Source organism: Lysobacter stagni (assembly GCF_030053425.1).
GTDB lineage: Bacteria > Pseudomonadota > Gammaproteobacteria > Xanthomonadales > Xanthomonadaceae > Lysobacter_J > Lysobacter_J stagni.
Window position 1 is genome coordinate 285,001 of record NZ_JASGBI010000001.1, and the last position, 57,140, is coordinate 342,140.

Consider the following 57,140-nt stretch of genomic DNA (forward strand, 5'->3'; position numbering starts at 1 on the left):
AGTGCTGTTCGCCTTCTGCGGCCTGGCCCTTTCCGGCTGCGCCAGCGGTGCGGATTCGTGGGTCGAACTGAACGGCCAGCGCTATTCGGTGGAGATCGCCGACGACGACGCCGAACGGGCGCGCGGACTGATGTTCCGCGACGAGATGGCGGCCGAACACGGAATGCTGTTCATCCACGAGCAGCAGGAGCCGCTCGCCTACTGGATGAAGAACACGAAGATCCCGCTGGACATCCTGTACTTCGACACCGACCGCAAGCTGGTGTCCCAGCAGCGCGACGTTCCGCCGTGCTCGCTGGGCGACCGCTGCCCGCCCTACCCGAGCAACACGCCCGCGCGCTATGTGCTGGAGCTCAATGCCGGCGAAGCGGCACGCCTGGGACTGAAGGACGGCGCCGGGCTGACGTTCGGGCCCGGCATCGCGACACCCTGAGCCCCGAGGGGTTCAGAGCGGCATCATCTCGAAATCGTCCTTGGTGACCCCGCAATCCGGGCACGTCCAGGTGTCCGGCACGTCCTCCCACCGGGTGCCCGGGGCGATCCCCTCTTCGGGCAGTCCCAGGGCCTCGTCGTAGATGAAGCCACAGACGACGCACATCCAGGTGCGGAAGGTGGTGGTCGCGGCGATCTCGGACATGGGCGGATAATGCGGGGGATTGCGGAACACGCATTGTCCCACCGCGCCCGCGCCCACGGAAGCTTCCACCCATGAGTCCCGCCTGGCCCCGACAGGGCCTCTATGCCATCACGCCCGACGAGCGGGACACCGCCCGTCTGCTCGCTCGCGTGGGCACGGTTCTGCAGGCCGGCGCGGTCTGGCTTCAATACCGCAACAAGGACGCCGATGATGGTCTGCGCGGTGAGCAGGCGCGCGAGCTCCTGACGCTGTGCCGGCGTCATGGCGTACCGCTGATCGTCAACGACGACTGGCGGCTGGCGGCCGCCATCGGCGCCGACGGCGCGCATCTGGGCGAGGACGATGGCGAGCTCGCGTCCGCTCGGGCCGCACTTCCTGCGGGCGCGATCCTCGGCGCCTCGTGCTACGACGATCTCGCCCTCGCGCGGCGTGCCGCGGCAGCGGGCGCGGACTACATCGCTTTTGGCGCCTTCTTCCCCTCGCCCACGAAGCCCAACGCGAGACGCGCGTCGCCCGCGCTGCTGCGCGACAGCGCAGCGCTTGGCCTCCCGCGGGTAGCGATCGGGGGCATCACGCCCGACAATGCGGGCCCGCTGGTCGAAGCGGGCGCCGACCTGCTGGCGGTGATCAGCGGCGTGTTCGATGCGGACGATCCCGGCGCGGCGGTTCGACGCTACCTCGCCGCCTTCACGCACTGACTCCCTTTTCGCCGCGCGCCCGCGCGCCTGGACCTGGAAAATCCCATGAAGCACACGCAATCGCACGAACTGTTCACCCGCGCCCTGGACCTGATCCCGGGTGGCGTCAACTCGCCCGTGCGGGCCTTCAGGTCGGTGGGCGGCGAACCATTCTTCGCGCAGCGCGCGGAAGGCGCCTATCTGTTCGACGTGGACGGCAATCGTTACGTCGACTACGTCGGCTCGTGGGGCCCGATGATCGCCGGCCACGCGCATCCGCAGGTGCTCGCGGCGGTCGAGAAGACCATGCGCGACGGTCTCAGCTTCGGCGTGCCCAATGCGCTGGAGGTCACGATGGCCGAGGCGATCACGCGCATCGTGCCCAGTTGCGAAATGGTGCGCATGGTGAACTCCGGCACCGAGGCCACGCTGTCGGCGATCCGCGTCGCGCGAGGCGTCACGGGCCGTACGCGCATCGTGAAGTTCGAAGGCTGCTACCACGGCCATGGCGACAGCTTCCTGGTGAAGGCCGGCAGCGGCGTGATGACCCTCGGCCTTCCGAATTCGCCGGGCGTTCCATCCGCCCTGGCGGACCTCACGCTCACGCTTCCGTACAACGATTTCGACGCGGCGACGAAACTGTTCGACGAGGTCGGCGGCGACATCGCGGGCCTCATCATTGAACCCATCGTCGGCAACGCCAACTGCATCCTGCCGCGCGAGGGTTACCTGCAACACCTGCGCGAACTGTGCACGAAGCACGGCACGCTGCTGATCTTCGACGAAGTGATGACCGGCTTCCGTGTCGCGCTTGGCGGCGCACAGCAGCGTTACGGCATCACCCCGGACCTGTCGACGTTCGGCAAGATCATCGGGGGCGGCATGCCGGTGGGCGCGTACGGCGGTCGTCGTGAATACATGTCGCAGGTCGCGCCGAGCGGGCCGATCTATCAGGCCGGCACGCTCAGCGGCAATCCGGTGGCGATGGCGGCGGGTCTGGCGACGCTGGACCTGATCCAGGCGCCGGGTTTCCACGACGCGCTCGAGCGCAGCACGCACGCGCTGTGCGACGGACTGGAAGCCGCCGCGCGCGAAGCCGGCGTGGCGTTTACCACGACGCGCGCACCGGGCATGTTCGGCCTGTATTTCCGCGAGGGCCCGGTGGAAACGTTCGAGGACGCGAAGGGCTCCGACACCGCACGCTTCAACCGCTTCTTCCACGCGATGCTGGAACGCGGCGTATATCTGGCACCGTCCGCATTCGAGGCTGGCTTCATCTCGAGCGCGCATGGCGAGGGCGAGATCGCGGCAACGGTGGCCGCTGCACGTGAGGCTTTCGCGATGGCGAAGGGCTGACCGAACGCACTTGGCGGCATAAGAAAGCCCGGGATTTCCCGGGCTTTTTCTGTTTCATCCGATGCCGGTGATCAGGCCGATGCGAACGCCCGGAGCGCAACACCCAACCGCGCCAGGCCTTCGGCAACATCGGCATCGTCGATGTTCAGCGCCGGCACGAAGCGGAGCACATCCGGGCCGGCCTGGAGCAGCAGCAGCCCCTGTTCGACGCACAGATCGAGGATCGCCGCCGCCTTGCCTGCGTGTTCCGGCCTCAGCTGCGCACCGAGCATCAGGCCGTAACCACGGACCTCCGAGAACAGGTGCAGCTCCGCATCGAGCGCCGCGAGCGCCTCGCGGATGACCGTGGACTGTCGCGCGACGTTGGCCAGCAGCGCTTCGCTCGACAGCTCGCGCAGGGCCGCGCGCGCCACTGCGGCGCCGAGCGGATTGCCGCCGAACGTCGTGCCGTGCGCGCCGAACTGCATCGCTTCTGCGGCACGTTCGCCCACCAGCATCGCGCCGATCGGGAAACCGCTGCCCAGCGCCTTGGCCAGCGTCACCACGTCGGGCGTGACACCGTAGGCATGGCACGCGAACAGGTGCCCCGTACGGCCCATGCCGCATTGGATCTCGTCGAGCATCAGCAACGCGCCATGGCGATCGCACAGCGCGCGCAGGCCCAGCAGGAAGTCCGGCGTCGCCGGCGTCACGCCACCCTCGCCCTGCACCGGCTCCACCAGCACCGCGCACACGGCGCCATCGGCCATCGCGGCCTCGGCTGCGGCCAGGTCGTTGAAGTCGCTGTAGCGGAAACCCGGAGGTAGCGGTTCGAAACCTTCGTGGTATTTCGGCTGCGCGCCGGCGGTCACGGCCGCGAGCGTGCGGCCGTGGAAGCTGCCGCGGAAGGTGAGGATGGCGCGGCGATCGGGCGTGCGCTCCTGCGATGTGGCCCACTTGCGCGCGAGCTTGATCGCCGCCTCGTTGGCCTCCGCACCGGAATTGCAGAAGAACACGCGCTGCGCGAAGCGCGATGCAGTGACCAGCTCCTCCGCCAGGCGCAGCGGCGGCTCGCTGACGAAAACGTTGCTGGTGTGCCAGAGTTTGCCGGCCTGCTCGGTCAGCGCCGCGACAAGCGTCGGATTCGCATGCCCGAGCGCATTCACTGCGATACCGGCGCCGAAGTCGACGTACTCGCGCCCTTCGCGATCCCACACGCGCGCGCCCCGGCCGTGGTCCAGCACGATCCGGCGCGGACGATAGACCGGCAGGTAGTAGCGTTCGGACAGCGAGTACAGGTCGGACGAGGGGGTCATGGCAGCACGGTGGAGGGCGGAAACCGACATTGTCGCCGATTGCAGCGCCCTCGGCGCGCAGCCGCGGGCTCAGCGCGGCCTGCGTGCCAGCTGCGTTTCGGTGAGGAACAGATCCGGCAGCAGATGGTCGGCCTTCGGATCGACCGCGTACCGGCTGAAGTCGGTGACACCCGCCGCGAACAGCACGTCGTCGTCGATGAGGAAGTGGCCGAAGTAGTCGTCGGAAGGACGCACCAGCACGACGTGCGCGGCGTCGGCGACGATCTCCGGCGTGCGGCAGAGCTCCGGACGCACGCCGGGAATCATGTTGATGGCGTCGGTGGCGATGACCGTACGCGGCCACAGCGCGTTGACCGCCACACCCTGCGGTCCGAACTCCGCCGCCAGGCCCAGCGTCACGAAACTCATGCCCATCTTCGCCAGCGTGTAGGCCGTGTGCGGCGCCCACCACTTGGGATCCAGGTTGAGCGGCGGCGCGAGCGAAAGGATGTGGGGATCGGGCGCCTTCAACAGATGGGGCAGGCAGGCCTGCGCGCACAGGAAAGTGCCGCGCGCGTTGACCTCCTGCATCAGGTCATAGCGCTTCATCGGCGTGTCCAGCGTGCTGCGCAGCCAGATCGCGCTGGCGTTGTTGACCAGGATGTCGATGCCGCCGAACGTATCCACCGTCGCGGCGACGGCCGCCTGCACCTCTTCTTCCTCGCGGATGTCGCATTTCAGCGCCAGCGCCTTGCCGCCGGCGGCTTCGACTTCGGCCGCAACGGTGTGGATGGTGCCGGGCAGTTTCGGGTTGGGCACCGCGGACTTGGCCACGATGGCGACATTGGCCCCGTCCTGCGCGGCGCGCAGCGCGATGGCACGACCGATGCCGCGGGAGGCACCGGTGATGAAGAGAGTCTTGCCGGACAGCGTGCGCATGGCGCTTCTCCTTGTGTGCCGAGGCAAGCCCTAGGGCTTGGGCCCCTGGCCTTCGTTGTCTTCCCATTGCAGCAGCCGGCGCGTTACGAACCGGTAGACCGGTTTTCCGGTGGCGAACCACGCCTCGCGCAGCCACGAGTGGCGCTTGAGCACGCGTCGTTCCACCGGCGTCAGCGCCTGCGGGCAGTAGGTGCGTTTGTGTTTGAGCAGGTGACGCAGGTCCTCGCGGGCCAGCAACCGCATCCAGGGCGAACGCGGGCGGCCGTGCGTGGCGAGTTGGAAGTCGATGATGCCGGGCGTTCCGTCAGCCAGGACCAGCCAGTTGGCTTCCTTGGCAAGGTCGTTGTGGGCGACTCCGCGCCGGTGGAGCTGCTGCAGCAGACGCCGGGCGCGCCGGAAATAGGCGACATCGCCGCGCGGCGGGCGCTGATACATGGCCGCACCGTCCAGATAGCTGCGATCCAGGCGACGACCATCCCAACCGCGCAACTGCGGCATGGCCGGCAGGCCGTCCACACGCTCCAGCGCCAGCGCCTCGCGCCGCGCCAGCCACCAGGCCGGCACGCGCAGCCACGCCGGCACATGACGCAGATCGCGGCGCACGAACAGGCCCTGCTCGTCGCGCATCAGCGCGATGCGGCCGAAGCTGTCGGCCTTGAGGGCCTGGACTTCGGTGGCGTGACGTTGGACCGGCCGGGACGAGGACATCGCATCAGTGTACGGAATCACACGGGAATCACGTCGATGCACGCCGGTCCGGGCACGCGCCATCGCACCGTCATCGACGCGCTGCCTATAATCGGCCGATGGACTCGGCCTGGATCGAAAGCGCGACCGCGTGGATCGCGGCAAACCCCATCGCCGCCGGCGCCGTCATTTTCCTCATCGCCTTCTGCGATGCGCTGGTCGTGCTCGGCATCGTGGTGCCGGCACTGCCGCTGCTGTTCGCGGTGGGCGCGCTGGTGGGCCTGGGTCATATCAATGGCCCGTACGCGCTGGGTTGCGCGGCGCTCGGTGCGTTCTTCGGCGACGGACTGAGCTACTGGGTCGGCTACCGCTGGGGCCCGCAGCTGCGCACGCGCTGGCCGTTCTCGCGCTACCCGCAATGGCTGGACAGCGGCGAGGCGATGTTCCGGCGCCACGGCATGAAGAGCATCGCCATCGCGCGCTTCGTCGGCGCGGTGCGGCCGTTCGTGCCCGCCATCGCCGGCATGCTGCGCATGCCGCTGCGGCGTTACGCACTCCCCAGCCTGCTGGCCTGCATCGCGTGGGCGTTGCTGTTCCTGCTGCCGGGCTGGGTGCTGGGCAAGTCCTACGACGCGGTGGCTGCGGTTGCCGATCGCCTGGCACTCGTACTGGGTGCACTGGTCGTTGCCGTCGCCCTGGTCTGGGCGGTGGTGCTCTACACGTGGCGATGGTTCGCGGCGCACGCCGACAACCTGCTCGCGCGCGCCCTGCGCTGGACGCGCAATCATCCGCACCTGGGCCGCTACGCCGCCGCGCTGATCGATCCAAACCGGCCCGAGTCACCGTCGCTGCTGATGCTGGCGGTGTGCCTTCTGGCGATCAGCTGGGCGTGGTTCACCCTGCTGGCCACGCTGCTGGCCAGCGGCGGACCACTGGCGTTGGACCACACGATCCACGAGGTGATGTGGAGCCTGCGCAATCCGCTGGCCGATCGCATGATGGCCGCGCTGGCCAGCCTGGGCGATGCCGCGGTGCTGGGTCCGGCCGCGCTGGTCGCGCTGGCCTATCTGCTGTGGCGCAAGCGCTGGATGGCGGCCGCGCACTTCGCTGCGGCGATCGTGTTCGGGTTGGCACTGACCTCGCTGCTGGAAGCGGCCATCGACATGCCGCGTCCACCGACCGCGCCGGCCGGCTTCGGTTTCCCGTCGGTGGCGGTGACGATGTGCACCATCGTGTTCGGCTTCTTCGCCGTGCTCATCGCACGCGAACTGCCGGGACGCACCCGCGTGTGGCCCTACCTGCTCGCCGGCGTGGTCACCACGGTGGTGGGCTTCGCGCGGCTGTACCTGGGCGCGCACTGGCCCAGCGACCTGGTCGGCGGCACGCTGTTCGGCGTGCTGTGGCTGCTCGCGCTGGGCATCGCCTACCGCCGACACGTCGCGCGCTCGTTCTGGATGCGCCCGCTGGCCTGGCTGTTCTACGGCACCTTCGCCGTCGCCGCGCTGTGGCATGCGCCGCGTACGGCCGACGCATTGCTGGCTCGCTTCGCCGCCGCCACACCGACCACGGTGATGAAGCACGGCCAGTGGTGGCAGCACGACTGGTCGGACCTGCCTGCGCAGCGCAACGAGCGCGACCAGCGCCGTCGCTGGCCATTGGACGTGCAGGTCGCCGGCCCCCTGGAACCCCTGCAGGCGCGACTGGAATCCAAGGGCTGGCGCGTGCAGCCGCAGGCGGACTGGGAAGCGACGGTCGGCCTGCTCGACGACGACGCCGACATGCACGCACAGCCCGTGCTGCCGGCCACCCTCGATGCGCAGGCCGAAACGCTGCTGATGCTCCACGACGGCAGCACCGCTGACGAGCAGTACGCGCTGCGACTTTGGCGCGCGCCGGTGCTGCTGGACGACGGCACACCGTTGTGGATCGGCACCAGCCAGACCCTGCATCTGTCGCGCCCGCTCGGCGCGGCCACCTTGTGGTTGCCGATCAACGACGACGGCCGCGCGCACGCGCTGGTGCGCGAAGCGCTGACGGGCATGGATTCGGTCGAACAACCGCACCCGCACGGCCAGACGCCGGTGCTGCGCATCCGCACCACGGCGCCGCGCAGCGGGGACTCAGGGCAGTAACGCGAGCAGGCGATCCAGCCGCGCGTGCGGATCGTCGGTCTGCAGGAGCACCTGTCGCTGCGCATCCTGCAGCGGCAACAACTCGGCCAGTCGCCAGCCCACCCACGCCGCGTCGTCGAAGTACGCATGCGGCGCTTTCGAATGTTCGCCTCCGACCTTCTCCAGGATCTGCTCGAGCAGCTTGCCGAGCAGACCGTGTTCCGGGCGCAATGTGTCGTCCGGGTCGGGATCGCACCAGGTGACATCTGCGACCTGCAGGCCGTTGTCGCGCACCCGCACACGCACCGCATGGAAGCGTCGCGTGCCGCGTACCTGCAGCGTGAGCAGCCCATCGTCGCCGCGGCCGAAATCCTCGATCACCGCTTCGGTGCCGTACGCCGCGGCGCTGGCCGGCGCGCCGGCCTCCTCGCCGTCGATGATCAGGCAGACGCCGAAGCCCTTGCCGTTGCGGCTGCAATCGCGGATGAGATCGAGGTAGCGCGGTTCGAACACGCGCAGGCCCAGCGCTGCACCGGGCAGAAGCACCGTGTGCAGCGGAAACAGGCCCAGCGGCTGGATGTCGTCGGCAACTGGCATCGATGCCAGTTTAGGCCCGAATGCGGGCACGTGTCGCGACGGGTTCAGCGTCCGCCCTGTTCCTTCAACGCGGCGAGAAAGCGACGCGGCGCACCGTCGAAACCACCGTTCGACATGAACACGACGTGGTCGCCAGCGCGCGCACGTTCGCGCAGCGCCGCGATGAGGGTATCGGCGTCCGGCACGGCAACCCCTTCGCCACGCAACGCTCCCACCACCCGGGTCGCATCCCAGGCCAGTTCGGGACGGTGCAGGAACACCACCGTATCGGCGATGTCCAGCGACGGGGCAAGCGCATCGGCGTGCGCGCCCAGGCGCATCGAATTGCTGCGCGGCTCCATCGCCACGACGATGCGCGCATCGCCCACCTTCACGCGCAATCCCGCGAGCGTGGTGGCGATGGCGGTGGGATGGTGGGCGAAGTCGTCGTACACCGTGATGCCCTGCGCCTGGCCGATCACCTCCAGCCGACGCTTCACGCTGCGGAACTGCGCCAGCGCCGGCAGCACGGAGGCGACCTCGACACCCACCGCGTTCGCGGCGGCCAGCGCGGCCAGCGCGTTCATCACGTTATGGCGGCCGAGCAGCGGCCAGTGCACCTCACCGAGCGTTTCGCCGCGATGGACGACGGCGAAGTGGCTGCCGTCCTCGGCGATCAGATGGGCTGTCCAGTCGAAGGACGCGCGCGCGGCAACGCTTTCGTCGCTGCGGTCGCCGTGGGCTTCACTGCGTGCGGCCGGCGGCAGCAGGCTCGCATCCAGACCGAAGGTTTCCACCGGCGTCCAGCAGCCCATCGCGAGCACTTCGGACAGGCGCTGGTCCTCGCCGTTGACGATCAGGCGTCCGCGGCGTGGCACGGTGCGCACCAGGTGGTGGAACTGGCGCTGGATCGCGGCCACGTCCGGGAAGATGTCGGCGTGGTCGTATTCCAGGTTGTTGAGGATCGCCACCAGCGGTCGGTAGTGGACGAACTTGCTGCGCTTGTCGAAGAACGCGGTGTCGTACTCGTCGGCCTCGACCACGAATTCGCGACCCGCACCCACGCGCGCCGACACGCCGAAATCCTCGGCGACGCCGCCGATCAGGAAGCCCGGTTCGCGGCCGGCGGCCTGCAGCAGGAAGGTGAGGATGGTGGTCGTCGTGGTCTTGCCGTGCGTGCCGGCCACGGCCAGCGTGTCGCGGCCCGGCAGCAGGTTCTCGCTGAGCCACTGCGCACCGGACGTGTAGCGCCGGCCGTCATCGAGGACCTGCTCCACCGCCGCATTGCCGCGCGAAAGCGCGTTGCCGACGACGATCTGCTCGCAGTCGGCGGAAATGTGGCCGGGCGTATAGCCCTGCTTCAACGCGATGCCGAGTTGTTCCAGCTGCGTGGACATCGGCGGATACACCGCCTGGTCGCTTCCTTCGACATCAAAGCCGAGTTCGCGCGCGAGCGCGGCGACACCGCCCATGAACGTTCCGGCGATACCCAAAATATGAATCTTCAAGATCAGCACGTCCTAGACGGTGGCGACACGGCAAGCCGGAGTGTGCACCGCAAGGCCATCACTCCCCCTCTCCCGCTCGCGGAAGAGGGCAAGGGGAGAGGGCGAAGCCTCGATCGCATGACCGAAGCGGCACCAGAACCCCTCTCCCTGGTCGCCTTCGGCGACCTTTTCCTCTCCCGCAAGGGGAGAGGGGAAAAACTCACCCCACTTCCTTCGCCGGCGACAACGCCTCGACGATGCGGGTGAACACTTCGTCCAGCGAGCCCACGCCGTTCACGACGGTGAGCTGGCCGTGCTGGCGGTAGAAGCCGATCACCGGCGCGGTCTGGTCGTCGTACACCTTCAGGCGCGTGCGCACCGATTCCGGACTGTCGTCGGCGCGGCCTTCGGCCTTGGCGCGGCCGGCGATGCGCTCGACCAGCAGTTCGGTCGGCACTTCCAGCTGCACGGCGTAATCCATCGGCTGGCCGATCCGGCCCAGCAGCTTGTCCAGCGCATCGGCCTGCGCCAGGTTGCGCGGGTAGCCGTCGAGGATGAAGCCGCCCTTGGTGTCGGCGCGCGAGAAGCGGTCCTCGAGCATGCCCAGCAGAATCTCGTCGCTGACCAGGTTGCCCGAAGCCATGATCTCCTTGGCCTCCAGACCCAGCTTGCTGCCGGCCGCCACTTCAGCGCGCAGCAGGTCGCCGGTCGAGATGTGCGGGACCTGCAGATGCTCCTTGAGGCGCGCGGCCTGCGTGCCCTTGCCGGAGCCGGGCGCGCCCAGAAGTACCAATCGCATCAACATCACTCCTAGAACGGGAAAATTCGGCGGCCGCGCGGCCGTGCGAGCGGGCCGGGGACCCGCGTCGCCTGCCCGGGGTGCGGCGCTACACTCGCAGCGCACTGCCCCGCCGGGCAAATGTTGCGGGCACTTTACCGCATCCCGGCCTCAATCCAGGAATGAACATGGCCTCAGGAACCCTGCTTTATGCGCAGTCGGGCGGTGTCACCGCCGTCATCAACGCCACCGCCTCGGCTGTGATCGAGGCGGCCCGGGCCCGCAAGGTGAAGGTACTGGCGGCCCGCAACGGCATCCTGGGCGCTCTGCGGGAGGAGTTGATCGACACCTCGAAGGAGTCCGCCGCCGCCATCCGCGCCCTCGCCCATACCCCGGGCGGTGCCTTCGGCTCCTGCCGCGTGAAGCTGAAATCGCTGCAACAGGACCGGGCCCGCTACGAGCGCCTGCTGGACGTCCTGCGCGCCCACGATGTGCGCTGGTTCCTCTACAACGGCGGCAACGACTCGGCCGACACCGCACTGAAGGTGTCGCAGCTGGCGGCGGAGTTCGGCTATCCGCTGACCTGCGTGGGCGTGCCCAAGACGGTCGACAACGACCTCGCGGTCACCGATTGCTGCCCCGGTTTCGGTTCGGCGGCGAAGTACACGGCAGTGTCGGTGCGCGAGTGCGCGCTGGATGTCGCCGCGATGGCCGACACGTCCACCAAGGTGTTCGTGTACGAGGCGATGGGCCGCCATGCCGGCTGGCTGGCCGCGGCCGCCGGCCTGGCCGGCGACGGCGAGAACGCCGCCCCGCACCTGATCCTGTTTCCCGAGCGCCCCTATGACGAAGCCGATTTCTTCGCGAAGGTGAAGGCCACGGTCGAACGCGTGGGCTACTGCGTGGTCGTCGCCAGCGAGGGCATCCAGACGCGCGACGGCAAGTTCGTCGCAGACGCCGGTGGCGGCAAGGATTCCTTCGGCCACACGCAGCTTGGCGGCGTGGCGTCGTTCCTCGCCGGGCGGGTGAAGGATGCACTGGGTTACAAGGTCCACTGGGCCCTGCCCGACTATCTGCAACGCTCGGCGCGTCACCTGGCATCGAAGACCGACGTCGAACAGGCGCAGGCCGTGGGACGCAAGGCGGTGGAGTTCGCTCTCAAGGGCATGAACGCGGTGATGCCCGTCATCGTGCGCACCTCGGATGCGCCGTATCGATGGAAGGTCGAAGCGGCGCCGCTGTCGAAGATCGCCAACCACGAGAAGAAGATGCCGGCCAACTTCCTGCGCAAGGACGGCTACGGCATCACGCCCGCCGCGCGTCGCTACCTGGAGCCGCTGATCCGAGGCGAAGCGCCGCCCCCGTTCGGTCGCGATGGCCTGCCGAAGTACGTGACGCTGAAGAACGTCGCCGTGACGAGGAAGCTGCCGCCCTTCGCCGGTTGAGGGCGCTTGCCAACACCCCATTGGCTTGTTCAAGCTGCCGGCACCCGGGCACACCCGGGAGCCCTCGGGGAGGGGGGTGCGGTGAACGGGAGAGATCGCCTGGGGAGGCGAGCCTGTTCGATGGCGCACGCCATCCCCGGGTCCGGAACGAACCACAACAGGGGATGTCGAGAAATGATGCGTAATCTGATGCGCGGCGCGTGTGCGACCGCGGTAATGCTGTTCGCGCTGACCGGCTGCGTGAGCATGCCCAAGCAGCAGGCATACAACCGCGAGGCGCATGCTTCGCTGAAGACGATCGCGGTGCTCGAAACGCACCAGACCAAGCCGACGGTGTTCATGCTCAACCATCCGGGCATGAGCTTCGGCCTGATCGGCGGCCTGGTGGCCGCGAGCGATCAGGCGAGCAAGGAGAAGAAGCTCAACGCCACCTTCACCCAGGCGGGCTTCGAACCGCTGGCGTACTTCCGCGAGAGCCTGACCACGCACATGGCCGAGCGCGGCTACACGCTGGTGTGGCCGAGCACGCAGATCGAGGCGGCGAAGATTCCGCGCGGTTCGTTCGGCCTTCGCAAGGCCTACAAGCCCGCGCAGGCCGATGCGCAGATGGACATCAATTTCGGCTTCCTGGGGTATGCCGCCGCCGGCGCCAGCGACAGCACGCCGTATCGTCCGACGGCGACGATGGCCGTGCGCCTGGTCAGCGCGGACGGCAAGGAGAACTTCTACACCGACTACTTCGCCTACAACAACGTGTTCAACCTTGCCGACGCCGTGGCGATCAACGCCGATCCCACGCACAGCTACCCGGACTTCGACAAATTGAACTCGGCCGGTCCGCGCACGGTGGAGGGCATGAAGCTGGCGATCGATGCCATCGCCACCGAAATCGCGCGCAAGCTCTGAGGCGGCCGACATGCGTGCGATCGCACTGGCATTGTTGCTGACGGCATCGCTCACCGGCTGTTCGGGCATCGCCTACAAGGCCGCCATGCCCAACGTTTCGATGAACTGCGTGGACAGCCTTCAGGCCGTGTCCGGCATGCCGCTGAAGTTCCCCGTGCCGGGCGAGGAGCTCGACGAGCATGAAGGCTTCGTCGAGTTCGCCAGCGTGGCGCGGTGCTACCGCCCCGCGGAAGGAACACCGGTCCCGGTGGCGCTGTATCGCCTGGAATCGATCACGCCGCCGGCGGAGGTGAAGGTCTCGGTGCAGTTGTCCACGGGCGGCACGTTTGCCGCAGCGCTGGACGTCCTCGACGCCGACATGAAGCCGCTTCGTCGTTACGGATTCGAGCAGTTCACGCGACGCGGGAGTACGTACTCGCTGGACGTGTTCCTCAATCCGTCGACCACGACGCCGGCCTACGTGATGTTGTCGCCCGACCAGACGCACGTCGGAAAGAAGGACACCGCGACGGGCTCGGCGACCAACGTTTCGCCGATCCTGGCCGGCCCGGTGATGTTCATGTACCACACCGGTTCCGAGACGGTGACGGAAAACCCGCTGCTGCAGGGCGGCAAGGTGCGCGTGGTAGCCCACCCGCACCGCACTGCGATCACCGCCGACTGATCGCTGCCTGGATCGACGGCGACCGGATTCCGGTCGCCGTCCTTTCCGGCCTCATCCGCCGCAGGCGCGTCCCTCGACCGCCGCTTCCGCCGCGAACATCGGCACGGGCGCAACCTGTCCGGTCGCCTGCTGCTGCTTCGATTCCTGCAGGTAGATGCGCGCCTTGCCCTGCGCGTCCAGCTTCGGCGTCTTGTCCAGCGGCTTACGCCACACGCGAACCACCGCCTGCTGCGATGGGCACGCTGCGCTGGGCACGCGGATCAGATCGTTGAGCAGCCAGCCGTTCGCCGTCGCGGGCTTCACTTTCGCCGCATCGACGAAGCGCGCACGCGGCTGGCATTGCGGACTGGTGCGCACCACGGTGAACGCATAGGGATCGTTCGCCTGGCCGGTGAACATGCCTTCCAGGCGCGCGCAGGCCTCGGGGATCTGGCGCAGCGTATGGACCACGTTCTGCGCCTGGGGCTGCACGGGCCCACGGGCGATTTCCGGCTTGGGCTCCGCGGCCGCGACCTGCGCGATGAACGCGACGAGAAGAAGAGGCAACAGCCGCATGACACTCGATCTCCGTCCGTGACAGCCATCGCAGGCTGGCATGGGTGCGCTGAATGCTGCGTTCACGGCGTGCGCCCCGACGGGGCCTGTGCGATAGTCCACCCGTTGCAGCGGTGACCCACGACCCGCGCAGCTACAACTAGAAAGGTAACAACTCGAAATTCCGATGTATCCACTCTAACGGGGAGGGGTTCATGCTGGAGCAGTACGGTTTGGCCTTGGCGCTGGCTTGCGCCGTCATCGCGATCCTGTACGGGATCGTTTCCGCGCGATGGATCACCGCGCAACCTGCCGGCAACGAACGCATGCAGCAGATCGCCGGCGCGATCCAGGAAGGCGCACGCGCCTATCTCAACCGCCAGTACACGACCATCGCCATCGCCGGCGTGGTGCTGTTCCTGGTGATCGGTTTCTTCCTCGGCTGGGCTTCGGCGATCGGGTTCCTGATCGGCGCGGTACTGTCCGGTGCGGCCGGTTACATCGGCATGAACGTGTCGGTGCGCGCCAACGTGCGCACGGCCGAGGCAGCGCGCAGGGGCATAGGGCCGGCGATGGATGTCGCGTTCCGCGGCGGCGCGATCACCGGCATGCTCGTGGTCGGCCTGGGCCTGCTGGGCGTGGCCGGTTACTTCGTGGTGCTCAATCGCCACATGGGTTACACGGTCGAGCAGTCGCTGCACGCGCTGGTCGGCCTGGCCTTCGGTTCCTCGCTGATCTCGATCTTCGCGCGACTGGGCGGCGGCATCTTCACCAAGGGCGCCGACGTCGGCGCGGACCTGGTGGGCAAGGTCGAAGCCGGCATTCCCGAAGACGATCCGCGCAACCCGGCGGTGATCGCCGACAACGTCGGCGACAACGTCGGCGACTGCGCGGGCATGGCAGCGGACCTGTTCGAAACCTACGCCGTCACGGTGATCGCGACGATGCTGCTGGGCGGCCTGATGGCCACCGAAGCCGGCCCCAACGCGGTGCTCTATCCGCTGGTGCTGGGCGGCGTGTCGATCATCGCTTCGATCATTGGCGCGTTCTTCGTGAAGGTGAAGGCCGGCGGCTCGATCATGGGCGCGCTGTACAAGGGCGTCATCGTTTCCGCGGTGCTCGCCGCCATCGCGTTCTATCCGATCACCACCTCGCTGATGGGTGGTTTCGCGAAGGGTGCGATGAACCTCTACGGTTGCGCGCTGATCGGCCTGGTGCTGACCGGTGCGATCGTGTGGATCACCGAGTACTACACCGGCACGCAGTTCAAGCCGGTGCGCCACGTCGCAGCCGCATCCACCACCGGTCACGGCACCAACATCATCGCGGGCCTGGGCGTGTCGATGAAGTCGACCGCGCTGCCGGTGATCGCGGTGTGCGCGGCGATCTGGTTTTCGTTCCATCTGGGCGGTCTGTACGGCATCGCCATCGCGGCAACGTCCATGCTGTCGATGGCCGGCATGATCGTCGCGCTGGACGCGTACGGTCCGATCACCGACAACGCCGGCGGCATCGCCGAGATGGCCGAGCTTCCGCCGGAAGTGCGCGCCGTCACCGACCCCCTGGACGCCGTGGGTAACACCACCAAGGCGGTGACCAAGGGGTATGCGATCGGTTCGGCGGCGCTGGCCTCGCTGGTGCTGTTCGCCGATTACACGCACAACCTGCAGGCGGCCAATCCGGGCCAGACGTTCGCGTTCGACCTGTCCGACCACACCGTCATCATCGGCCTCCTCATCGGCGGCCTGATCCCGTACCTGTTCGGCGCGATGGCGATGGAAGCCGTGGGCCGTGCGGCCGGTGCGGTGGTGGAGGAAGTGCGCCGCCAGTTCCGCCAGATCCCCGGGATCATGGAAGGCACCGCCAAGCCCGAGTACGACAAAGCGGTGGACATGCTCACCCGCTCGGCGATCAAGGAAATGATCGTGCCCTCGCTGCTGCCGGTGATCGTGCCGATCATCGTCGGCCTGGCGCTGGGCCCGAAGGCGCTGGGCGGCCTGCTGATCGGCACCATCGTGACGGGCCTGTTCGTGGCGATCTCGATGACCACCGGCGGCGGCGCATGGGACAACGCCAAGAAGTACATCGAGGACGGCCACTTCGGCGGCAAGGGCTCGGACGCGCACAAGGCGGCGGTCACCGGCGACACCGTCGGCGACCCGTACAAGGACACCGCCGGCCCGGCCATCAATCCGCTGATCAAGATCATCAACATCGTCGCGCTGCTGATGGTGCCGCTGCTGTAAGCGACATCGCAGTGCGTCCGACACGGCGGCCTCACGGCCGCCGTTGTCGTTTGGGGCCTCAGGCCCGCGCAGCGACCCGCGCGCGACGCCGCCGGATCGCCCGGACGGACAACCAGACCAGCACGCCAAGCAGCAGCACGACGAGGCCCGCGACTGCCATCAGGTTGCGGATCGGATTCGTGATGACGAAGTTCGCATGCCGCGCGTAGAAACCGTTGAATCCGTCCATCGCCGCGGGCAGCGCCAGCACGTCGGCGCGTGCGAGTTCGAGGGGACGCTCGTCCGGATGGTACGTGGCGCCGTGCGGATACAGGCGCCCCGCCCTGTCCATTTCGACGTGCCCACCCAGCACGCGCGTGACGGGGCGCTCGCGCACGAACGCGGCGACGCGATGCGCGCTGGCGCGGAACGCGTCGATGTCGGACACGGTGATGCGGCCGGGCAGCAGGAAATCGCCGGTGAACAACGTGCGCGACTCGCGGTCGTAGAACACCACGTGGTCATCGTCGTGGCCGGGCGCGGGCAGCACTTCGACGGTGCGCCCGCCCAGATCGACTTGCGCGACGCCCTCGGGCCAGCGCGCGAAGCCGTAGAAGCTGCGCACACCCGATTCGTCCGGCGGAACGATCCGGACATCCGGCTGGTTCGCGAACAGCGCGTCGCCGTCGCGATGATCGCGATGGCCATGGGTGTGCGCGACGATCAGCGGCTTTCCGCCCGACAGTTCCCGCACCTGCGCGACCAGCGGCATGCGCGCGGCATCGGAGATGGCGCCGGTGTCGATCAGCAGCGCGCGGTCGTCGCCGACCACCAGGTACAGGAAGTTGGCCTCGAAACTCGCGCAGGGGTTCTGGCGGAAGGCGAAGGTGCGCACGTCGATGTGGCGGCGCTGCAGCGGCGACACCTGCGCCTTTGAGCAGTCGTCGGCGCCCCCATTCCATGGCGCACCCGGCAACGGCGGGGCCGGCTGGGCCTGCGCGGCGGCGGCGGCGCCGGCCAGGAGCATTCCGATCAGATGCCGCATGGCCGCCCTCCCGGCGTTCGGTTGCGTCCTGAGGGTACGGGCCGGAGCGCGGTGGAGGCACGGCCGGAAGTCACCAACGGCGGACGGGCGCCGGGGCCAAGGGGCCGCCGTTGGGCCGGAGCCGCACCTGGAGAGGTCTTCGGATGCCCCGATGCCATCCATGGCGCGAAACCACCCCTCTGAACAGCCCTCCCCGCTCCCCGGCAGGCCACGCGGCCGTGCCGCGTAAGCGGCCCACCTCGCCCCTGCTGCGCCGCAGCACCCAGCCGCGTAAAATGCCCGCCCGCTTTCCCGAAAACCCGCCCCGCCTTCCGGCGAGGCCCTCAGCAGTTGGAGTTACGCATGGGTCTGGACCTCGTCCCCACCGGCAAGAACCCGCCGGATGAGATCAACGTCATCATCGAAATCCCGAAGGACGCCGAGCCGGTCAAGTACGAGGTGGACAAGGCTTCGGGCGCGATCTTCGTCGATCGCATCCTGTCCACGCCGATGCGCTACCCGTGCAACTACGGCTACGTCCCGCACACGCTGTGCGGCGATGGCGACCCGGCCGACGTGCTGGTGATCCTGCCGCTGCCGCTGGTGCCGGGTTCGGTCATCCGCTGCGTGCCGGTCGGCGTGCTGAAGATGAGCGACGAGGCCGGCAGCGACGAGAAGCTGATCGCCGTGCCCGTTCCGAAGATCTTCGGCGGCTACGCGCACGTCACCGACATCGAGCAGGTCTCGCAGCATTGGCTCGATCGCATCGGGCACTTCTTCCAGCACTACAAGGACCTGGAGAAGGGCAAGTGGGTGAAGATCGAAGGCTGGGGCGGCGCCGCCGAGGCCAAGTCCATCCTCAACGACGCCATCGCGCGCTACAACGCGACGTCGGAAGAAGACAAGCCGAAGTTCTGAAGCACGCACCACGTTGAAATGAAAAAGGCCGCCCACACGGGCGGCCTTTTTCGTATCTGTCGATCGCCGCGAGTCTTCGGCGGCCACAAAGAACTACGGCCCCTTGCGGGGCCGTAGTGTGTTGCGTGTTGCCTTCGCGGCCTATCAGAAGCGCTGCGAGTACTTCAGGTAGTAGAAGCGACCGATGTCGAAGCCACCGTACGTGCCGAAGTCCGAGTTCGGGCTGGTGTACAGGTACGTGCCCTGGTGATCGAACACGTTGTTGGCACCGACGGCGACCGTCGCATTCCACGGGGTGTTGTAGCGGAACTGCACGTCGTGGAACGTGTTGGCGCCGGTCGAGTTGGTCGGCGACACCAGCGTGTACGACGAGGTGAAGTTCGGATCGCTGCACTCGTTCTCGTAGGCGCAGGCTTCCTTCAGACCGGAGTAGTAACGCGTGCTCCAGGTCGCACCGAAGTCGCCCTTCGTCCAATCCACGCTCACGTTCGAGCGGGTGCGGAAGTAGGCGTTGCCGTCCACCGACCAGCCGTTCTTCTGCTCGACCGGCGTGACGGTCTCGTTGTCGCGCTTGTATTCCCAGTAGTCGATGTACGAGGTCTTCCAGTCGATGGTGAACTGGCCGATCGAGTACTCCGGCAGGCGGTAGCGGACGTTGAAGTCGTAACCGGCCGTCTCCTGGTAACCACCGTTGACCAGGGTCACGGTCGCGTCGTAGATCTCGCCCTGCGACGTACCGATGTCGCCGGTCGTGTCACGCGAGAAGCTGCCGCACGACGAGGTGATGCCCAGCACGTAGCAGCGGTTCAGGATGGCGGTCATCGTCTCGGCGGCGATGACGTCGTCGATCTTGATCTTCCACCAGTCCAGGCTCACGTCCAGGCCTTCGACGAAGCCCGGGCTGTACACGAAACCGAACGTGGTCGACTTCGAGGTTTCCGGCTTCAGGTTGGCGTTGGAGGTGACGGTGAACGGCCAGTCGGCCTGCTGGTTCGGACCGGCGGCCACGGTGCCGCCCGAAGCGATCTGGCGGAAGTCCACCGGAACGCCATCGGCCTGGCAGCGCGCTGCGACCGACGGGTTGCCGGCAGCTGCACCGAAGCTGGTGTCGCACGGATCGGTGTAGAACGCGAACGTCTGGCCGCTGCCGCCGTACAGGTCACCCAGGGTCGGGGCGCGGAAGCCCGTCGCGTAGGTGCCGCGGACCAGCAGGTCGTCGATCGGACGCCACTTCAGGCCGAACTTGCCGTTGACGGTGTCGCCGAAGGTGTCGTAGTCGGAGTAACGACCGGCCACGTCGATCGACAGCTCCTTGGCGAAGGGCATGTCGGCGAGGATCGGCACGTTGAACTCGAGGTAGACCTCGTCCAGCGAGTAGCCGCCGGCGGTGACGCCGCCCGCGAGGTCGGTGCTCAGGCCCGACTGCTTCAGCGCGTCCGGCTCGAAGCGCGCGTCTTCCTTGCGGTGCTCGTAACCCACGGCCATGTTCAGGTCACCGGCCGGCAGGGTCGCCACGGTGCCGCTGAGGTTCAGGCTGTAGATGTGCGTGGTGGCTTCGGACGTGTCATGCGTCGGCAGGAACAGGTAGTCCTGCAGCGCCTGGTTGCCGGTCAGGCCACCCGGGCCCGCCTGGCCGAAGCCCAGCGCCGGGTTCCACGGCACGCAGCCAGCGATCACGCTGTCCGCATCGGCGCCGCAGCGCGCGACGCCGTCGGCGTCGATGAAGCTCGCGCCCAGGGCGTTGCGGGCGTTCGGGATGAACAGGTTACCGGTACCCGTCTGCACACCCTTGTTCTGGTTGTAGACGTAGCCGGCGTCCCAGTTCCACGGCTTGTCGCCGATGTCGAACGCGCCTTCCAGCGTGGCGCTGAAGCGGTAGGTGGTCAGCTCGTTGTTGGTCTGACGCGGCACTTCCGAGGTACGGCGGATGAACTGCGCATCCTCACCGAACGGGTTGTACACGTTGTCGGCCGTCCAGATGTTGCGGACGCCGTCGTTGCTGCTGGTGGAGCCGAACGGATAACCGGCGATCTGCTGAAGCGTCTCGCGATGCGTATACAGCGCGTCGGTGTTCAGGCGGATGTTGTCGGTGAAGTCGAAGCTGCCGTTGGCGAAGATCGAACGACGCTCGATACCCGTGCGCAGGAACATCTGCTGGTTCGGGTTGACCAGGTCGAAGTTGTCGCCATCGCCGTACGGGTGGAAGTTGGCGGTGTCGCTCGGATCGGCGCCCGGGTTCAGCACCCACTGGCCGGTCGAGGTGATGATGCGACCCTTGTCGGTGTTGCCGCTCCAGCCGTTGGCGCCTTCGTCTTCGTTCGGGAAGCGATGGAACGGGCCGGACGGGTAGGCCGAGAAGTCGCGGTCACGTGCGTAGACCGGCTCTTCCTTCGAGTACTCCATGCCCAGGGTGACCGAGCTGCGCTCGCCGGTGCTGCCCAGGAGGAAGCTGTACTGCTCGACGTCGCCGTCGCCTTCGCCGTACTGGCCGATGTAACCGCTGGCTTCCAGACCGTCGAAGTTCTTGCGGGTGATGATGTTGATGACGCCCGCGATGGCGTCCGAACCGTAGATCGCCGAAGCGCCGTCGGTCAGCACTTCAATGCGCTCGACCACGGCGGTCGGGATCGAAGCCAGGTCGGAGTAGCCGTTCGAGCTGATGCCCAGGCGCTTGCCGTCCAGCAGGACGAGCGTGCGCTGCGGGCCGAGGTTGCGCAGGTCGACGTACTGACCGCCCACTTCTTCACCCGACGACAGGGCGTTGGCGCGGCTGATGGCCGGCGAACCCGTCGTGGTGATGTTCTGCAGGATGTCGCCGACGCTGGTGAAGCCCTGCTTCTGGATCTGCTCGCGGGTCATCATGATGACCGGGTTTGCAGTCTCGATGCTGGCCTGGCGAATGCGCGAGCCGGTGACTTCAATGCGATCCAGGGTGGTCGCATTGGCTGCATCGGTGCCACCTTCCTGCGCGCTGGCAAACGCCGGCGCAAGCGCGATTGCGATACCGGCCGGCAGCATGCCGACGCGCATCGCCGCGCGCAAATTGCGATGGTTCATCTATCTCTCTCCAGATACTGTTATGGGCGTGTTAAACGCCCATCAAACTTACGTTCCGGTGCGGCCCACCGCTTTGCGGGTGACGCTGAGAGACTTTGCGAATTGTGTCGGCGAGGACATGTCATGACGCTTCGGCCACGCATCGCCATCCACGCACACGCGCCTGTCGCAAAGACGTGATAACGGTCGCGCGCCGACACAAACCACCGACTCGGCAAAGAAAACAAAAACGGCCGGCGATGAACGCCGGCCGTTTGTGCTTGCTTGCGATTGCGAGGACGACTTCGCCGTAGCTCAGGTTCCCGTGCGCTCGACGCGCATCGAGACAGACTTTGCCGAATCGGTCTTCGACGAGCCCGCAGCACTGCGATACCGCGTAGCGGAAACGCCGAAGCGCGCACGGAAGGCGCGTGCGAAGCTGCAGCAGTTGTCGAACCCGCTGGCGGCGGCGACCTCGCCGATCATCATCGAGGTGCTGGTCAGCAGATCGGCCGCGCGCTCCAGGCGCATGCGCGCCGACGCAGCCTGCGGGCTTTCTTCATAGAGACTGTGGAACGTCTTGGAGAAGTACCAGCTGGAGAAGCTGGTCAGCTCGGCCAACTCGCTGATGCGCACGACGCGGTCGCAGTTGCCTTCCAGATACAGACGGGCGCGTTGCAGGCGGCCGAACACCTGACGCTTGCGGCTGCGCGAGCGGCCCGGGCAACGCGGGATACGGGCGGCCAGGTCGCGCTGGATTCCGGCCAGATGCAGCAGGATGGGACGCAGCGCAGCCAGGTCCAGACCGGCGTTGGGGTGTTCGGCCATTCGCGCCACCGCTTCTCGCCACAGGCGCAGGGCGATCCGGGCTTCGTGGCGCGAGACGCGACCGCGACCGGCGTACAGGCCACGGTCGGCGAATCGGGTCATTTCGCGCATGGCGTCGCTGGAGAGCGTGAGACCCATCGCCGCGCCGAAGCGGTCCGCCTGGATCGTGGGCTTGGAATCCTTCTCGAAGGCGATCCAGTCGCCGCTGCGCAGCCGGAACTTGCCTTCCTTCGCCTCGACCCATGAGCTGCCGTGGAGCTGGACCCAGATCGAGAAACCGCCGCCGACCTGGACACTGCCCAGACGCGACACACCGACGCAACCACCCTGAATCGCACCGTCAGGCGCGTCGACCTGCAGCAGCTGGCCACGGTCCGCCCATTGCACTTGTTCCACTTGGCTCACCTCATGTGCCGAGAATGGCCAGTGGATTTGCCGGAATAGCGCCGCCCAGATCAGGAAAGTTGGCGGAGACTTATACGAATTCGCAACGAAAGCTTTGCCGAAATAGTTACGAAGGCAATTTCCCGTTTCCAATCAACTACTTGACCCATCCCGGAAGTTCGGACGCCGTCTCTTTCGGAAGCTCCATGTAACCGATATCGGCCCCGTCCCACTCGATCAGGGCCAAGTAAGCCACCTCACCGCGCGGACCTGCGAGGCTGAATCCGTTCACGGCATTGCGTCGGGTCTGGTCCAGGCAGCGGCCTTCACCGGCCTCCGGCGGGCTGATCTGGCGCAGCGAGGCGGCACAGTCGTCGCGTCGCTCCAGGCTGCGGATCTCGCCCGCGGGGGTGACGGTCCAGAGGCGGTAGCGGTCCGCGGTCGGCTCGGCGGCGTTGACCCGCCGGATGGTATTCGCCGCCAGGGTGAGGGACGCCTCCCACAGGCCGCTCTCGGTCAGCCGGGTGAACAGGATCCGGTTGCGCGGAGCGTCCACCTGGAAGTGCGAGACGCCGTCGATCTGGCCCAGCGATCGCCACGGCTTCTGGCTGCGGTCGTACAGGCGCAGCTGCGGCAGCCCCTCGTTGCTGGCCGAAAGGACCAGCAACCGCTGGGGGTTGGGGGTGTACTGGGCCTGCAACGGATCGGCATCGGGCACCTCCAGGGGGCTTACCTGCCCGCTGCCGGTACTGATCTCATAGACGGTTCCCCGACCCTGCGGGTTGGCCCCGGTCACGAGCAGGTGGCGCGAATCGGACGACCACGCCGGCGCGTAGCGGGTGCCCGCCCGGACCTCGCTGGCCATGCGCAGGGTGTCGGGCTGGTTCGGGTCGCCCCACCACAGGGCGCTGGCGCCGGAACGGTCGGACACGAAGGCCAGCTGGGTGCCATCGGGCGAAATCGACGGCAGCCAGTCGCGCGACGAGGATGGGAACAGCGGCTCGATCACATGCACGCTGCCCTGTCCCTGCTGGGCCAGGTTGATGCGGTAGAGGCCGAAGTACGGCCGGCGCTGCACGAACGCCAGCGCGCGCGCGCCGCGCGCCACCACCGGCGACTGCGCGTCGTCGATCCCGGCCGGCACGGCTTCGCCCGTACTCGTGTCCAGGCGGAACAACCGGTAATCGCCTTCCACCATGACGCTGAAGAGCAGACCACGGCCACCGGGCATCCAGTCCCAGCCGCGCAGGTCGGCGCGCAGGTGACTCAAGCGCTCGGCATTGCCGCCCTGCGCGGGAATGCGCCAGAAGTCGCCCAACGGCGGATTGCGCACAAACACGATCCAGCGACCGTCCGGCGAGTAGCGCGGCGCGGTATCGAGATCGTCGGGCTGGTGCGGGTACTCGATCGAACGCCAGCGGCCGCTGTCCAGGTCGAGGACGCGCAGGCCCAGGCTGCCGTTCTCGCCGGACATGCCGCCGAAAATCAGCCCGCTGCTGTCGGGCGTCCAGTCGAAGGTGGGCGGTGTGCGGCGATCACAGACACCGACCTCATGTTCGGCACGCGCGTTGGGCGTGACCACGCGGATGCTGCAGCTGTTGCTGCCCATGCGCATGAAGGCGATCCAGCGCCCGTCCGGCGACCACGTCGGCGCGCTGTCGTCGTACCCCGGAGGCGGACGGGTCAACAGGCGCGGCTGGGTCTGCTCGGTCGTCTGCACGAGGATCGAGGTGTTGCGCTGCCCATCCGGAATGGCCACGTAGGCCACCATGCCGCCGTCGGGCGACAGCGTGGGCGAAACCTCGAAGCCGGGCATCGAGGTGATGAGGCGGTACGGCCGTTCCGCGCGCAGGCCCTGTGCGCTGGACACGGGCGCCGGATGCTCCGGACCTGCCCGCTCCGGATTGCGGAGCATCGTCCACGTCACCAGAGCGGCGACCAGCAGGGCCACCGTGCAGAGCACTGCGACGATCGACGTCCAGGTGCCGCGTGGCATCGACGAGTCCGGAAACGGCACCGGCGACAGCGGCTCGCTCGGGTCGGCGCCGGCGATGGCCGGGTACTTGGCGGTGGTGCGCGCCGGGTCGGCCCAGCGCTCGTCGTCCGCGACCGGGGCGCGCCCGTCGGGCTCCTCGGCATAGATCCACTGGATCGGCGCCAGCAACCGGTAACCGTTCTTGGCGATGGTCTCGATGTAGCTGGGATTGCCGCGCTCGTCGTCGAAGGCCTTGCGCAGCTGCGTGATGGCCTGGGTGACCACGTCGTTGGTCGGCAGCGTGTCGGGCCAGACTTCCGCCATCAGCATGTCGCGACTGACGACGCGGCCCGCCTGTTCCACCAGTACCAGGAGCACGCCCATCGACTTGGGCGTGATGCGCAGCGGACGACGCTTGCCGGGGGCCCGGATCTCACGCAGAGGCACATCGACCACGCACTCGCCGACGCGCAGTCGCTCTGACGGCAGGTGCGGCATGGTGGGATCGGGGGGTCTGGGCATGAATCCGCGAATGATGAGCGGCAAGCTGAACGGCCGTCATGTGCCGGGAGTTGGCGTCATCGATTCCGACAGGAGACGCAAACCGCACCAACGCGACGGGGAAAGCGAGGTTCCACGAGACATTCTAACGTCCTGGTGGCTTAACCCCTCGATACGGGTTGGGCTTTCAGGCCCTCTCTCGCCGACGTCCTACAGAACGTTCTGTTCCAACATTCGCGCCCCGGGCGCGTTTTTTTTGTCACGGGGCATCAGCGCGAACCGTGCCGCAGCATGGTGAGCCCGATCAACCGGGACACCACCACCGCAACGTAACCCACGCCCGCGAACTGCTCGAACATCACCAGCACGCGCGCGGCGGCCCCCAGCGGAATCACATCGCCCAGACCCACGGCCGAGAGGTTGGTGAAGCTGAGGAACAGCAGCTCCAGCCACTTGCGCGGGCGCTCGGGCTCTACTGCGCCGGTGAAGCTGTCCGGGTACCACGCCTGGCAGACCAGGAATGCGTACGCGAAGCCCCACGCGAGCAGCGTGAAAGTGGCTCCGGCGGCGTAAAGCTCATCGGTGGTGACGCGGTGGTCGCTCATCATGTAGGCGATGAGGCTGCCGGCGGCATAGAAGTACAGCGCCGCCTCAAGCGCGGACGAAACGACCAGCAACGTCTCGTTGTCCAGCGCCACCGCCAGCATCGACAGCACGAATGCCGGCCCTGCCAGGGCCCATGCGATCCAGTTGAACGCCGGGCTGCGGTTGACCACCCACACCGCGAGAGCAAGCACAAGGACGCCGATCGCGCCGAACACCACGCGGCCAGCGGCCATATCGTCGAACAAGGGGTAGATCGCCAGACTCAACAGCTGTGCGACGAGCAGGAAGGCGGACGGATGCCGCCTCGCCGACACGCGCCAGCGGAGGGTACGGAAGCGGGCTTCGCTCATCGCTGTGCCATCCGCTCAGCGGGCCTCGCGCCCGTGCTGGAACAAGGCGTAATAGTTGACATACCGCCACGACAGCACGCCGTGAACGATGGCCCCTGCGCTTCATCGATCATGACCACCCCCACCTGCCGTGACGGGCCGACTGTGCCGGCCCGGCCACGTGGGCGCAAGCGGTCAGGCCTTGCGGTACACCTGCGCGCCCTGCGCGCGGAACTCCGCCGACTTCTCGGCCATGCCCTCGGCAAGCGCCGCGTTTTCGTCCACGCCGTGCTCCTTCGCGTAGTCGCGCACGTCCTGCGTGATCTTCATCGAGCAGAAATGCGGTCCGCACATCGAGCAGAAGTGCGCGACCTTGTGCGCATCCTTCGGCAGCGTTTCGTCGTGGTACTCGCGCGCACGCTCCGGGTCCAGGCCGATATTGAACTGGTCTTCCCAGCGGAACTCGAAACGCGCCTTGCTCATCGCGTTGTCGCGCGCCTGCGCGCCCGGATGGCCCTTGGCCAGGTCGGCCGCGTGCGCGGCGATCTTGTACGCCATCAGGCCTTCGCGCACGTCGTGCTTGTTGGGCAGGCCCAGGTGTTCCTTCGGCGTGACGTAGCAGAGCATCGCCGTGCCGAACCAGCCGATCATCGCCGCACCGATCGCGCTGGTGATGTGGTCGTAACCCGGCGCGATGTCGGTGGTCAGCGGGCCGAGCGTGTAGAACGGCGCTTCGCCGCATTCGCGCAGCTGCTTGTCCATGTTCTCCTTGATCAGCTGCATCGGCACGTGGCCGGGGCCTTCGATCATGGTCTGGACGTCGTGCTTCCAGGCGATCTTGGTCAGCTCGCCCAGCGTTTCCAGTTCGCCGAACTGCGCCGCGTCGTTGGCATCGGCGATCGAGCCCGGGCGCAGGCCATCGCCCAGCGAGAAGGCCACGTCATAGGCCTTCATGATTTCGCAGATCTCCTCGAAATGCGTGTAGAGGAAGTTTTCCTTGTGGTGCGCCAGGCACCACTTGGCCAGGATCGAACCGCCGCGCGAGACGATGCCCGTCACGCGCCCTGCCGTCAGCGGCACGTAACGCAGCAGCACGCCGGCGTGGATGGTGAAGTAGTCCACGCCCTGCTCGGCCTGCTCGATCAGCGTGTCGCGGAAGATCTCCCAGTTGAGTTCCTCGGCGCGACCATCGACCTTCTCCAGTGCCTGGTAGATCGGCACCGTGCCGATCGGCACCGGCGAATTGCGGATGATCCACTCGCGCGTTTCGTGGATGTGCTTGCCGGTGGACAGGTCCATGACCGTGTCCGCGCCCCAGCGGATCGACCACACCAGCTTCTCCACTTCCTCGGCGATGCCCGAGGACACGGCGGAGTTGCCGATGTTCGCGTTGACCTTGGTCAGGAAGTTGCGGCCGATGATCATCGGCTCGCTTTCCGGATGATTGATGTTGTTGGGGATGATCGCGCGGCCGCGCGCCACTTCGTCGCGCACGAATTCCGGCGTGATGATCCTCTGGATGTTCGCGCCGAAGCTTTCGCCCGGATGCTGGCGCAGCAGGTGCGCCTCGCGGATCGCCTCGATCCGCTGGTTCTCGCGGATGGCGATGAACTCCATCTCCGGCGTGACGATGCCGCGACGCGCGTAGTGCATCTGCGTGACGTTGGCACCGGACACCGCTCGGCGCGGCAGCGGACGGTTGCGGAAGCGCACCGCATCGAGCTTCGCGTCATGCTCGCGCTTGCGACCGAACTCCGACGACAGCGCCGAGAGCGCTTCGGTATCGCCGCGCTCGGCGATCCACTGCGCGCGCAGCGGCGTCAGGCCGCGGGCAAGGTCGATCTGCGCGTTCGCATCCGTGTACGCGCCCGAGGTGTCGTACACCGCCAGCGGGGCGTTGTCCTCGCCGCCGAACATGGTCGGCGTCTTCGCCAGCACGATCTCGCGCATGGGCACACGGACGTCGGGGCGCGAGCCTTCGACGTGGATCTTGTGCGAGCCCGGGATCGGACGGGTGACGTCGGCCGACAACTGTTCGGCCTTCTGGATGAGTTCGCTCGGGACTGCGTTCATGGCATTCGTTCCGCTGCTTCGCTGCGATCAGGGGGAACCGGCACGGAACTCGTGCAGGCGCTGCGGAGATTCCGCATGAAAGCGGCGGCGCGCGGACGCATGGCGCGTCCGGCGAAGCTTCCCTACGGCGGTCTCAACCGCGTCAGGTTCGAAGGGTCTGTCTCAACCGTCGCGCCTGGCGCGCCGGTACCCCCGCTTCGGCGTGCATTTCACCACGTGGCCGGGAGCGGGACAACTCAGCCGCCCGCCCCGCCCAGGGTCATCGGAACGACATCGGCGAGGATGTGGGCGAACACCACCGGCCACAGCCGCCCCGTTCGCACGTAGAACACCGACAGCACCAGACCGAAAACCAGGATAGACACGGCGCCCGCAGGCCCCTGGTAGAGATGGGTCAACAGCCGCACCAGCAACGACAGACCGATGGCGATGGAAGCACCCTGCTCCCTCAAGCCGCGCGTCAGCACGCCCAGCAGGAAGACTTCCTCGAACGTCCCGTTGACGATCGAGATGAGGACGGTCGAGCCGAGTGAGGCCCCGGTAAAGGAAAACCCGACGACCGCGCTTTCCAATCCGAGGACCGCGAGCACTGCCGTGCACGCGATCTCCGTCACGAGGTACAGCACGATGCCGACCACGACGCCACTCAGGTCGGGTCGCGGTATCAGCGAGTGCACGTCGAAGTCGCGCACGCGAAGGTAGAACACCGCGGCCATGGCCAGCATCAGTTCGATGAACGCGGCCCACACGTTCGAGGCGTCCGAGAAGACCTGATCGGGAAATCCCACCGCGACGGCCTCCACCGACGCCACGACGGACAGGCCGAAGCAGATCGCAGCAACCGCGAACGCTTCCCCAAACGACAGCGTGGTCCTGGCAGTCGACGTGTTCACGAATCCCCGCACTGAGCCATGCCGCGCACGCGGCAGTTGAAGTCCATCCGCTGGTTCGTACGCACCCTGCGCGCGGCTCCCCGGCCGCCGCATGCTAATGGTCGGCTCGGTGGTGGGCCACCGGCACGCACGACCGGACCGGGACGCAAGCGCCGTTGTCCCGTTACAGATGCAACTGTTGACAGCCTCGGAAACCGCGTGTTCTTCTCGACCGCATGACGCATCGCAACATGCCTCCGCAGACCGTACGTACCGCGCCCACCGGCGTGGCGATGACGGCTGTTGCGATTACCACTGGTACCGGTACCACTCGCTTGCGGGTGCGGACGGGCGTGTCCAGGTGATCTGAAGGCCACGCCTCCGCACCCCGACCGGGTGCGCAGGCATGGCACCCGGCGGTTGCGGAGCCCACACAGGAGCCCGCCCCATGCCACCCGCAGACGCTTCACCCCGCCCGGCCCCGTCGTGCCACGTGCACAAGTTCGGCGGCAGCAGCCTGGCCGATGCTTCGTTGTACCGCGCCGCCGCCGCCCTGCTGCAGGACCCGGCGCGTCCGCGCGTCGTCGTGGTCTCGGCGATGCAGGGCGTTACCGATACGCTCATCACACTGGTCGCACTCGCCCGCGCCGGCGGTGCCTGGGCCGACGAGTGGAACACGCTGCGCGCGCGCCACCTCGCCGCTGCCGATGCCCTGCAGCGCGACGGCTCGGTGCACGCCGAGCTGGAAGCAGAGTTCGACGCACTCGCCGACCGCCTCACCGCATTGGCCGCCGGTGACAGCGACGATTCCACCGATGCGCTTCCCGGACTGGGCGAAGTCTGGTCGTCGCGCCTGATGCAGGCCGCATTGGGCGGAAGCGAAGCCGGCTGGCACCGGCTCGACGCGCGCGAGGTGCTGGTGGTGCATGCCGGCGAGATGGGCATGGCGGTCGACTGGGCCGACAGTCGCGCGCGCCTGGCGGCGTGGCGCGCCGGCCGCGGCGACAGCAATGTCGTGGTCACCGGCTTCGTCGCGCGCGACGCGAAAGGCCACGACACCACGCTGGGACGCAACGGCAGCGACTACTCCGCGGCGATCTTCGCCAACCTGTTCGACGCCGACGCCTTGACCATCTGGACCGACGTGGACGGTGTGCTCTCCGCCGATCCTCGCCTGGTGCCCGAGGCCGTATGCCTGCCGTCGATGTCGTATGCCGAAGCCTGCGAACTGGCGTACTTCGGCGCGAAGGTGCTGCATCCGCAGACCATGGCGCCGGTGCAGGAGCGCGGCATCCCGCTGTGGATCCGCAACACGCGGCGCCCGCAACTGCCCGGCACGCTGATCTCGCCGCGCAACGAACCTGGCGGTGTGCCCGTGAAGGGCCTGAGCCTGGTGCGCGACCTCGCCATCGTCGAGCTGGTCGGCAACGGCATGGTGGGCGTGCCAGGTGCGGCCGAGCGCATGTTCGGCGCACTGCGCGGCGCGGGCGTGTCGGTGACGATGATCTCGCAGGGTTCGTCCGAACATTCCATCTGCTGCGTGCTGCGCGCCGACCAGGCCGAGCGCGCGCGCGATGCGGTGGCCGCCGCGTTCGCCGACGCCATCGGCGACGGGCAGGCACAAGGCGTGACACTCACGCAGGACATCGCGGTGCTCGCGGCGGTGGGCGATGGCATGGTCGGCACACCGGGCGTGGCCGCGCGCCTGCTCGGCGGTCTCGCACAGGCGCGGGTCAACGCACGCGCCATCGCGCAGGGGGCGGGCGAACGCAACCTTTCCGTCGCCATCGGCGCCGGAGACGCCACGCGCGCACTGCGCGCCGCGCACGCCGCGTTCTGGCTGTCGCCGCAGACGCTGTCGGTCGGCGTGATCGGACCGGGACAGGTCGGCAGCGCGTTGCTGGTGCAGATGTCGGCCGCCCTGCCCTCCCTGCGCCAGCGCTCCGGCCTGGACCTGCGTCTGCGCGCCATCGCCAACAGCCGCGCGATGGTGCTGGACGAGCGCGGTGTCGAACCCGCCGACGCCGCCGCACGACTTGGAGGCGGCGCCGCCGAGGCCGTCGATCTGGACCGCTTCGGCGACCACGTGCGCGGCGAGCATCTGCCGCATGCCCTGATCGTCGACTGCAGCGCCAGCCCGACCGTGGCCGCGCACTACCCACGCTGGCTCGCGCGCGGCATCCATGTGGTGACGCCCAACAAACTCGCCGGCAGTGGCCCGTGGGAGCGTTACGCAGCGATCCAGGACGCCAGCCGCCACGGCGGCGGTCGTTTCCGCTACGAAGCCACCGTCGGCGCAGGCCTGCCGGTGATGCTCACCCTGCGCAACCTGCTCGACACCGGCGATGAACTGTTCGGCATCGACGGCATGCTCTCGGGCACACTGGCGTGGCTGTTCAACCGGTTCGACGGAACCGTGCCCTTCTCCCGGCTCGTCCGCGAGGCGCAGGCACTGGGCTACACCGAACCCGATCCGCGCGACGATCTCTCCGGCCTCGACGTCGCGCGCAAACTGGTGATCCTGGCGCGCGAAGCCGGTCGCGCGCTGTCGCTGGAGGATGTGGACGTGGAGAACCTGGTGCCCGAGGCGCTGCGCGCAGTGGATCGCGACACCTTCCTCGCCCGGCTGGAGGAGATGGACGAGCCGATGCTCGCGCGGTGGCGCGAAGCGTCCGCGCAGGAGAAATCGCTGCGCCATCTCGCACAGCTGGACCGCGATGGCCGTGCCAGTGTCGGCGTCGTCGCGCTGCCGGCCGAACACGCCTGCTGCCACACACGCCTGACCGACAACCTCGTCCAGTTCCGCACGCGCCGCTATGCCGACAACCCGCTGGTCGTGCAGGGCCCCGGCGCCGGACCCGACGTCACCGCCGCCGGCGTGTTCGGCGACGTGCTCGGCATCGCACAGTCGCTGGGCTCGCCGTTCGGTCTCGCACATCCCTGGGCCGCCGACGCGCGCGCCGAGGTGATCGCATGAGTGGAGACATCGAACCACAACAGGTTCGCGCGTTTGCGCCCGGCAGCGTCGGCAACATCGGCGTGGGCTTCGACCTGCTGGGGCATTCCATCGAAGGCGTGCGCGATATCGCGCAGGTGCGCCGCATCGACGAGCCCACGGTGCGCATCCGCGCCATCCGCGGCGACGTGCCCGGCGCGGACTCGCTTCCTCTGCAGGCCGAGCGCAACACCGCCGGCCAGGCGCTGATCGCGCTGCGCGCGAAGCTGGGCATCGCGCATGGATTCGAACTGGAACTGGAGAAAGGCATCCCGCTGGGCTCCGGCCTGGGCGGCTCGGCCGCCTCGTGCGTGGCCGCACTGGTCGCCGCCAACGCGTTGCTCGACACGCCCTTGCCGCGCGAAGCGTTGTACGAATTCGCACTCGATGGCGAATCGGTGTCCAGCGGCAGCCGCCACGGCGACAACGTCGCACCGATGCTGCTGGGCGGCGTGGTCATGGCCACCGGTACGCGCATGATCCCGCTGCAGGTGCCCGAATGGCTGCATGCGGTCGTGGTGCATCCGGACCAGGTGCTGGAAACGCGCCGCGCGCGCGCCGTGCTGGCCGATCCATACCCGCTGCAGGTCATCGTCGAACAGAGCGCGCACCTCGCGCTGTTCCTCACCGGCCTGCAGCGTGGCGACGCACAGTTGCTACGCGAAGGCCTGCGTGACCTGCTGGTCGAACCGCGCCGCGCACCGCTGATTCCCGGATTCGCTCGGACCCAGCGCGCCGCACTCGACGCCGGAGCGCTGGGAGCGAGCATCTCCGGCGCCGGTCCCAGTACGTTCGCGTGGTTCGCATCGAAGGCGCAGGCCGAAGCGGCAGCGCCGGCGATGCAGGCGGCCTTCGCGGAAGCGGGCTACGACTCGCGCGCATACGTTACGCCCGTGGCGGGTCCACGCGCCGAGGTGATCGCATGAACTTCACCAGCACGCGCGGCGGCACGCCGTCGACGCGCATCGATGACGCACTGGTGGCGGGCCTCGCGCCGGACGGCGGGCTGTATGTCCCCGAACGCATTCCGCAAGCGGACCTCGTCGCGGGCGAGACGCTCGCCGACACGGCGCTGAGCGTGCTCTCGCCCTTCTTCGAGGAGTCCGCACTGCGCGACGTGCTGCCCGCGTTGTGCGCGCATGCGTACGCATTCGATGCGCCACTGCGCCCGCTTGCCGGCAACGGCGACCATCTGCTCGAGCTCTTCCACGGTCCGACCGCGGCATTCAAGGATTACGCCGCGCGATTCCTGTCCGAAGCGCTGGCGCGACTGCGCCCGCAGGACGCGCGGCCGACCACCATCCTGGTCGCCACCTCCGGCGACACCGGCGCGGCCGTGGCGTCCGCATTCCATCGACGCCCCGGCTTCAACGTGGTGATCCTGTATCCGGAAGGGCGCGTCTCGCCGCGCCAGGCCCACGGCCTGGAATGCTGGGGCGAGAACGTGCGCACCTTCCGCGTGCAGGGCACGTTCGACGATTGCCAGCGGATGGCCAAGCAGGCGTTGTCGGACGAAGCATTGCGACGCCAGGTCTCGCTCAGCTCGGCCAACAGCATCAGCCTGGGCCGCCTGTTGCCACAGGTCGCCTATTACGCGCATGCGGCGCTGAATTTCCACGCGGCGCACGCAGAGCCGCTCAACGTCATCGTGCCCACCGGCAACCTGGGCAACGCGTGCGCGGCCTTCCTGGCGCGACGCATGGGGCTGCCGGTCGGCGAGCTGGTGCTGGCCTGCAACGCCAACGACGTGCTGCCACGCTATTTCGCCGGCGAGCCATACCTGCCGCGCCCGACGAAGGCCACGCTCGCCAACGCCATGGATGTCGGCGCGCCGAGCAATTTCGAACGCCTGCGCCATTGGCACGACAGTGATGCCCACCTGCGCACATCGCTGTCCGCGCACGCGGTGGACGACGCCACCATCACCGATACCCTCCGCCACGCGCCCGAACGCCACGGCGTGGTGCCCTGCCCGCACACGGCAACCGGCCTGCACGTGCTGGAAGGTCTGCGCGCCGGCGGCGACATGCGCCCCTGGGCGGTAGTCGCGACCGCGCATCCGGCGAAGTTCGAGAGCATCGTCGAGCCGCTCGTCAGCCATGCCGTGCCGCCGCCACCTGCGTTGGCGGAAACCCTGTCGTGGCCAGCCTCCGCACAACGACTCGACGCCGACCCTCAGGCGCTGCGCACGGTGTTGCTGGGCTGACGCGCGCGCGGCAATACGGGTATTTCCGTTGCAGGCGAAACCATCGCCGGCGCATCGGACGACGGCGATCACGCTTGCACGCGGTTGCAGAAGAAACTGTTGACACGCCCGGACGGCGCATGTTTACCTCGACGTCATGACGCAGCGCAACAACCACCTGCAGGCCGCATCGAACCAGGGCAAACGCCCTGTCGCGATCGCGCGTGCCGCCGCTGACGCCAATGCCCTCGCACTGCTGACCAAGGCCGCGCCCATCGCGGCCGCGCTCATTCTTGTACTCGTACTTATTACCGGGCTTGCCAGCGCGGGGTACGGGTTCGTGTAAGCAACACCACACATCCCAGGTCTGAACCTAGACCCCGCGCCCGAAACGGCGCGGGGTTTTTGTTTTTCAGGCCTGGTGGGTTCATGGATTTGCCCCATCAGAGGAACGCGGTTCGTGAGAAGCAACGCCATCAAGCAAGGCCCCGCTCGCGCTCCCGCCCGCGCCATGCTGCGCGCCACCGGGCTGGACGACGACGCCATCGCGAAGCCGCTGGTCGCGGTGGTGCACACCTGGTCCGACGTGTCGCCGTGCAACTTCACGCTGCGCGACCTGGCCCAGCACGTGCGCGCCGGCGTCATGGCCAATGGCGGCACGCCGATCGAGTTCAACACCATCGCCGTCACCGACGGCATCGCGATGGGCTCGGACGGCATGCGCGCCTCGCTGGCCTCGCGCGAAACCATCGCCGACTCCATCGAGCTGGCCGTCAGCGGCCATTGCCTGGACGCGATGGTGCTGCTGGTGGGCTGCGACAAGACCATCCCCGCCGCAGCGATGGCGGCGGCGCGGCTCGATATCCCGACGGTGATCCTCTACGGCGGCACGATCATGCCCGGCCATTGCCGCAAGGACGGCGCCGACAAGGCGTTGACCGTGCAGGATGTGTTCGAAGCGGTCGGCGCGCATTCGGCCGGCCGCATCGACGACGCCGAACTCCATCGCATCGAGTCGCACGCCTGCCCGGGCGCGGGTGCTTGCGGCGGCCAGTTCACCGCCAACACGATGGCGATGGTGCTGACGTTCCTCGGCCTGTCGCCACTGCAACTCAACGACATCCCCGCCATCCACGCCGACAAGCCCGCCGCCGCGCGGGCCTGCGGCGCGCTGGTGATGGATCGTCTGCGGAACGGCGGGCCGGGACCGCGCGACCTCCTCTCTCCCACCGCGTTGAGAAACGCGGCGCGCGCGGTCTCGGCCACGGCCGGTTCCACCAATGCAGCACTGCACCTGCTGGCGATCGCACACGAAGCGGGCGTGCCGTTCGACCTGGAGGAATTCGAAGCCACCGCGCATACGCCGGTGATCGCCGACCTCAAACCCGGCGGCCGTTACACCGCGGCGGAGATGTTCGAGATGGGCGGCGCCGCGCTGGTCGCGCACGAACTGCGCGCGGCCGGGTTGATCGACGACATCCCCACGGTCACCGGTCGCTCGTTCTTCGCCGAACTCGATGCCCTGCCTGCAGCGGGCGCGCAGGACGTGGTGCGTCCCGTCGCGCAGCCGTTCAAGCCGCGCGGGGGTTACTCGATCCTCTACGGCGACCTCGCACCGGAAGGCTGCATCCTCAAGCTCGCCGGCCACGGCATCGAACACTTCGAAGGCACCGCGCGCGTGTTCGATTCGGAAGAAGCCGCATTCGCCGCGGTGCAGGCGCGCCACGTGCGCGCGGGCGACGTCGTCGTGATCCGTTTCGAAGGCCCCGCGGGCGGCCCCGGCATGCGCGAGATGCTGGCGGTGACCGCGGCGCTGGTCGGCCAGGGCCTGGGCAACGACGTCGCGCTGATCACTGACGGCCGCTTCAGCGGCGCGACCCACGGTTTCATGGTCGGTCACATCTCACCGGAAGCCGCGCGTGGCGGTCCGATCGCGAAGCTTCGCGACGGCGACCGCATTCGCATCGACGTGCGCACGCGCCGCATCGATGTCGACGCCGACCTGCGCGCGCGCCCAACCGCGCGCATCGCGCCGCGCGTCACCACCGGCGTTCTGGCCAAGTACGCGGCGACGGTGAGCTCGGCTTCGCGCGGCGCGGTCACCGCGCCGGGGCCGCTCGACGCGGCGCAGGCGAAATCCCGCGACATCCCGTTGCACGTCGTCGCCGAGCCCGTCACGGCCGACGAAGCGAAGGATCTGTTCCTGGTCTGACCCTCACTACCCGCCCCTCCATCCAACGGACACCACCATGAGCAACCAGCAGCAAACCCGCATCGCCATCGTCGGCTACGGCAGCCAGGGCCGCGCGCATGCGCTCAACCTTCGCGACTCCGGCTTCGACGTGACCATCGGACTGCGCCCCGGCGGCCCCACCGAGATCAAGGCCAAGGCCGATGGCTTCACCGTGAAGTCGCCCGCAGAGGCCGTGAAGGGCGCCGAGCTCGTCGCCGTGCTCACGCCCGACATGGTCCAGCCGCAGCTCTACGGCGAGGTCATCGAGCCAAACATCGCGCAGGGCGCCTGCCTGCTGTTCGCACACGGCTTCAACGTGCACTACGGCCAGATCACGCCGCGCGACGACCTCGACGTCGTCCTCGTCGCACCGAAGGGCCCTGGCGCGCTGGTGCGCCGCGAATACGAGATCGGCCGCGGCGTGCCGTCGGTGTATGCGGTGCATCAGGACCGCAGCGGCAACGCCGAGGCGCTGGCGCTGACCTATTGCGCGGGCATCGGCGGCGCGCGCCAGAACGCCATCAAGACCACGTTCAAGGAAGAAACCGAGACCGACCTGTTCGGCGAGCAGGCCGTGCTCTGCGGCGGCGCGACCAAACTGGTGCAGGCCGGCTGGGAAACGCTGGTCGAAGCCGGCTACCAGCCGGAGGTCGCGTACTACGAGTGCCTGCACGAACTGAAGCTGATCGTCGACCTGTTCTACGAAGGCGGCATCACCCGCATGCACGAGTTCATCAGCGAGACCGCGCAGTACGGCGCGCTCACGCGCGGCACCTACGTGGTCGACGACAACACGCGCGCGCAGATGAAGAAGGTGCTGACGGAGATCCAGGACGGCACGTTCGCGCGCCAGTGGATCGCCGAGTACGCCGCCGGCAACGCCAACTACAAGGCGCTGAAGCAGGCCGACCTGGACCACCCCATCGAGGCCGTCGGCAAGAAGCTGCGCGCCAACATGAAGTGGCTGTCGACCGCACCGCAGGCGGCACCGGCCGCCGGAAAGCGCGAAGCGCAGACCGAGGCCGCGTGATGAACGGTGCCCGCTGGCTGGTGCAAGCCCTGGTCGCCGAAGGCGTCGATACGCTGTTCGGTTATCCGGGCGGTGCGATCATGCCCTTCTACGACGCATTGCACGGCGCGCAGCTCAAGCACGTGCTGGTCCGCCACGAACAGGGCGCGGCCTTCGCGGCGAACGGCTATGCGCGGGCCAGCGGGCGCGTCGGTGTATGCGTGGCGACGTCCGGTCCGGGCGCGTCCAATCTGGTCACCGGCATCGCCGACGCGATGCTGGACTCGGTGCCGATGGTGATCATCACCGGCCAGGTGGCCACGCCGCTGATGGGCACGGACGCCTTCCAGGAACTGGACGTGTTCGGCATGACCATGCCGATCGTGAAGCACAGCTTCCTGCCGCGTCGCGTGGACGAACTGCCGCGCATCGTGGCCGAAGCGTTCCGCATCGCGCGCTCGGGCCGTCCGGGTCCGGTGCTGATCGACCTGCCCAAGGATGTGCAGATCGGCGATGCCTCGCACCTGCCGCTGCACATTCCGCTGGACGTCGATGATGCGCCGCCGCCGAAGGACGCCTCGCTGCACGCCGCGCTGGCCTTGATCTCGCAGGCGCAGCGGCCGGTGCTGTACGGCGGCGGCGGGATCGCGCTGGGCGATGCGGTGCAGGCGTTCCGCACCTTCGTCGACGCCACGCAGATCCCCACGGTGCTGACGCTGAAGGGCCTTGGCGCGCTGCCGTCGTCGCACCCACTCAACCTGGGCATGCTGGGCATGCACGGCAGCCGCGCGGCGAACCTCGCCGTGCAGGAAGCCGACCTGCTGATCGTGGTCGGTGCGCGCTTCGACGACCGCGCCACGGGCAAGCTGGCCGAGTTCGCACCCAATGCGCGCGTGGTCCACATGGACCTGGACGCGTGCGAGATCGGCAAGCTGCGCCATGCCGATGCCGGTGTCTGCGGCGACATCCGCCGCACGCTCACCGCACTCACCCTGCCCTGCGCCGCGCACCTGCACGGCCGCAACGGCGCGGCGCGCCGCGCCTGGCGCGCGACGTGCCAGCAACGCGCGCGCGAGTTCGCCGCGCGTTACGACGCCCCCGGCGAGACCGTGTACGCGCCCGCGCTGCTGAAGCAACTGTCGGAACTGGCGCCCGAGTCGGTCGTCGCCTGCGATGTCGGCCAGCACCAGATGTGGGTCGCGCAGCACTGGCGATTCGCGCATCCGCGCCAGCACCTCACCAGCGGTGCACTGGGCGCGATGGGCTTCGGACTGCCGGCCGCCATCGGCGCGCAGTTGCAGGACCCCGATGCGAACGTGGTCTGCGTGAGCGGCGATGGCTCGTTCCTGATGAACGTGCAGGAGCTGGCCACGCTGCGTCGCTACGGCCTGCCGGTGAAGATCGTGCTGCTCGACAACCAGGCGCTGGGCATGGTGCGCCAGTGGCAGGAGCTGTTCTTCGAGAAGCGCTACTCGGAAATCGACCTGTCCGACAACCCGGACTTCGGTGCGATCGCGGCCGCCTTCGGCGTGCAGGCGTTCCACGTCGATCGCGCCGACGGCGTCGGGGGCGCGCTGCAGGCGCTGCTCGATGCGAAGGGCCCGGCACTGCTGCACGTGGCCATCGACACCGCCGCCAACGTGTGGCCGCTGGTACCGCCCAACCACAACAACGCGCAGATGCTCGACCCGGACCTCGATTCCGGGGCCGAACGTCCGCGCACGTCCGTTTCCACCCCCGACGAGGATCCCCGCCATGCGATACCAGCTTGATCTCACGCTCCGTCAGGCCGAAGGCGCGCTGTCGCGGGTACTGGGCGCCGCCGAGCGCCGTGGATTCCGACCGCTCGCGGTCGACGGCGAAGCGCAGGCCGACGGCGACCGCTGGTACCTGCGGCTGACCGTCGAAGGTGACCGCGACGACGCCAACCTGCAGAACCAGCTGTCCAAGCTCTACGACTGCCTCGAAGTGGAGGTGTCGCCATGTCAATGATCGCCACGCCCACGCCCACCGTGGCGCGACAACCGGCGCCGCCCATCGAACTGCGCGATGACGCGCGCCGACCGGGCATGCCGCTGCTGTGGTTCGATGGCGAGTTGTCCAGCGCCGACACGCTGCAGGCACCGCTGACCACACACGCCATGCACTACGGCACCGGCGTGTTCGAAGGCATCCGCAGCTACGCCACGCGCGATGGCGCGGCGGTGTTCCGCCTGCGCGAACACCTGGAACGCATGGGGCGCGGCGCCGACCTGCTGGGCATCGACTTCGATATCGAACAGGCCAGCGAGGCGACGCTGCAGACGCTGCGCGCGAACGGCCATCGCGATGCCTACATCCGCCCGCTCACGTGGCTGGGTACCGGCACGGACGGGGTGACCGTCGGCCTGGACGTGCCGGGGCTGAGCCAGCACTTCATGGTGGTCACGCTGCCCACCGTGGTGCACCTCAACGGCAAGCGCTCGCGCCTGACCGTGTCGCCGTGGAAGCGCAACCCGGCCTCCTCGTTGCCACCGCTGAAGCTGTGCGGGGCATACATCAACTCCATCCTCGCCAAGCGCGAGTCGCGCCTGCGCGGTTTCGACGAAGCGCTGTTCGTGGACGAACAGGGATACGTGGTCGAGTGCACCGGCGCGAACGTGTTCATGGTGCGAGGCGGCGAAGTGACCGCCGTCGAACACCGCGACGCGCTGCCCGGCATCACGCGCGACACGGTGATCGCGCTGACCGGCGCGCAATCGCGTCCGGTCACGCATCACGAGCTGCTGGATGCCGACGAGGTGTTCGTGTGCGGCACCGCGGCGGAAGTCGCACCGATCAGCGCGCTGGATCGCCGCGAGTTCGGCGACAACCCGGTGACCCGCGAGCTGCAGGCCCTGTACGCGCGTGTGGTGCGTGGCGAAGAAGCTTCGCATGCGCACTGGTTGACGTCGGTCTGATGCCATGGACGGCGACGTAGCCACCGACGTACGTGTCACCGCCGCCGACGTGCTGGCGGCGCAGGCACGCCTGCGTCGCTACCTGCCGGCCACGCCATTGCACCATGCCGAGCGTTTCGGCTGCTGGCTGAAGCTGGAGAACCTGCAGCGCACCGGGTCCTACAAGGTGCGCGGCGCCTTGAATGCATTGCTCGCGGCCCGCGAACGCGGCGACCACCGCACGGTGATCGCCGCTTCGGCGGGCAATCACGCTCAGGGCCTGGCATGGGCCGCATACCGCCTGGGCATCAACGCCATCACCGTCATGCCGCGCGGCGCACCGCAGACCAAGATCGCCGGTGTGTCGCATTGGGGGGCCACCGTACGCCTGCACGGCGACAGCTACGACGAAGCCAAGGCCTTTGCGGCCGAGCTCGCCGCACAGAACGGCTATCGCGTGCTGTCCGCGTTCGATGATCCGGACGTCATCGCCGGCCAGGGCACGGTCGGCCTGGAGCTGGCCGCACTCGCGCCCGACGTCGTGCTGGTGCCGATCGGCGGCGGCGGCCTCGCCTCCGGTGTCGCGCTGGCATTGAAGTCTCAGGGCGTTCGCATCATCGGTGCGCAGGTGGAGGGCGTGGATTCGATGCTGCGCGCCCTGCGCGGGGACCGCACGCCGCGCGAGCCGGCCGCCACGCTGGCCGATGGCGTGCGCGTGAGGCAACCCGGCGAACTGACGCAGCGTCTGCTGGCCAACCTCATCGACGACATCGTCGTCGTCCGCGAAGCCGAGCTGCGCGAGACGCTGGTGCGCCTGGCACTGGAAGAACACGTGATCGCCGAAGGTGCGGGCGCGCTGGCGCTGGCCGCCGGTCGCCGCATCGCCGGCAAACGCAAATGCGCCATCGTCTCCGGCGGAAATCTCGACGCCGGCGTGCTGGCGCAACTGCTGTCCGAGGTGCGCCCGCGCGCGCCGCGCCGGCCGCGTCGTCGCCACCGCGAGGCGTCGGCACCTGCGCTGGAGCCGGCCATCGCCACCCTGAATCCCACTCCCCCCAACCGCCCCCGCGCCGCCGCCGTCGTGCGCGTCCACGAGGAACTTTCCGCATGAACGATCCCGCATCGCGAGTACGCATCTTCGACACCAGCCTGCGCGACGGCGAACAGTCGCCCGGTTGCAGCATGACCGCGCCGCAGAAGCTGCGCTTCGCGCACGCGCTCGCGGAGCTGGGTGTCGATGTGATCGAAGCGGGATTCCCCGCCAGTTCGGATGCCGACATGGAAGCCGTGCGCGCCATCGCCCGCGAGGTGCGAGGCGCCACCGTCGCCACGCTGGCACGCTGCCACACTGGCGACATTGAAGCCTGCGCCCGCGCACTGGACGGCGCGATCCATCCGCGCATCCACGTCTTCATCTCCACCAGCCCGCTGCATCGCGAACACAAGCTCGGCCTGAGCCGCGAGCAGGTGCTGGAGCGCGCGGTGATGGCCGTGGAGCTGGCACGCCAGTACGCCGACGACGTGGAGTTCTCCGCCGAGGACGCGCTGCGCACCGAGCCCGACTTCCTCGCCCAGGCCTGCATCGCCGCCGTCGCGGCAGGCGCGCGCACGCTGAACATTCCAGACACCGTCGGTTACACCACGCCGAGCGAGATCCGCACGCTGTTCGAGTACCTGCGCGCCGCGGTGCGCGAGTCCGGCGTCACGGGCGCCGAGCACGCCATCTTCAGCGCGCACTGCCACAACGACCTGGGCCTGGCCGTCGCCAACTCGCTGGCCGCGATCGAAGGCGGCGCGCGCCAGGTGGAGTGCACGATCAACGGCATTGGCGAGCGCGCCGGCAACTGCGCCCTGGAAGAACTGGTGATGGCGCTGCGCGTGCGCGGCGAATACTACGGCGCGCATACGCGCATCGACACGCGCCGCCTGGTACCGACCTCGCGCCTGCTCTCGCGCATCACCGGAATGGCCGTGCAGCGCAACAAGGCCGTGGTGGGACAGAACGCCTTCGCGCACGAGTCCGGCATCCACCAGCACGGCATGCTCAAGCACCGCGGCACGTACGAGATCATGCGACCGGAAGACGTCGGCTGGTCGCAGTCGCAGATGGTGATGGGCCGTCACAGCGGCCGCGCCGCGCTGTCCGACCGCCTGCAGACGCTGGGCTTCACCCTCGACGAGGCGCAACTCAACGCCGTGTTCGCCGGCTTCAAGGCGCTTGCCGAAAAGAAGCGCGAGGTCTTCGACGCCGACCTGGAAGCGCTGGTCACCGGCAGCGATGCGCGCGCGGCGCGCGGCTATCGCCTGTCGCGTCTGCACGTCAGCACCGGCGTCGCACAGGACAGCCTGCCCACCGCCAGCGTGCAGCTGGTGAATGCCGATGGCGTCGTGGTCAGCGAGGCCGCGGTGGGCGATGGACCGGTGCATGCCCTGTTCGCTGCGCTGGCGCGTGCCACCGGCATCGCGCTGGAGATCGACAGCTACCAGGTATCCAGCGTCACCACCGGCGACGACGCACAGGGCCAGGCCCAGGTCATCGCGCGTGCCGATGGCCGCGAGCTGACGGGCTCTGGCACCAGCACCGACATCCTCGAGGCCAGCGCACTGGCGTGGCTGGACATCGCCAACCGCCTGCTGCGCACGCGCCCATCCGTGGCCGCACCTGCGCGCAGCGCCGCCATCGCCTGACCTTCTTCAACGAACTTCCAGCCATCGATCGACATGACCGACCAGCCCAGAACCCTGTTCGACAAACTGTGGGACGCCCACGTCGTCACGCCTGAAACCGAGGCGGCGCCGGCGATCCTCTACATCGACCTTCACCTGATCCACGAAGTCACCTCGCCGCAGGCCTTCGCCGAACTCGAACTGCGCGGCCTGCCCGTGCGGCGCGCGGACCGCACCAAGGGCACGCTCGATCATTCCACCCCCACGCTGCCGGCGGATGTCGACGGCCAGCGTCCGTACATCAACGCCGACGCGCGCGCGCAGGTCGACACACTCCGTCGTAACTGCGCGCGGTTCGGCGTCGAGCTGTTCGACTACGACAGCCCGCAACGCGGCATCGTGCATGTGATGGGGCCGGAGCTGGGCCTCACGCAGCCGGGCCAGACCATCGTCTGCGGCGACAGCCACACCGCCACCCACGGCGCGTTCGGCGCGCTCGCCTTCGGCATCGGCACCAGCGAGGTCGGGCACGTACTGGCGACGCAATGCCTGCTGCAGCGCAAGCCGAAAACGCTGTCCATCACCGTGGAGGGCGAGCTCGCGCCGGGTGTCGGTGCGAAGGACCTGATCCTGCACGTGATCGGTGTGATCGGCGTCAACGGTGGCACGGGCCATGTCATCGAGTACCGGGGCTCGGCCATCCGTTCGCTGTCGATGGAGCAGCGCATGACGGTGTGCAACATGTCGATTGAAGCGGGCGCGCGCGCCGGCCTGATCGCGCCGGACCAGACCACCTTCGACTACCTGCGCGGAAAGCCGCGCGCCCCGCAGGACTTCGATGCCGCCATCGAAGCGTGGAAGCAGTTCCATACCGATGAGGGCGCGCACTTCGATCGCGAGGTGCGCATCGACGCGCGCGACATCCAGACCACCGTCACCTGGGGCACGCATCCGGGCCAGGTGGCCGCAATCGCCGCCAACGTTCCGAGCGGAGACGGCGACGACGCCAAGGCGCGCGACTACATGGGCTGGACCGCGGGAGCCGCGCTGGCCGGGCGGGCGGTCGACGTGGTGTTCGTCGGCAGCTGCACCAACTCGCGTCTGTCGGACCTGCGCGAAGCGGCCAGCGTGCTGCGAAACCGCCGCGTGCATCCGCGCGTTCGCATGCTGGTGGTTCCGGGTTCGGAGCAGGTCAAGCGCGAGGCGGAAGCCGAGGGCATTGACCGCATCGTGCGCGCCGCGGGTGCGGAGTGGCGCGAGCCGGGCTGCTCGATGTGCATCGCCATGAACGGCGACATGGTCGGCCCGGGGCAGTTGGCCGTCTCCACCAGCAACCGCAATTTCGAGGGCCGGCAGGGCAAGGGGGCACGCACCGTGCTCGCTTCGCCGCTCACCGCCGCCGCGTGCGCGGTGGCTGGCGAGATCACCGACCCGCGCCCGTACCTGACCACCGCGCCGGCGCCTGCCGCCGAGCTGGAGACCGCCTGATGCAACCGATCACCGAGATCGTCTCGCGCACCGTGGTGCTGCGTGAACGCAACATCGACACCGACCAGATCATCCCCGCGCGCTTCCTCACCACGACCGAGCGCAAGGGGCTGGGCAAGCACGCGTTCAACGATTGGCGCAGCCTTCCCGATGGTTCGCCGAACCCGGATTTCCCGTTCAACCGCGCCGAGAACATCGGTGCGCGCATCCTGGTCGCCGGTCGCAACTTCGGTTGCGGCTCCTCGCGCGAGCACGCGCCATGGGCACTGACCGACCTGGGCCTGCGCGCGGTGATCAGCGCCGAGATCGCCGACATCTTCCGCAGCAACGCGCTGAAGAACGGCCTGCTGCCCATCGTGCTGGACGAGGCCGTCGTCGACGCGCTGCTCGACCAGCCCGGTGTGGAACTGCGCATCGACGTGGCACAGCGCAGCGTGACGCTTCCCGACGGCTCGGCCGTGCAGTTCCCCCTCGATGCGTTCGCCCGGACCTGCCTGCTGGAGGGCGTGGACCAGCTGGGCTATCTGCTGAAGCAGAACGACGCCATCACACGCTTTGAACAACAACGCCAGACCCAGGAGTTCCGCCATGCAAGCTGAGATCGTCGTGCTGCCGGGCGACGGTATCGGCCCGGAAGTCACCGCCGCCGCGGTGCAGGTGCTGGCCGCCGTCGGCCAACGTTACGGCCATGCCTTCCGCTTCGAGGAGAAGCTGATCGGTGGCGCCGCCATCGACGCCACCGGTGAGCCGCTGCCGATGGACACGCTGGCCGCCGCGCAGCGCGCGGACGCGGTGCTGCTCGGTGCGGTGGGCGGGCCGAAGTGGTCCGACCCCAAGGCAAAGGTACGTCCCGAGCAGGGACTGCTGGCCATCCGCAAGGCGCTGGGCCTGTACGCCAACCTGCGTCCGGTGAAGCCGCATCCCGCCGCGCTCGGCGCGTCGCCGATCAAGCCGCACCTGCTCACGGGCGTGGACCTGCTGGTGGTGCGCGAACTCACTGGCGGCATCTACTTCGGGCAGAAGCAACGCCGTGCCGACGCGGCCAGCGACCTGTGCGAGTACACCGTCACCGAGATCGAGCGCGTGGTCCGTCGCGCGTGCGTGCTGGCGGGCGGACGTCGCGGCCACGTGACGTCGGTCGACAAGGCCAACGTCCTGGAGACCTCGCGTCTGTGGCGCGAGGTGGCCACGCGCGTGGTACGCGACGAATTCCCGGACATCACACTCGAACACCAGCTCGTCGACTCGATGGCGATGCACCTGCTGGCCAAACCGCGTGAATACGATGTGATCGTGACCGAGAACATGTTCGGCGACATCCTCACCGACGAAGCCTCGATGCTGGCCGGCTCGCTGGGACTGCTGCCCTCGGCTTCGCTCGGCGAGGGTCGCGTGGGGCTGTACGAACCCATCCACGGCTCCGCCCCCGACATCGCTGGTCGCGACATCGCCAACCCGTACGCGACGATCCTCAGCGCGGCCATGCTGCTGCGTCATTCACTGGGACTGGAGTCGGAAGCGCGCTGCGTGGAGAAGGCCGTCGATGGCGCGCTCGACCACGCGGTCTTCACATCCGATCTCGCTCCGGCAGGACGGGGCGTGGGCACGCGTGCGGCGACGGCCGCCGTCCTCGAGCAGCTTCAGCTGGAATGTCACCCAGTGGTCATGCGCGACTGACGCACCAACGGGTTCGTCGCATTGCGCGACGGCCCGCCAACGGCTAGCGTGCGCGCCATGACCTCCGCGCGCGCGCTCGCCGTCCTGTTGATCCCGCTGGCCCTGGTTGCCTGCCGTTCCGACCCCGCGGTCGCGTCCGGCGCCGCGAATGCCGTCCCGATGGGCGAGCCGGCCGACGCCTTCTTCCGCAATCTCTCCACGCTGTGCGGCAAGGCATTCGCCGGACGCGTGGAGGTGGACCGCCCGACGCCGGCCGGTATGAGTCCCTTCGCCGGCAAGCGGCTGATCATGCACGTGCGCGAATGCACGGCCGACACCATTCGCATTCCGCTGGTGGTCGGCGACGACCGCTCGCGAACCTGGGTGCTGACGCGCACGCAACAGGGCCTGCGCCTGGAACACGATCACCGCCATTCCGACGGCCGCGAAGATCCGGTATCGATGTACGGCGGCGACAGCACGAGCGACGGCACCGCCGTGCGGCAGGTGTTTCCCGCCGACGAAGCCTCCAAAGCGATGTTCGCGCGCGAAGACCGCGCGGTGTCGATCACCAACGTGTGGGCGATGGAGATCGAACCGGGGGATCGCTTCGTCTACGAGCTCTCGCGCCCCGGTCGACTGTTCCGCGTGGAGTTCGACCTGACCAAACCAGTGAAGCCGCCACCGCCCCCATGGGGCTGGCGCTGAGCGGATGAACGAAAAGGGCGCCGCGAGGCGCCCTTCTCGTTGCATCACGCCGTCTGCGGCGCCTTCACGCGGAACCACGCCGCGTACAGCGCGGGCAGGAACAGCAGCGTCAGGAACGTGGCCACGGTCAGGCCGCCCATGATCGCCACCGCCATCGGACCGAAGAACGCGCTGCGCGAGAGCGGGATCATCGCCAGGATCGCGGCGAGCGCGGTCAGCACGATGGGGCGGAAACGCCGTACCGTTGCTTCGACGATCGCTTCCCACGGTGTCGCGCCTTCGCCGATGTCGTGCTCGATCTGGTCCACCAGGATGACCGAGTTGCGCATGATCATGCCCGCCAGCGCGATCGTACCGAGCATCGCGACGAAGCCGAACGGCACGCGGAAGACCAGCAGGAACAACGTGACGCCGATCAGGCCCAGCGGTGCGGTCAGCAGCACCATGAAGCTGCGCGTGAAACTGCGCAGCTGCAGCATCAGCAGCGTGAACACCACGAACAGGAACAGCGGCATGCCGGCGACGATCGACCGTTGGCCGCGCCCGGAGTCTTCCACGCTGCCGCCGACGTCGATCGAATAGCCGTACGGCAGCTGCGCGCGCAGGTCGTCCAGGGTCGGCGAGATCTGCGCGGTCACCGTGGCCGGCTGCGTACCGTCGTAGATGTCGGCGCGCACGGTCATCGTGGGCTGGCGATCGCGGTGCCAGATGATGCCTTCCTCGAAACCATAGTCGAGCGTGGCGATCTGCGTGAGGGGCACGCTCTTGCCGCTTTCGGTGGGCACCATCAGGCTGCCGAGCATGTCCAGGCGCAGGCGTTCCTCAGCCGGGCCGCGCAGGAGCATTTCGATCAGCTCGTTGCCTTCACGGTAGGTGCTGATGTGCGAGCCCGACAGCGAGCTGGACAGGAACTGCGCCAGCCGCGCCGAACTCACGCCCAGTGCGCGGGCGCGCTCCTGATCGACGACCAGCCTCACGACCTTGTTCGGCTCGTCCCAGTCCAGGTTCACGTTGGCGACGTGCGGGTTCTCGCGGAACTTCTTCTGCACCTGGTAGGCGATCTGGCGCACCTTGTCGATGTGCTCGCCGGACACGCGGAACTGCACCGGATAACCGACCGGCGGACCGTTCTCCAGGCGCGTCACGCGCATCTGCAGTTCGGGGAAGCGCTTGAAGACATCCTCGATCAGCCAGGTGCGGATCTCCTCGCGCGCTTCCAGGTCCTTCGGCGTCAGCACGAACTGCGCGAAGTTGGCCGCCGGCAGTTGCTGGTCGAGCGGCAGGTAATAGCGCGGCGAACCGGTTCCGACGTAGGCGACGTAGTTGGCCAGGTCCTTGCGCGACGCCAGGATCTTCTCCAGCCGCTGCGCCTGGGTCGTGGTGGCGCGCAGGGAGCTGCCTTCGGCCAGTTCGATGTCGACCATCAGTTCCGGACGCGTGGAATCCGGGAAGAACTGCTGGGGCACGAAACGGAACAGGAACAACGCGGCGACGAACGACGCGGCCGTGATCGCGATGACCAGCCAGCGGCGACGCACGCAGAACGTCACCCATTCGCGGAACCGCACGTAGAACTTCGTCGCGTACGGATCGTGCGCATGGCCGTCGATCGGCGGCTTGGGCGCGATGTAGTCGTGCAGCGCGGGGAAGCGGCTGGCGATGCGCTCGCGGAACGCATGCCAACGCGCCGGCAGCGAGCCGGGCTTCGGTGGCGCTGCGGCGTGACCGTAGTCGGGAAGCAGCTTGTCGCCCAGGTAGGGAATGAACGCCACCGCGGCGATCCACGACACCAGCAGTGCGATGGTCACCACTTCGAACAGCGAGCGCGTGTACTCGCCCGTGCTCGACTTGGCCGTGGCGATCGGCAGGAAGCCGGCGGCGGTGATGAGCGTGCCGGTCAACATCGGGAACGCGGTGGAATCCCACGCGAACGCGGCGGCCTTCAGGCGACTGAAGCCCTGCTCCATCTTGATGGCCATCATCTCCACCGCGATGATCGCGTCGTCGACGAGCAGGCCCAGCGCCAGCACCAGCGCACCCAGCGAGATCTTGTGCAGGCCCACGCCGAACAGGTCCATCACGGCGAACGTCATCGCCAGCACCAGCGGGATGGACAGCGCGACCACGAACCCGGTGCGCAGGCCCAGCGAGAAGAAGCTCACCAGCAGCACGATGGCCACCGCCTCGGACAGCACGCGCACGAACTCGCCGACGGATTCCGTCACGGCAGCGGGCTGGTCGGCGACCTTGCGCAGCTCCATGCCGGCCGGCAACGTCTTCTGCAGCGCGGCGAATTCGGTCTCGAGCGTCTTGCCGAGCTTGAGGATGTCGCCACCTTCCTTCATCGCCACGCCGATGCCGATGGCGTCCTCTCCCATGAAGCGCATGCGGGGCGCAGGCGGATCGGAGAAGCCGCGACGCACGTCGGCCACGTCGGCCAGGCGGAAGGTGCGGTCGCCCACGCGGATGGGGAATTCGCGGATCTCGTCGACGGACTTGAACTTTCCGCCCACGCGCAACGGCACGCGCGTGCTTCCGGTTTCGAAGAAGCCGGCCGGCACCATCGCGTTCTGTTCGTCCAGCGCCTGCTGCACGGCCGCGGCCGGCACGCCCAGCGTGGACAGCTTCACGTTGGACAGCTCGACCCAGACCTTTTCGTCCTGCACGCCGAACAGCTCGATCTTGCCCACGTCGGGCAGCTTCTGCAGCTGCAGCTGCACGCGGTCGGCGTAGTCCTTGAGGACCGCGTAATCGAAACCCTTGCCGGTGAGCGCGTAGATGTTGCCGAAGGTATCGCCGAACTCATCGTTGAAGAACGGACCGACGACGTCGCTGGGCAACGTGGGCCGGATGTCGCCGATCTTCTTGCGCACCTGGTACCAAAGCGGCGGGATGTCCTTCGAACGCAGCGAATCCTTGGCGACGAACATCACCTGCGATTCGCCGGCGCGCGAGTACGAGCGGATGAACTCGTACTGCCCGGTCTCCATCAGTTTCTTCTCGACGCGCTCGGTGACCTGTCGCGAGACCTCCTCGGCGGTGGCGCCCGGCCACAGCGTGCGGATCACCATCACCTTGAAGGTGAATGACGGGTCTTCGCTGCGTCCCAGGCGCAGGTACGAGAACGTGCCGGCGATGGCCATCACCAGCATCGCGTAGACGATCAGGCTGCGATGGCGCAGCGCCCATTCGGAGAGGTTGAAGCGCATGGCGGCCTCAGCGCGCCATCGCCGAGGCGGCAGCGGTCACCGGACGGTTGTCCCGGTCAACCGGCTGCACTTTCTGTCCGGCGCGCAGCAGGTGCCCGCCCGCGGCCACCACCCAGTCGCCTGCGACAAGACCGCCGCGCACGGGTACGCGGTCCTCGCCGAAGGCACCGATCTCCACCGGCTTCAGCGCGAGAGTGGAGGTCTTCATGTCGACCACGAACACAGCGGTGCGCCCGTTGTCGCGCTGCACGGCGGCGATGGGGACACTGAGTCCACCGTTGCCCGGCGTGGGCAGGAACACCCGCGCGCTCTGTCCCAGTTCAAGTGCGCCGGCCGGCGCGTCGACGGTGACGCGCGCGGCGAAAGTACGCGACGCGGGGTCGGCTGCGGGCGAGATCTCGCGGATGCGGCCGTTCCAGCGCTCGCCGGTACGCGACCACGATTCCACCTGCACCGGCTGGCCGGCACGGATCGACGACACCATGCCTTCCGGCAACGCGAAAGCGACTTCGCGCACACCGTCGGCGGCCAGCGAGAAGACCGTCTGGCCCGCGGCCACGACCTGACCTGCCTCGGCCTGCCGCGCAGCGATCACACCATCGCGCAGCGCGCGCAGTTGCGAGTACTCGGCCTGGTTGCGCGCGACTTCCAGTTCGGCGCGCGCGGCATTCACCTGGCCCTGCGCGGCGGTGGCGGCGGCGTTCTGCGCGTCCAGCGTGGACCGGCTGACCAGCTGGTCGTTGGCCAGCTTGGAGAAGCGCGCCTGATCGGCACGCGCGCGGCCCAGTTCGGCCTCGGCGGCCGCCAGCTGCGCCTGCGCGGCGCGTGCCTGTGCCTGCAGGTCGCCCGGGTCGAGCACCGCCAGCACCTGGCCGCGGCGCACGTGGTCGCCGACATCGACCCGGCGCTCGATCAGCTTGCCGCCGACGCGGAACGACAACGGGCTTTCCTCGCGTGCACGCACTTCGCCGGCGAAGGCGGTGGCGGCATGGTCGGCCGCGACGGGATGGATCACCAGGACCGGACGGGCCGCTTCCTCGTGCGCGGACTTGTCGCTGCACGCCGCGAGGACGAGGAGCGAAAGGCCAGACAGCGCAAAGACGACGCGGCGTACGGCAGCAGGGGGGCGGCTGCGCATTGCGGGTGACCTCGGGGTTAATTAATGTACCTTGCGGTACTGTATAAATATCAAACTCGGTAGTCTAGTATTCCAGCATGACCGCTTCACGCCAGCCTGCAATTCCGCCCTCTCCGGCTGCCTCCAGCCCCACCCGGTCAGCCGGTCCCGGCCGTCCCAAGGACCTGGGAAAGCGCCTGGCCATCCTGGAGGCGGCCAAGCGGATGTTCACCCAGAACGGGTTCGACGGCGCCAGCATGGATCAGATCGCCGCCGAAGCCGGCGTCTCGAAGCTGACCGTCTACAGCCATTTCGGCGACAAGGAGACCCTGTTCGTCGCCGCCGTGGAATCGCACTGCGACCTGTCGCTGCCCTCTTCGCTGTTCGAGCCGGCGCCCACCTTGCCGCTGGACCAGCGCCTGATGGAGATCGCCCGCGCGTTCTACACGATGATCACCGCGCCGGAGGCCGTGGCCGGGCACCGCATGCTGTGTTCGCCGCAGATGGCGCACTCGGGCCTGCCCAAGCTGTTCTGGGAAGCCGGCCCGATGCGCGTGCAGGGCGATTTCGCCGCGCTGCTGGAGCGCCGCATCGCCGCGGGCGAGCTGGACATCCCCGACGTGCCACGCGCCGCCGGCCAGTTCTTCGCGCTGCTCAAGGGCGAGCCGCACGCCTGCCTGGTGTTCGGCGGCCCGACGCCGCCGGCGGAGGAGATCGACGCGCACCTGGCTGCGGCGGTGGACCTGTTCCTGCGGGCCTATCGCACGCACGACGACGCAGCCGCCCGGACCGGCAAACCGCCGGCACGCCGATGACATCCGTCTTGGTTACTTCTGGCACTCAGCCCTCCCCGCGCGGCGCCGCCATCCTGTGCGCCGCGCCCGCGACGGCCGGTTAGGCCGGACCCGTTACAATTCGCGGTCTTCCGCGCGAGATTCCCCCCGATGAGCACCATGGATTACAGCAAGGCACGCGAACTGATGGTCGAACAGCAGGTACGTCCGTGGGACGTGCTCGACCTGCGCGTGCTCGAGGTGATGGCGACGCTGCCGCGCGAGGCCTTCGTGCCCGCCGCGCACCGCGCCCTGGCCTATGGCGATCTGTCGCTGCCGCTGGGCCATGGCGAGTTCACTCTGAAGCCCGTGGTCGAAGGCCGCGCGTTGCAGGCGCTGTTGCTGGAGCCGGGCGACGACGTGCTGGTGCTGGGCGATGCCAGCGGCTACCTCACCGCCTGCGCCGGCCGCCTCGCCCGCGAGGTGCTCGCCGTGGAGCGCAACGAGGCCTTCGCGCACGCCGCGCGCGCCGCACTGGCCGAACAGGCCATCGGCAACGCGCAGATCGTCGTCGCCGACCCGCTGCAGTGGACCACCGAGCGCCGCTTCAGCGCGATCCTCGTGGCCGGCGCGGTCGACACCATCCCGGAACGCTTCGTCGATTGGCTGCAACCGGGCGGGCGCATGTTCGTCGTGCGCGGCCGTTCACCGGCGATGGAAGCGGTGCTGGTGCGCAACGATGTCAACGGTTCGCGCATCCAATCGTTGTTCGAAACCGACCTGCCTTACCTCGCCGGTGCGGCCCCCGCACCGACGTTCCAGTTCTGACGCGCCTCCCCTCGCACGCCCGCTCTGCCACGCGGGCGGCTCAACAAGAAAGTAAAACGGACAAGGACCTCGCATGATCCGCCGCCCGCTCGTCATCGCCCTCGCTGCCGCCGTGAGTGTCTCGGCCCTGTTGCCGGCCACGGCCTCCGCCGAAGACCTCCTGCAGACCTACGAGCTGGCACGCGGAGCCGATCCGCAACTTTCCGCCGCCGAAGCCAACCGCCTGGCCATCAAGGAAGGCGCCGTGCAGACGCGCGCCGCCATGCTCCCGCAGATCGACGGCACCGCCTCAATCACCCGCGCACGCAACTACGAGCGCGGCGACGCCGTCATCAACGCCGACGGCACGATCAGCGGCGGCAACAGCGAGTCGGAGACCACCTCGCGCGGCACCGAAGCGCGCCTGTCGCAGATGGTCTACGACCGCGGCAACTTCACCCGCCACAAGAGCGCCAAGGCGCTCAGCTCGGCCGCTGACTTCCAGCTCAGCGCGGCCGGCAACGACCTGATCACGCGCACGTCGGCGGCGTACTTCAACGTGCTGATCGGCCTGGAGTCGCTGGCCGCGGCCGAGGCGGCCGAGACCGCGCTGAAGAAGCAGTTCGACTACGCGTCCAAGCGCCTGGAAGTCGGCCTGGCACCGATCACCGACGTGCACGAGGCCCGCGCCCAGTACGACAGCGCGCGCGCCAACACCATCCTGGCCCGCAACGTGGTCGAGGACGCGTACCAGGCGCTGGCGGAAATCACCGGCCAGCCCATCAGCAACATCAAGGGCCTGCCGAAGGACTACCAGCCGTCGCTGCCAGAAACCCGCGACGCCGAGGGCTGGGTGCAGACAGCCATCGACAACAACCCGGGACTGCGTGCGAAAGAACTGCAGGTGACGTCCACCGAGGCCGACGTCGAGACCGCACGCGCCGGCCACTGGCCGCGCCTGTACCTCAACGGCAGCTACGGCGACAACGAAAGCTGGGGCGACAGCCAGGTGCGCAACATCTCGCGCGATATCGACAGCCGCAGTTATGGCCCGTCGGTTGGCCTGGTCCTGTCGGTGCCGATCTACTCCGGCGGCGCGACCCAGTCGGGCGTGCGCCAGGCGCTGGCGCGCCGCGACGTCGCGCAGGACGAACTGGAACAGCAGAAGCGCCTGCTCGTGCGCAACACGCGCAATGCCTACCAGACGCTGGTGGCGAGCATCAGCGAGGTCGAGGCACGCCGCCTGGCGCTGGTCTCGGCGCAGAGCGCGTACGACGCCTCGCAGGTCGGACTGGAAGTCGGCACGCGCACCGTGCTGGACGTCCTGCAGAACCAGAACAACCTGTTCACCGCGAAGCTCGAGTTCGCCCGCGCCCGTTACAACCACCTGCAGAGCCGCCTGCTGCTCGAACAGGCCGCCGGCACGCTGGACGTGTCCGACGTGCAGGACGTCAACCGCCTGCTCACCGCCGATACCGAAGCACAGCTGCCGGCGGGCGACGTGACGCGCTGATCGCACGCGACATCGCGACGCACCAGGAACCGCCGGCTTCCCGGCGGTTTTTTTATGCGCGCAGGAAAGTGAAGCGTGGCGCGGGTTACTGCACCGGCAGGAGCGGCTCCAGCAACGCCATCGTGCGCGCCAGTGCGCCACGGCCGGTTTCGACCAGCGCGCGGCCGGCGGTGGTCATGCGTTCGCGCTTGTGCGGGTCGGACAGCAGATCGGCCAGCGCGTCGCGCACGGCATCGGCGTCGGGTTCCACGAGCAGCGCACCGGCGTCCTGCAGGCGCTGCGCGATCTCGACGAAGTTGTGCAGGTGCGGGCCGGTGACGATGGCGGTACCGGTCGCGGCGGGTTCGAGCAGGTTGTGGCCGCCGATGGCCTGCAGACTGCCGCCGACGAAGGCGACGTCGGCACAGGCGTAGAAGTTCATCAGCTCGCCCATCGTGTCGACCACGAAGACGGCGTCGGCCGGTTGCGGCCAGGGTTGGCGCGAACGCGTCGAGACGGTCCAGCCCGAGGCGCGCGCGAGGTCGGCGACCATGCGGAAGCGCTCCGGGTGGCGCGGCACCCACAGCAGCAGCAGGTCGGGAAACTTCGCACGCAGGCGACGGTGGATCGCCAGCACCGCGGGTTCCTCTTCCTCGTGCGTGCTCGCGGCGATCCATACCGGTCGCTCGCCGCACTGCCGGCGGCACTGCGCGGCGAAGTCGGCCAGATGTTCGGGAACGGCAACGTCGAACTTGAGGTTGCCCACTTCCTTCACCTGTTCCGGGCGCGCACCCAGGCGGATGAAGCGTTCGGCATCGGCACGCGACTGCGCGGCCACGGCATGCACGGTGCGCAGGGCCCGCGCCACCAGCGGCGCCAGCACCCGGTAGCCGCGCAGCGAACGTTCGGACAACCGCGCGTTGAGGATCACCGCGGGCACGCCCTGCTCGCGGCAACCGAACAACAGGCTGGGCCACAGTTCGGTTTCCATGATCAGCGCCGCGTACGGACGGTAGTGGCGCAGGAACCGCGTGACGGCGCCGGGCAGGTCGTAGGGCAGGTAGACATGCTCCACCGCATCGCCCCACAGCGCCTGCACGCGCTCGGAGCCGGTGGGGGTGATGGTGGTGACCAGCACGCGCTGGCCCGGGTAGGCGCGGCGCAACGCGTTCACCACCGGCACCGCGGCATTGACCTCGCCCAGCGACACCGCGTGCACCCACAGCGTGCGCATCGCGGGGCGGTCGCCATAGAACGCATAGCGCTCCTGCCAGCGCAGGAAGTACGCCGGCTGGCGCAGGCCGCGCCAGATCAGGTGGTACACGGTGATGGGAGCCAACAGGTACAGGGCGACCGAGTACAGGCCGCGCAACAGTCGCTCGATAGGGTCCGTCGGCATCGCGAATAGGATAACGAAGGCCGTGACGGACGGGCGAAGGCGATGCATCGAAGACCAGCACGGCGCCGGCCTATTGCATCGGCGAGCGCGGCCATAGAATTCCCGGATGCCCAAGGCCGTCGAGTCCCCCACTTCTCCGCCCCCGCCGCCGTTCGGTCCGCGCCACTGGCCCATGTGGATCGCCTACGGCGTGATGTGCTTCGGCGCGCGCCTGCCGTGGTCGCTCCAGCGCGCGCTGGGCGGCCTGACCGGCGCGTTCGCCCTGCGCGTGGCCGGCGCTCGCCGTCGCGCGGCGCAGATCAACCTGGCGCTGTGCTTCCCGGAGAAGACGCCGGCCGAGCGCGAGCGCCTGCTGCGCGACAGCTTCCGCGACTTCGGCATCGGCCTGTTCGAATTCTCGCGCGCCTGGTGGGGCTCGGCCGAACCGATGCGGCGCACGGTGCGGATCGAGGGACTGGAGCTGCTGGACGACATCCGCGCGCAGGGTCGCGGCGTGCTGATGGTGTCGGGCCACTTCATGACCCTGGAGATGTGCGGGCGCCTGATGTGCGACCACCTGCCGCTGGCCGGCATGTACCGCCGCCATCGCAGCCCGGTGATGGAATGGGCGGTCAAGCGCGGCCGCCTGCGCTATGCCAGCGCGATGTTCACCAACGAGGAGATCCGCGCGGCGATGCGCCACCTCAAGCAGGGCGGTTTCCTGTGGTACGCGCCAGACCAGGACATGCGCGGCAAGGACACGGTGTTCGCACCGTTCTTCGGCGTGCCGGCGGCGACGATCACCGCCACGCACCAGTTCGCGCGCCTGAGTGGCTGCGCGGTGGTGCCGTTCTTCCATCGCCGCGAGGGTGCCGACTATGTGCTGCGCGTGGGCGCGCCGCTGGAGGACTTCCCATCCACCGACGCGGCCGTGGACAGCGCCCGCGTCAACGCTTCCATCGAAGCGATGGTGCGCGAGGCGCCCAGCCAGTACCTGTGGATCCACCGCCGCTTCAAGCGCCGCCCCCCCGGCATGAGTTCGCCTTACGGCAAGCGGTGAGCGCCTATTCGCGCGCGAGCAGGCTGCCCGCGTAGAGGGCGGCGAGCATCAGCGTCAGTCCACCCCAGAAGGTGGAATAGAACGCCAGGTGCGTGTTGATGGGGAACAGAGTGGCCACCAGGGCCCACATCGCCGGGCGCGCGCGTTCGCGGGCGGATTCCTCGGCGAAATGCCAGGCGCGCCAGGCCAGTGCCAGCCCCGCCAGCCACAGCAGCACGCCGAATGCGCCGGTCTCGCTCAGCACTTCCAGCACGATCTGGTGCGCGTGCAGCGCCGGGCCTTCGCCCCAGGCGGCCACTTGCCCCGGCGCCGGATCGCAGGCGGGGAACGCCTCGCGGAAGCCGCGCGCGCCGACGCCATTCAAGGGATGCTCGCGCGCCATGCACGCTGCCGCTTCCCAGATGCGCGCGCGACCCGACAGCGCACTGTCGACGCCTTCGACATCCGCGGTGAGCGCATGCCCGGTGCGCGCGATGCGATCGCGTACCTGCGGCACCACCACCGTCAGCAGGCCGACGCTGACCACACCGGCGAGGAACACACCCGCCAGCTTCTTCCAGCCCAGCAGCCGCCAACCCGACAGGGCCAGCGCGACGGCGTAGG

General features: G+C 68.4%; 47 protein-coding genes (2 of these 47 only partly in view). 28 read left to right on the forward strand and 19 right to left on the reverse strand.

All coding sequences use genetic code 11. The features are described 5' to 3' along the window. Positions 1-433: the 3' portion of a DUF192 domain-containing protein gene (locus QLQ15_RS01280; RefSeq protein WP_283211053.1), read on the forward strand. 14 nt of this gene lie to the left of the window's left edge; only the last 433 of its 447 coding nucleotides appear in the window; its start codon lies off the left edge, out of view; the stop codon is at positions 431-433. Between the two features lie 12 nt (positions 434-445). Here the strand turns inward: QLQ15_RS01280 and QLQ15_RS01285 are convergent, their stop codons facing one another. Beyond that, the gene (locus QLQ15_RS01285) at positions 446-637 is read right to left on the reverse strand and encodes a rubredoxin (protein ID WP_115844147.1); all 192 of its coding nucleotides are present in this window, start codon (positions 635-637) and stop codon (positions 446-448) included. A gap of 71 nt (positions 638-708) precedes the next feature. On the opposite strand from QLQ15_RS01285, the gene thiE reads away from it, so the two are divergent. Next, positions 709-1,335, forward strand: coding sequence for a thiamine phosphate synthase (gene thiE, locus QLQ15_RS01290; protein WP_283211054.1), 627 nt, complete (start codon positions 709-711; stop codon positions 1,333-1,335). Between the two features lie 45 nt (positions 1,336-1,380). Then, a complete protein-coding gene (hemL, locus tag QLQ15_RS01295; protein ID WP_283211055.1) occupies positions 1,381-2,670 on the forward strand; it encodes a glutamate-1-semialdehyde 2,1-aminomutase in 1,290 nt (429 codons plus the stop codon). Positions 2,671-2,741: 71 nt separating this feature from the next. Here hemL and QLQ15_RS01300 read toward each other — a convergent pair whose 3' ends face one another. The 3 genes from QLQ15_RS01300 to QLQ15_RS01310 all read right to left on the reverse strand — a co-directional run bounded on the left by QLQ15_RS01300 (position 2,742) and on the right by QLQ15_RS01310 (position 5,591). After that, entirely contained in the window at positions 2,742-3,965 is a 1,224-nt protein-coding gene (locus tag QLQ15_RS01300; RefSeq protein WP_283211056.1) for an acetylornithine/succinyldiaminopimelate transaminase, read from the reverse strand. A 69-nt stretch (positions 3,966-4,034) separates the two neighbouring features. Further along, entirely contained in the window at positions 4,035-4,883 is an 849-nt protein-coding gene (locus QLQ15_RS01305) for an SDR family oxidoreductase (protein ID WP_283211057.1), read from the reverse strand. Positions 4,884-4,913: 30 nt separating this feature from the next. Then, on the reverse strand, positions 4,914-5,591 hold the full coding sequence (locus QLQ15_RS01310) for a protein kinase family protein (RefSeq protein WP_283211058.1): 678 nt from the start codon (positions 5,589-5,591) through the stop codon (positions 4,914-4,916). 98 nt (positions 5,592-5,689) lie between these two features. Here QLQ15_RS01310 and QLQ15_RS01315 point away from each other — a divergent pair, with 98 nt between their 5' ends. Next, entirely contained in the window at positions 5,690-7,702 is a 2,013-nt protein-coding gene (locus QLQ15_RS01315) for a bifunctional DedA family/phosphatase PAP2 family protein (protein ID WP_283211059.1), read from the forward strand. Here QLQ15_RS01315 and QLQ15_RS01320 read toward each other — a convergent pair. From QLQ15_RS01320 to QLQ15_RS01330, 3 genes are all read right to left on the reverse strand, one after another. Then, positions 7,691-8,278 (reverse strand): LON peptidase substrate-binding domain-containing protein, encoded by a 588-nt coding sequence (locus QLQ15_RS01320; protein WP_283211060.1) that lies wholly within the window; start codon positions 8,276-8,278, stop codon positions 7,691-7,693. The genes QLQ15_RS01315 and QLQ15_RS01320 overlap by 12 nt on opposite strands. A 44-nt stretch (positions 8,279-8,322) precedes the next feature. Next, entirely contained in the window at positions 8,323-9,768 is a 1,446-nt protein-coding gene (gene mpl, locus QLQ15_RS01325) for a UDP-N-acetylmuramate:L-alanyl-gamma-D-glutamyl-meso-diaminopimelate ligase (protein WP_283213902.1), read from the reverse strand. A gap of 196 nt (positions 9,769-9,964) precedes the next feature. After that, positions 9,965-10,543 (reverse strand): adenylate kinase, encoded by a 579-nt coding sequence (locus QLQ15_RS01330; protein ID WP_283211061.1) that lies wholly within the window; start codon positions 10,541-10,543, stop codon positions 9,965-9,967. A 167-nt stretch (positions 10,544-10,710) separates the two neighbouring features. Between QLQ15_RS01330 and QLQ15_RS01335 the strand changes: the two genes are divergently transcribed. The 3 genes from QLQ15_RS01335 to QLQ15_RS01345 all read left to right on the forward strand — a co-directional run bounded on the left by QLQ15_RS01335 (position 10,711) and on the right by QLQ15_RS01345 (position 13,537). Then, entirely contained in the window at positions 10,711-11,967 is a 1,257-nt protein-coding gene (locus QLQ15_RS01335) for a 6-phosphofructokinase (protein WP_283211062.1), read from the forward strand. Positions 11,968-12,141: 174 nt separating this feature from the next. Continuing rightward, the gene (locus QLQ15_RS01340) at positions 12,142-12,873 is read left to right on the forward strand and encodes a hypothetical protein (protein ID WP_283211063.1); all 732 of its coding nucleotides are present in this window, start codon (positions 12,142-12,144) and stop codon (positions 12,871-12,873) included. Positions 12,874-12,883: 10 nt separating this feature from the next. Next, entirely contained in the window at positions 12,884-13,537 is a 654-nt protein-coding gene (locus QLQ15_RS01345; RefSeq protein ID WP_283211064.1) for a hypothetical protein, read from the forward strand. 51 nt (positions 13,538-13,588) lie between these two features. Here the strand turns inward: QLQ15_RS01345 and QLQ15_RS01350 are convergent, their stop codons facing one another. Beyond that, complete coding sequence (locus tag QLQ15_RS01350) at positions 13,589-14,134, reverse strand: hypothetical protein (protein WP_432277834.1); 546 nt, start codon at positions 14,132-14,134, stop codon at positions 13,589-13,591. 152 nt (positions 14,135-14,286) lie between these two features. On the opposite strand from QLQ15_RS01350, the gene QLQ15_RS01355 reads away from it, so the two are divergent. Further along, the gene (locus QLQ15_RS01355; protein ID WP_283211066.1) at positions 14,287-16,317 is read left to right on the forward strand and encodes a sodium-translocating pyrophosphatase; all 2,031 of its coding nucleotides are present in this window, start codon (positions 14,287-14,289) and stop codon (positions 16,315-16,317) included. Positions 16,318-16,375: 58 nt separating this feature from the next. Here the strand turns inward: QLQ15_RS01355 and QLQ15_RS01360 are convergent, their stop codons facing one another. After that, complete coding sequence (locus QLQ15_RS01360; protein ID WP_283211067.1) at positions 16,376-17,341, reverse strand: MBL fold metallo-hydrolase; 966 nt, start codon at positions 17,339-17,341, stop codon at positions 16,376-16,378. A gap of 342 nt (positions 17,342-17,683) precedes the next feature. Here QLQ15_RS01360 and ppa point away from each other — a divergent pair, with 342 nt between their 5' ends. Continuing rightward, positions 17,684-18,238 (forward strand): inorganic diphosphatase, encoded by a 555-nt coding sequence (ppa, locus tag QLQ15_RS01365; protein WP_283211068.1) that lies wholly within the window; start codon positions 17,684-17,686, stop codon positions 18,236-18,238. A 144-nt stretch (positions 18,239-18,382) separates the two neighbouring features. Here the strand turns inward: ppa and QLQ15_RS01370 are convergent, their stop codons facing one another. The 6 genes from QLQ15_RS01370 to QLQ15_RS01395 all read right to left on the reverse strand — a co-directional run bounded on the left by QLQ15_RS01370 (position 18,383) and on the right by QLQ15_RS01395 (position 28,863). Further along, a complete protein-coding gene (locus tag QLQ15_RS01370; RefSeq protein WP_283211069.1) occupies positions 18,383-21,295 on the reverse strand; it encodes a TonB-dependent receptor domain-containing protein in 2,913 nt (970 codons plus the stop codon). A gap of 294 nt (positions 21,296-21,589) precedes the next feature. Then, positions 21,590-22,498, reverse strand: a complete 909-nt coding sequence (locus QLQ15_RS01375; RefSeq protein WP_283211070.1) for a helix-turn-helix domain-containing protein — start codon at positions 22,496-22,498, stop codon at positions 21,590-21,592. Between the two features lie 145 nt (positions 22,499-22,643). Beyond that, the gene (locus QLQ15_RS01380) at positions 22,644-24,983 is read right to left on the reverse strand and encodes a winged helix-turn-helix domain-containing protein (protein ID WP_283211071.1); all 2,340 of its coding nucleotides are present in this window, start codon (positions 24,981-24,983) and stop codon (positions 22,644-22,646) included. 248 nt (positions 24,984-25,231) lie between these two features. Next, positions 25,232-25,918, reverse strand: coding sequence for an ion channel (locus QLQ15_RS01385; RefSeq protein WP_283211072.1), 687 nt, complete (start codon positions 25,916-25,918; stop codon positions 25,232-25,234). Positions 25,919-26,092: 174 nt separating this feature from the next. Continuing rightward, positions 26,093-27,970, reverse strand: coding sequence for a phosphomethylpyrimidine synthase ThiC (gene thiC, locus QLQ15_RS01390; RefSeq protein ID WP_283211073.1), 1,878 nt, complete (start codon positions 27,968-27,970; stop codon positions 26,093-26,095). A 236-nt stretch (positions 27,971-28,206) separates the two neighbouring features. Then, on the reverse strand, positions 28,207-28,863 hold the full coding sequence (locus tag QLQ15_RS01395; protein WP_283211074.1) for a CPBP family intramembrane glutamic endopeptidase: 657 nt from the start codon (positions 28,861-28,863) through the stop codon (positions 28,207-28,209). Between the two features lie 427 nt (positions 28,864-29,290). On the opposite strand from QLQ15_RS01395, the gene thrA reads away from it, so the two are divergent. From thrA to QLQ15_RS01470, 15 genes are all read left to right on the forward strand, one after another. Further along, positions 29,291-31,819, forward strand: coding sequence for a bifunctional aspartate kinase/homoserine dehydrogenase I (gene thrA / locus QLQ15_RS01400; RefSeq protein WP_283211075.1), 2,529 nt, complete (start codon positions 29,291-29,293; stop codon positions 31,817-31,819). Then, positions 31,816-32,763: a homoserine kinase gene (locus QLQ15_RS01405; protein ID WP_283211076.1), complete on the forward strand. Its 948-nt coding sequence runs from the start codon at positions 31,816-31,818 to the stop codon at positions 32,761-32,763. Before thrA ends, QLQ15_RS01405 begins: the two co-directional genes overlap by 4 nt. Further along, positions 32,760-34,043 carry a threonine synthase gene (gene thrC / locus QLQ15_RS01410; protein WP_283211077.1) on the forward strand — a complete coding sequence of 428 codons (1,284 nt, stop codon included), beginning with the start codon at positions 32,760-32,762 and terminating at the stop codon, positions 34,041-34,043. Before QLQ15_RS01405 ends, thrC begins: the two co-directional genes overlap by 4 nt. A gap of 136 nt (positions 34,044-34,179) precedes the next feature. After that, positions 34,180-34,368, forward strand: a complete 189-nt coding sequence (locus QLQ15_RS01415; protein ID WP_283211078.1) for a hypothetical protein — start codon at positions 34,180-34,182, stop codon at positions 34,366-34,368. A 114-nt stretch (positions 34,369-34,482) separates the two neighbouring features. Further along, positions 34,483-36,234 carry a dihydroxy-acid dehydratase gene (ilvD, locus tag QLQ15_RS01420; protein ID WP_283211079.1) on the forward strand — a complete coding sequence of 584 codons (1,752 nt, stop codon included), beginning with the start codon at positions 34,483-34,485 and terminating at the stop codon, positions 36,232-36,234. Positions 36,235-36,271: 37 nt separating this feature from the next. Beyond that, positions 36,272-37,285 carry a ketol-acid reductoisomerase gene (ilvC, locus tag QLQ15_RS01425; protein WP_283211080.1) on the forward strand — a complete coding sequence of 338 codons (1,014 nt, stop codon included), beginning with the start codon at positions 36,272-36,274 and terminating at the stop codon, positions 37,283-37,285. Beyond that, the gene (gene ilvG / locus QLQ15_RS01430) at positions 37,285-39,036 is read left to right on the forward strand and encodes an acetolactate synthase 2 catalytic subunit (protein ID WP_283211081.1); all 1,752 of its coding nucleotides are present in this window, start codon (positions 37,285-37,287) and stop codon (positions 39,034-39,036) included. The genes ilvC and ilvG overlap by 1 nt, the downstream gene beginning before the upstream one ends. Further along, complete coding sequence (locus QLQ15_RS01435) at positions 39,020-39,256, forward strand: ACT domain-containing protein (protein WP_283211082.1); 237 nt, start codon at positions 39,020-39,022, stop codon at positions 39,254-39,256. Before ilvG ends, QLQ15_RS01435 begins: the two co-directional genes overlap by 17 nt. After that, positions 39,247-40,203, forward strand: a complete 957-nt coding sequence (locus tag QLQ15_RS01440) for an aminotransferase class IV (RefSeq protein WP_283211083.1) — start codon at positions 39,247-39,249, stop codon at positions 40,201-40,203. Before QLQ15_RS01435 ends, QLQ15_RS01440 begins: the two co-directional genes overlap by 10 nt. Positions 40,204-40,207: 4 nt before the next feature. Continuing rightward, positions 40,208-41,293, forward strand: coding sequence for a threonine dehydratase (locus QLQ15_RS01445; RefSeq protein ID WP_283211084.1), 1,086 nt, complete (start codon positions 40,208-40,210; stop codon positions 41,291-41,293). Beyond that, the gene (locus QLQ15_RS01450) at positions 41,290-42,870 is read left to right on the forward strand and encodes a 2-isopropylmalate synthase (RefSeq protein WP_283211085.1); all 1,581 of its coding nucleotides are present in this window, start codon (positions 41,290-41,292) and stop codon (positions 42,868-42,870) included. Before QLQ15_RS01445 ends, QLQ15_RS01450 begins: the two co-directional genes overlap by 4 nt. A gap of 33 nt (positions 42,871-42,903) precedes the next feature. Next, complete coding sequence (leuC, locus tag QLQ15_RS01455) at positions 42,904-44,337, forward strand: 3-isopropylmalate dehydratase large subunit (RefSeq protein WP_283211086.1); 1,434 nt, start codon at positions 42,904-42,906, stop codon at positions 44,335-44,337. Continuing rightward, positions 44,337-44,936, forward strand: a complete 600-nt coding sequence (leuD, locus tag QLQ15_RS01460; protein ID WP_283211087.1) for a 3-isopropylmalate dehydratase small subunit — start codon at positions 44,337-44,339, stop codon at positions 44,934-44,936. Before leuC ends, leuD begins: the two co-directional genes overlap by 1 nt. Next, complete coding sequence (leuB, locus tag QLQ15_RS01465; protein WP_283211088.1) at positions 44,926-46,014, forward strand: 3-isopropylmalate dehydrogenase; 1,089 nt, start codon at positions 44,926-44,928, stop codon at positions 46,012-46,014. Before leuD ends, leuB begins: the two co-directional genes overlap by 11 nt. A 57-nt stretch (positions 46,015-46,071) precedes the next feature. Continuing rightward, on the forward strand, positions 46,072-46,701 hold the full coding sequence (locus QLQ15_RS01470) for a hypothetical protein (RefSeq protein WP_283211089.1): 630 nt from the start codon (positions 46,072-46,074) through the stop codon (positions 46,699-46,701). 44 nt (positions 46,702-46,745) lie between these two features. On the opposite strand, the gene QLQ15_RS01475 is transcribed toward QLQ15_RS01470, so the two are convergent. Then, positions 46,746-49,910, reverse strand: a complete 3,165-nt coding sequence (locus QLQ15_RS01475; protein WP_283211090.1) for an efflux RND transporter permease subunit — start codon at positions 49,908-49,910, stop codon at positions 46,746-46,748. 7 nt (positions 49,911-49,917) lie between these two features. Then, a complete protein-coding gene (locus QLQ15_RS01480; RefSeq protein ID WP_283211091.1) occupies positions 49,918-51,048 on the reverse strand; it encodes an efflux RND transporter periplasmic adaptor subunit in 1,131 nt (376 codons plus the stop codon). A 77-nt stretch (positions 51,049-51,125) separates the two neighbouring features. Here QLQ15_RS01480 and QLQ15_RS01485 point away from each other — a divergent pair, with 77 nt between their 5' ends. The 3 genes from QLQ15_RS01485 (at position 51,126) to QLQ15_RS01495 (ending at position 54,120) form a co-directional block, all read left to right on the forward strand. Beyond that, a complete protein-coding gene (locus QLQ15_RS01485; protein ID WP_283211092.1) occupies positions 51,126-51,842 on the forward strand; it encodes a TetR/AcrR family transcriptional regulator in 717 nt (238 codons plus the stop codon). Between the two features lie 129 nt (positions 51,843-51,971). Beyond that, positions 51,972-52,628, forward strand: a complete 657-nt coding sequence (locus QLQ15_RS01490) for a protein-L-isoaspartate O-methyltransferase family protein (protein WP_283211093.1) — start codon at positions 51,972-51,974, stop codon at positions 52,626-52,628. Positions 52,629-52,701: 73 nt separating this feature from the next. Beyond that, on the forward strand, positions 52,702-54,120 hold the full coding sequence (locus tag QLQ15_RS01495; RefSeq protein WP_283211094.1) for a TolC family outer membrane protein: 1,419 nt from the start codon (positions 52,702-52,704) through the stop codon (positions 54,118-54,120). An 85-nt stretch (positions 54,121-54,205) separates the two neighbouring features. Here the strand turns inward: QLQ15_RS01495 and waaA are convergent, their stop codons facing one another. Beyond that, positions 54,206-55,498 carry a lipid IV(A) 3-deoxy-D-manno-octulosonic acid transferase gene (gene waaA / locus QLQ15_RS01500; protein ID WP_283211095.1) on the reverse strand — a complete coding sequence of 431 codons (1,293 nt, stop codon included), beginning with the start codon at positions 55,496-55,498 and terminating at the stop codon, positions 54,206-54,208. A gap of 106 nt (positions 55,499-55,604) precedes the next feature. On the opposite strand from waaA, the gene lpxL reads away from it, so the two are divergent. Then, entirely contained in the window at positions 55,605-56,537 is a 933-nt protein-coding gene (lpxL, locus tag QLQ15_RS01505) for an LpxL/LpxP family Kdo(2)-lipid IV(A) lauroyl/palmitoleoyl acyltransferase (protein ID WP_283211096.1), read from the forward strand. Between the two features lie 4 nt (positions 56,538-56,541). Here the strand turns inward: lpxL and QLQ15_RS01510 are convergent, their stop codons facing one another. Continuing rightward, a protein-coding gene (locus QLQ15_RS01510) for an O-antigen ligase family protein (RefSeq protein WP_283211097.1) crosses the window boundary here: on the reverse strand, positions 56,542-57,140 show its final stretch. It continues 703 nt past the right edge of the window; the window shows 599 of its 1,302 coding nt (coding positions 704-1,302); the start codon falls outside the window, past its right edge — the gene reads right to left on this strand; its stop codon occupies positions 56,542-56,544.

What these genes read in the sequence shown, in the direction of transcription:
- ppa (WP_283211068.1), top strand. Translation starts at nt 17,684, where the DNA reads ATGGGTCTGGACCTCGTCCCCACCGGCAAGAACCCGCCGGATGAGATC.
- QLQ15_RS01450 (WP_283211085.1), top strand. Translation starts at nt 41,290, where the DNA reads ATGAACGATCCCGCATCGCGAGTACGCATCTTCGACACCAGCCTGCGC.
- QLQ15_RS01310 (WP_283211058.1), bottom strand. Translation starts at nt 5,591, where the DNA reads ATGTCCTCGTCCCGGCCGGTCCAACGTCACGCCACCGAAGTCCAGGCC.
- QLQ15_RS01315 (WP_283211059.1), top strand. Translation starts at nt 5,690, where the DNA reads ATGGACTCGGCCTGGATCGAAAGCGCGACCGCGTGGATCGCGGCAAAC.
- leuD (WP_283211087.1), top strand. Translation starts at nt 44,337, where the DNA reads ATGCAACCGATCACCGAGATCGTCTCGCGCACCGTGGTGCTGCGTGAA.
- lpxL (WP_283211096.1), top strand. Translation starts at nt 55,605, where the DNA reads ATGCCCAAGGCCGTCGAGTCCCCCACTTCTCCGCCCCCGCCGCCGTTC.
- QLQ15_RS01485 (WP_283211092.1), top strand. Translation starts at nt 51,126, where the DNA reads ATGACCGCTTCACGCCAGCCTGCAATTCCGCCCTCTCCGGCTGCCTCC.
- thiE (WP_283211054.1), top strand. Translation starts at nt 709, where the DNA reads ATGAGTCCCGCCTGGCCCCGACAGGGCCTCTATGCCATCACGCCCGAC.
- ilvC (WP_283211080.1), top strand. Translation starts at nt 36,272, where the DNA reads ATGAGCAACCAGCAGCAAACCCGCATCGCCATCGTCGGCTACGGCAGC.
- QLQ15_RS01350 (WP_432277834.1), bottom strand. Translation starts at nt 14,134, where the DNA reads ATGCCAGCCTGCGATGGCTGTCACGGACGGAGATCGAGTGTCATGCGG.
- QLQ15_RS01355 (WP_283211066.1), top strand. Translation starts at nt 14,287, where the DNA reads ATGCTGGAGCAGTACGGTTTGGCCTTGGCGCTGGCTTGCGCCGTCATC.
- QLQ15_RS01300 (WP_283211056.1), bottom strand. Translation starts at nt 3,965, where the DNA reads ATGACCCCCTCGTCCGACCTGTACTCGCTGTCCGAACGCTACTACCTG.
- QLQ15_RS01320 (WP_283211060.1), bottom strand. Translation starts at nt 8,278, where the DNA reads ATGCCAGTTGCCGACGACATCCAGCCGCTGGGCCTGTTTCCGCTGCAC.
- leuC (WP_283211086.1), top strand. Translation starts at nt 42,904, where the DNA reads ATGACCGACCAGCCCAGAACCCTGTTCGACAAACTGTGGGACGCCCAC.
- QLQ15_RS01440 (WP_283211083.1), top strand. Translation starts at nt 39,247, where the DNA reads ATGTCAATGATCGCCACGCCCACGCCCACCGTGGCGCGACAACCGGCG.
- thiC (WP_283211073.1), bottom strand. Translation starts at nt 27,970, where the DNA reads ATGAACGCAGTCCCGAGCGAACTCATCCAGAAGGCCGAACAGTTGTCG.
- hemL (WP_283211055.1), top strand. Translation starts at nt 1,381, where the DNA reads ATGAAGCACACGCAATCGCACGAACTGTTCACCCGCGCCCTGGACCTG.
- QLQ15_RS01380 (WP_283211071.1), bottom strand. Translation starts at nt 24,983, where the DNA reads ATGCCCAGACCCCCCGATCCCACCATGCCGCACCTGCCGTCAGAGCGA.
- QLQ15_RS01360 (WP_283211067.1), bottom strand. Translation starts at nt 17,341, where the DNA reads ATGCGGCATCTGATCGGAATGCTCCTGGCCGGCGCCGCCGCCGCCGCG.
- waaA (WP_283211095.1), bottom strand. Translation starts at nt 55,498, where the DNA reads ATGCCGACGGACCCTATCGAGCGACTGTTGCGCGGCCTGTACTCGGTC.
- QLQ15_RS01445 (WP_283211084.1), top strand. Translation starts at nt 40,208, where the DNA reads ATGGACGGCGACGTAGCCACCGACGTACGTGTCACCGCCGCCGACGTG.
- QLQ15_RS01475 (WP_283211090.1), bottom strand. Translation starts at nt 49,910, where the DNA reads ATGCGCTTCAACCTCTCCGAATGGGCGCTGCGCCATCGCAGCCTGATC.
- QLQ15_RS01415 (WP_283211078.1), top strand. Translation starts at nt 34,180, where the DNA reads ATGACGCAGCGCAACAACCACCTGCAGGCCGCATCGAACCAGGGCAAA.
- QLQ15_RS01435 (WP_283211082.1), top strand. Translation starts at nt 39,020, where the DNA reads ATGCGATACCAGCTTGATCTCACGCTCCGTCAGGCCGAAGGCGCGCTG.
- thrA (WP_283211075.1), top strand. Translation starts at nt 29,291, where the DNA reads ATGCCACCCGCAGACGCTTCACCCCGCCCGGCCCCGTCGTGCCACGTG.
- QLQ15_RS01335 (WP_283211062.1), top strand. Translation starts at nt 10,711, where the DNA reads ATGGCCTCAGGAACCCTGCTTTATGCGCAGTCGGGCGGTGTCACCGCC.
- QLQ15_RS01330 (WP_283211061.1), bottom strand. Translation starts at nt 10,543, where the DNA reads ATGCGATTGGTACTTCTGGGCGCGCCCGGCTCCGGCAAGGGCACGCAG.
- QLQ15_RS01490 (WP_283211093.1), top strand. Translation starts at nt 51,972, where the DNA reads ATGAGCACCATGGATTACAGCAAGGCACGCGAACTGATGGTCGAACAG.
- QLQ15_RS01480 (WP_283211091.1), bottom strand. Translation starts at nt 51,048, where the DNA reads ATGCGCAGCCGCCCCCCTGCTGCCGTACGCCGCGTCGTCTTTGCGCTG.
- QLQ15_RS01405 (WP_283211076.1), top strand. Translation starts at nt 31,816, where the DNA reads ATGAGTGGAGACATCGAACCACAACAGGTTCGCGCGTTTGCGCCCGGC.
- QLQ15_RS01285 (WP_115844147.1), bottom strand. Translation starts at nt 637, where the DNA reads ATGTCCGAGATCGCCGCGACCACCACCTTCCGCACCTGGATGTGCGTC.
- QLQ15_RS01370 (WP_283211069.1), bottom strand. Translation starts at nt 21,295, where the DNA reads ATGAACCATCGCAATTTGCGCGCGGCGATGCGCGTCGGCATGCTGCCG.
- QLQ15_RS01495 (WP_283211094.1), top strand. Translation starts at nt 52,702, where the DNA reads ATGATCCGCCGCCCGCTCGTCATCGCCCTCGCTGCCGCCGTGAGTGTC.
- QLQ15_RS01305 (WP_283211057.1), bottom strand. Translation starts at nt 4,883, where the DNA reads ATGCGCACGCTGTCCGGCAAGACTCTCTTCATCACCGGTGCCTCCCGC.
- QLQ15_RS01340 (WP_283211063.1), top strand. Translation starts at nt 12,142, where the DNA reads ATGATGCGTAATCTGATGCGCGGCGCGTGTGCGACCGCGGTAATGCTG.
- thrC (WP_283211077.1), top strand. Translation starts at nt 32,760, where the DNA reads ATGAACTTCACCAGCACGCGCGGCGGCACGCCGTCGACGCGCATCGAT.
- QLQ15_RS01345 (WP_283211064.1), top strand. Translation starts at nt 12,884, where the DNA reads ATGCGTGCGATCGCACTGGCATTGTTGCTGACGGCATCGCTCACCGGC.
- QLQ15_RS01470 (WP_283211089.1), top strand. Translation starts at nt 46,072, where the DNA reads ATGACCTCCGCGCGCGCGCTCGCCGTCCTGTTGATCCCGCTGGCCCTG.
- leuB (WP_283211088.1), top strand. Translation starts at nt 44,926, where the DNA reads ATGCAAGCTGAGATCGTCGTGCTGCCGGGCGACGGTATCGGCCCGGAA.
- ilvG (WP_283211081.1), top strand. Translation starts at nt 37,285, where the DNA reads ATGAACGGTGCCCGCTGGCTGGTGCAAGCCCTGGTCGCCGAAGGCGTC.
- QLQ15_RS01385 (WP_283211072.1), bottom strand. Translation starts at nt 25,918, where the DNA reads ATGAGCGAAGCCCGCTTCCGTACCCTCCGCTGGCGCGTGTCGGCGAGG.